General features: G+C 66.3%; 52 protein-coding genes, 1 other RNA gene and 1 pseudogene (2 of these 54 cut by a window edge). 33 read left to right on the top strand and 21 right to left on the bottom strand.

All coding sequences use genetic code 11. The features are described 5' to 3' along the window. Both JQ639_RS20575 and JQ639_RS20570 read right to left on the bottom strand, forming a co-directional pair. Nucleotides 1–68, bottom strand: partial view of a GNAT family N-acetyltransferase gene (locus JQ639_RS20575; RefSeq protein ID WP_211968126.1) — the beginning only. 388 nt of this gene lie to the left of the window's left edge; 68 of the gene's 456 nt are visible here — the first part of the coding sequence; the start codon lies at nucleotides 66–68; its stop codon lies beyond the left edge, outside the window. A gap of 54 nt (nucleotides 69–122) precedes the next feature. Next, nucleotides 123–1,043: a LysR family transcriptional regulator gene (locus JQ639_RS20570; RefSeq protein ID WP_211968125.1), complete on the bottom strand. Its 921-nt coding sequence runs from the start codon at nucleotides 1,041–1,043 to the stop codon at nucleotides 123–125. A gap of 161 nt (nucleotides 1,044–1,204) precedes the next feature. Here JQ639_RS20570 and JQ639_RS20565 point away from each other — a divergent pair, with 161 nt between their 5' ends. Beyond that, complete coding sequence (locus JQ639_RS20565) at nucleotides 1,205–1,507, top strand: DUF6506 family protein (protein ID WP_211968124.1); 303 nt, start codon at nucleotides 1,205–1,207, stop codon at nucleotides 1,505–1,507. A 99-nt stretch (nucleotides 1,508–1,606) separates the two neighbouring features. Here the strand turns inward: JQ639_RS20565 and JQ639_RS20560 are convergent, their stop codons facing one another. Together JQ639_RS20560 and JQ639_RS20555 are read right to left on the bottom strand one after the other, a co-directional pair. Then, a complete protein-coding gene (locus tag JQ639_RS20560) occupies nucleotides 1,607–2,635 on the bottom strand; it encodes a peptidoglycan -binding protein (protein ID WP_211968123.1) in 1,029 nt (342 codons plus the stop codon). 33 nt (nucleotides 2,636–2,668) lie between these two features. Beyond that, on the bottom strand, nucleotides 2,669–3,685 hold the full coding sequence (locus tag JQ639_RS20555) for a flagellar motor protein MotA (protein WP_211968122.1): 1,017 nt from the start codon (nucleotides 3,683–3,685) through the stop codon (nucleotides 2,669–2,671). 205 nt (nucleotides 3,686–3,890) lie between these two features. Here JQ639_RS20555 and JQ639_RS20550 point away from each other — a divergent pair, with 205 nt between their 5' ends. Together JQ639_RS20550 and JQ639_RS20545 are read left to right on the top strand one after the other, a co-directional pair. Then, entirely contained in the window at nucleotides 3,891–4,706 is an 816-nt protein-coding gene (locus JQ639_RS20550) for a DUF1295 domain-containing protein (RefSeq protein ID WP_211968121.1), read from the top strand. Between the two features lie 32 nt (nucleotides 4,707–4,738). Beyond that, the gene (locus tag JQ639_RS20545) at nucleotides 4,739–5,764 is read left to right on the top strand and encodes an SAM-dependent methyltransferase (protein ID WP_211968120.1); all 1,026 of its coding nucleotides are present in this window, start codon (nucleotides 4,739–4,741) and stop codon (nucleotides 5,762–5,764) included. Here JQ639_RS20545 and JQ639_RS20540 read toward each other — a convergent pair. The 8 genes from JQ639_RS20540 to tkt form a co-directional block, all read right to left on the bottom strand. Further along, nucleotides 5,736–6,179 (bottom strand): hypothetical protein, encoded by a 444-nt coding sequence (locus tag JQ639_RS20540; protein ID WP_211968119.1) that lies wholly within the window; start codon nucleotides 6,177–6,179, stop codon nucleotides 5,736–5,738. The two genes, JQ639_RS20545 and JQ639_RS20540, sit on opposite strands and share 29 nt — an antisense overlap. Before the next feature lie 186 nt (nucleotides 6,180–6,365). Next, nucleotides 6,366–7,157 carry an inositol monophosphatase family protein gene (locus JQ639_RS20535; RefSeq protein ID WP_211968118.1) on the bottom strand — a complete coding sequence of 264 codons (792 nt, stop codon included), beginning with the start codon at nucleotides 7,155–7,157 and terminating at the stop codon, nucleotides 6,366–6,368. 131 nt (nucleotides 7,158–7,288) lie between these two features. Continuing rightward, the gene (locus tag JQ639_RS20530; RefSeq protein WP_211968117.1) at nucleotides 7,289–8,383 is read right to left on the bottom strand and encodes a tetratricopeptide repeat protein; all 1,095 of its coding nucleotides are present in this window, start codon (nucleotides 8,381–8,383) and stop codon (nucleotides 7,289–7,291) included. A gap of 135 nt (nucleotides 8,384–8,518) precedes the next feature. Beyond that, nucleotides 8,519–9,181, bottom strand: a complete 663-nt coding sequence (locus tag JQ639_RS20525) for a thiamine phosphate synthase (RefSeq protein ID WP_211968116.1) — start codon at nucleotides 9,179–9,181, stop codon at nucleotides 8,519–8,521. Then, a complete protein-coding gene (locus tag JQ639_RS20520) occupies nucleotides 9,178–10,203 on the bottom strand; it encodes a class I fructose-bisphosphate aldolase (protein WP_211968115.1) in 1,026 nt (341 codons plus the stop codon). The genes JQ639_RS20525 and JQ639_RS20520 overlap by 4 nt, the downstream gene beginning before the upstream one ends. Before the next feature lie 140 nt (nucleotides 10,204–10,343). After that, nucleotides 10,344–11,540 (bottom strand): phosphoglycerate kinase, encoded by a 1,197-nt coding sequence (locus JQ639_RS20515; protein ID WP_211968114.1) that lies wholly within the window; start codon nucleotides 11,538–11,540, stop codon nucleotides 10,344–10,346. A gap of 79 nt (nucleotides 11,541–11,619) precedes the next feature. Beyond that, nucleotides 11,620–12,627, bottom strand: coding sequence for a type I glyceraldehyde-3-phosphate dehydrogenase (gene gap, locus JQ639_RS20510; protein ID WP_211968113.1), 1,008 nt, complete (start codon nucleotides 12,625–12,627; stop codon nucleotides 11,620–11,622). Between the two features lie 179 nt (nucleotides 12,628–12,806). Continuing rightward, nucleotides 12,807–14,795 (bottom strand): transketolase, encoded by a 1,989-nt coding sequence (tkt, locus tag JQ639_RS20505; protein WP_211968112.1) that lies wholly within the window; start codon nucleotides 14,793–14,795, stop codon nucleotides 12,807–12,809. Between the two features lie 314 nt (nucleotides 14,796–15,109). Between tkt and JQ639_RS20500 the strand changes: the two genes are divergently transcribed. Both JQ639_RS20500 and JQ639_RS20495 read left to right on the top strand, forming a co-directional pair. Beyond that, entirely contained in the window at nucleotides 15,110–15,436 is a 327-nt protein-coding gene (locus JQ639_RS20500) for a DUF4164 domain-containing protein (protein ID WP_211968111.1), read from the top strand. Next, nucleotides 15,433–15,816, top strand: a complete 384-nt coding sequence (locus tag JQ639_RS20495) for a cell division protein ZapA (RefSeq protein ID WP_211968110.1) — start codon at nucleotides 15,433–15,435, stop codon at nucleotides 15,814–15,816. Before JQ639_RS20500 ends, JQ639_RS20495 begins: the two co-directional genes overlap by 4 nt. 161 nt (nucleotides 15,817–15,977) lie before the next feature. Here JQ639_RS20495 and JQ639_RS20490 read toward each other — a convergent pair whose 3' ends face one another. The 3 genes from JQ639_RS20490 to JQ639_RS35555 all read right to left on the bottom strand — a co-directional run bounded on the left by JQ639_RS20490 (nucleotide 15,978) and on the right by JQ639_RS35555 (nucleotide 24,591). Continuing rightward, nucleotides 15,978–20,324, bottom strand: coding sequence for an NHL repeat-containing protein (locus JQ639_RS20490; RefSeq protein WP_211968109.1), 4,347 nt, complete (start codon nucleotides 20,322–20,324; stop codon nucleotides 15,978–15,980). 45 nt (nucleotides 20,325–20,369) lie between these two features. Further along, nucleotides 20,370–22,457, bottom strand: coding sequence for a pentapeptide repeat-containing protein (locus JQ639_RS20485; RefSeq protein WP_211968108.1), 2,088 nt, complete (start codon nucleotides 22,455–22,457; stop codon nucleotides 20,370–20,372). Between the two features lie 124 nt (nucleotides 22,458–22,581). Beyond that, nucleotides 22,582–24,591 carry a pentapeptide repeat-containing protein gene (locus JQ639_RS35555; protein WP_211968107.1) on the bottom strand — a complete coding sequence of 670 codons (2,010 nt, stop codon included), beginning with the start codon at nucleotides 24,589–24,591 and terminating at the stop codon, nucleotides 22,582–22,584. An 895-nt stretch (nucleotides 24,592–25,486) separates the two neighbouring features. Here JQ639_RS35555 and ssrS point away from each other — a divergent pair. From ssrS to JQ639_RS20465, 3 genes are all read left to right on the top strand, one after another. Further along, a non-coding RNA gene (gene ssrS / locus JQ639_RS20475) (6S RNA) lies at nucleotides 25,487–25,648 on the top strand. A gap of 175 nt (nucleotides 25,649–25,823) precedes the next feature. Further along, nucleotides 25,824–26,408, top strand: coding sequence for a 5-formyltetrahydrofolate cyclo-ligase (locus JQ639_RS20470; RefSeq protein ID WP_211968106.1), 585 nt, complete (start codon nucleotides 25,824–25,826; stop codon nucleotides 26,406–26,408). Nucleotide 26,409: 1 nt separating this feature from the next. After that, complete coding sequence (locus JQ639_RS20465; protein WP_211968105.1) at nucleotides 26,410–27,231, top strand: TIGR00282 family metallophosphoesterase; 822 nt, start codon at nucleotides 26,410–26,412, stop codon at nucleotides 27,229–27,231. Nucleotides 27,232–27,433: 202 nt separating this feature from the next. On the opposite strand, the pseudogene JQ639_RS20455 reads toward JQ639_RS20465, so the two are convergent. Beyond that, nucleotides 27,434–29,196 (bottom strand): annotated as a pseudogene (locus tag JQ639_RS20455) (methyl-accepting chemotaxis protein). A 290-nt stretch (nucleotides 29,197–29,486) separates the two neighbouring features. On the opposite strand from JQ639_RS20455, the gene JQ639_RS20450 reads away from it, so the two are divergent. From JQ639_RS20450 to ybgC, 8 genes are all read left to right on the top strand, one after another. After that, nucleotides 29,487–30,233, top strand: a complete 747-nt coding sequence (locus JQ639_RS20450) for a YebC/PmpR family DNA-binding transcriptional regulator (protein WP_211968102.1) — start codon at nucleotides 29,487–29,489, stop codon at nucleotides 30,231–30,233. 250 nt (nucleotides 30,234–30,483) lie between these two features. Further along, nucleotides 30,484–31,857 carry a magnesium transporter gene (mgtE, locus tag JQ639_RS20445; protein WP_211968101.1) on the top strand — a complete coding sequence of 458 codons (1,374 nt, stop codon included), beginning with the start codon at nucleotides 30,484–30,486 and terminating at the stop codon, nucleotides 31,855–31,857. A 37-nt stretch (nucleotides 31,858–31,894) separates the two neighbouring features. After that, nucleotides 31,895–32,404: a crossover junction endodeoxyribonuclease RuvC gene (ruvC, locus tag JQ639_RS20440; RefSeq protein ID WP_211968100.1), complete on the top strand. Its 510-nt coding sequence runs from the start codon at nucleotides 31,895–31,897 to the stop codon at nucleotides 32,402–32,404. Then, a complete protein-coding gene (gene ruvA, locus JQ639_RS20435; RefSeq protein WP_211968099.1) occupies nucleotides 32,401–33,018 on the top strand; it encodes a Holliday junction branch migration protein RuvA in 618 nt (205 codons plus the stop codon). Before ruvC ends, ruvA begins: the two co-directional genes overlap by 4 nt. A gap of 22 nt (nucleotides 33,019–33,040) precedes the next feature. Then, on the top strand, nucleotides 33,041–33,454 hold the full coding sequence (locus JQ639_RS20430) for a cytidine deaminase (RefSeq protein ID WP_211968522.1): 414 nt from the start codon (nucleotides 33,041–33,043) through the stop codon (nucleotides 33,452–33,454). After that, on the top strand, nucleotides 33,451–34,497 hold the full coding sequence (ruvB, locus tag JQ639_RS20425; protein ID WP_211968098.1) for a Holliday junction branch migration DNA helicase RuvB: 1,047 nt from the start codon (nucleotides 33,451–33,453) through the stop codon (nucleotides 34,495–34,497). Before JQ639_RS20430 ends, ruvB begins: the two co-directional genes overlap by 4 nt. After that, entirely contained in the window at nucleotides 34,494–34,907 is a 414-nt protein-coding gene (locus tag JQ639_RS20420; protein WP_211968097.1) for an NUDIX hydrolase, read from the top strand. The genes ruvB and JQ639_RS20420 overlap by 4 nt, the downstream gene beginning before the upstream one ends. Next, nucleotides 34,900–35,361: a tol-pal system-associated acyl-CoA thioesterase gene (gene ybgC / locus JQ639_RS20415; protein WP_211968096.1), complete on the top strand. Its 462-nt coding sequence runs from the start codon at nucleotides 34,900–34,902 to the stop codon at nucleotides 35,359–35,361. The genes JQ639_RS20420 and ybgC overlap by 8 nt, the downstream gene beginning before the upstream one ends. On the opposite strand, the gene JQ639_RS20410 is transcribed toward ybgC, so the two are convergent. Next, complete coding sequence (locus tag JQ639_RS20410) at nucleotides 35,343–35,762, bottom strand: GFA family protein (RefSeq protein WP_211968095.1); 420 nt, start codon at nucleotides 35,760–35,762, stop codon at nucleotides 35,343–35,345. The two genes, ybgC and JQ639_RS20410, sit on opposite strands and share 19 nt — an antisense overlap. A gap of 123 nt (nucleotides 35,763–35,885) precedes the next feature. On the opposite strand from JQ639_RS20410, the gene JQ639_RS20405 reads away from it, so the two are divergent. Continuing rightward, nucleotides 35,886–36,353: a nuclear transport factor 2 family protein gene (locus JQ639_RS20405; protein ID WP_211968094.1), complete on the top strand. Its 468-nt coding sequence runs from the start codon at nucleotides 35,886–35,888 to the stop codon at nucleotides 36,351–36,353. A 20-nt stretch (nucleotides 36,354–36,373) separates the two neighbouring features. Beyond that, nucleotides 36,374–36,937 carry a TetR/AcrR family transcriptional regulator gene (locus JQ639_RS20400; RefSeq protein ID WP_211968093.1) on the top strand — a complete coding sequence of 188 codons (564 nt, stop codon included), beginning with the start codon at nucleotides 36,374–36,376 and terminating at the stop codon, nucleotides 36,935–36,937. Between the two features lie 72 nt (nucleotides 36,938–37,009). On the opposite strand, the gene JQ639_RS20395 is transcribed toward JQ639_RS20400, so the two are convergent. Beyond that, complete coding sequence (locus JQ639_RS20395; protein ID WP_211968092.1) at nucleotides 37,010–37,651, bottom strand: glutathione S-transferase N-terminal domain-containing protein; 642 nt, start codon at nucleotides 37,649–37,651, stop codon at nucleotides 37,010–37,012. A gap of 95 nt (nucleotides 37,652–37,746) precedes the next feature. On the opposite strand from JQ639_RS20395, the gene JQ639_RS20390 reads away from it, so the two are divergent. From JQ639_RS20390 to JQ639_RS20370, 5 genes are all read left to right on the top strand, one after another. Further along, entirely contained in the window at nucleotides 37,747–38,493 is a 747-nt protein-coding gene (locus JQ639_RS20390) for a TetR/AcrR family transcriptional regulator (RefSeq protein WP_211968091.1), read from the top strand. Between the two features lie 120 nt (nucleotides 38,494–38,613). Beyond that, nucleotides 38,614–39,285, top strand: a complete 672-nt coding sequence (locus JQ639_RS20385) for a TetR/AcrR family transcriptional regulator (RefSeq protein WP_211968090.1) — start codon at nucleotides 38,614–38,616, stop codon at nucleotides 39,283–39,285. Between the two features lie 177 nt (nucleotides 39,286–39,462). Next, nucleotides 39,463–39,978: a DUF2852 domain-containing protein gene (locus JQ639_RS20380; RefSeq protein WP_211968089.1), complete on the top strand. Its 516-nt coding sequence runs from the start codon at nucleotides 39,463–39,465 to the stop codon at nucleotides 39,976–39,978. A gap of 97 nt (nucleotides 39,979–40,075) precedes the next feature. Continuing rightward, nucleotides 40,076–40,810 (top strand): helix-turn-helix transcriptional regulator, encoded by a 735-nt coding sequence (locus tag JQ639_RS20375; RefSeq protein WP_211968088.1) that lies wholly within the window; start codon nucleotides 40,076–40,078, stop codon nucleotides 40,808–40,810. A 49-nt stretch (nucleotides 40,811–40,859) separates the two neighbouring features. Then, nucleotides 40,860–41,930 (top strand): alpha/beta hydrolase, encoded by a 1,071-nt coding sequence (locus JQ639_RS20370; RefSeq protein ID WP_211968087.1) that lies wholly within the window; start codon nucleotides 40,860–40,862, stop codon nucleotides 41,928–41,930. A 43-nt stretch (nucleotides 41,931–41,973) separates the two neighbouring features. Here JQ639_RS20370 and JQ639_RS20365 read toward each other — a convergent pair whose 3' ends face one another. Then, complete coding sequence (locus JQ639_RS20365; protein WP_211968086.1) at nucleotides 41,974–42,828, bottom strand: alpha/beta fold hydrolase; 855 nt, start codon at nucleotides 42,826–42,828, stop codon at nucleotides 41,974–41,976. Nucleotides 42,829–43,038: 210 nt separating this feature from the next. Between JQ639_RS20365 and JQ639_RS20360 the strand changes: the two genes are divergently transcribed. From JQ639_RS20360 to JQ639_RS20345, 4 genes are all read left to right on the top strand, one after another. Further along, entirely contained in the window at nucleotides 43,039–44,304 is a 1,266-nt protein-coding gene (locus tag JQ639_RS20360) for a bifunctional alpha/beta hydrolase/OsmC family protein (protein ID WP_211968085.1), read from the top strand. Between the two features lie 19 nt (nucleotides 44,305–44,323). Then, the gene (locus JQ639_RS20355; RefSeq protein ID WP_211968084.1) at nucleotides 44,324–44,989 is read left to right on the top strand and encodes a sulfite oxidase-like oxidoreductase; all 666 of its coding nucleotides are present in this window, start codon (nucleotides 44,324–44,326) and stop codon (nucleotides 44,987–44,989) included. A gap of 165 nt (nucleotides 44,990–45,154) precedes the next feature. Further along, on the top strand, nucleotides 45,155–46,174 hold the full coding sequence (locus JQ639_RS20350; RefSeq protein ID WP_211968083.1) for an LLM class flavin-dependent oxidoreductase: 1,020 nt from the start codon (nucleotides 45,155–45,157) through the stop codon (nucleotides 46,172–46,174). 241 nt (nucleotides 46,175–46,415) lie between these two features. Next, nucleotides 46,416–47,417: a Na+-dependent transporter gene (locus JQ639_RS20345; protein ID WP_211968082.1), complete on the top strand. Its 1,002-nt coding sequence runs from the start codon at nucleotides 46,416–46,418 to the stop codon at nucleotides 47,415–47,417. Here the strand turns inward: JQ639_RS20345 and JQ639_RS20340 are convergent. Then, nucleotides 47,412–47,801, bottom strand: coding sequence for a ribosomal maturation YjgA family protein (locus JQ639_RS20340; RefSeq protein ID WP_211968081.1), 390 nt, complete (start codon nucleotides 47,799–47,801; stop codon nucleotides 47,412–47,414). The two genes, JQ639_RS20345 and JQ639_RS20340, sit on opposite strands and share 6 nt — an antisense overlap. Then, nucleotides 47,802–48,722 (bottom strand): DUF817 domain-containing protein, encoded by a 921-nt coding sequence (locus JQ639_RS20335; RefSeq protein WP_371745153.1) that lies wholly within the window; start codon nucleotides 48,720–48,722, stop codon nucleotides 47,802–47,804. It lies immediately after the preceding gene. A gap of 309 nt (nucleotides 48,723–49,031) precedes the next feature. On the opposite strand from JQ639_RS20335, the gene tolQ reads away from it, so the two are divergent. The 6 genes from tolQ to JQ639_RS20305 all read left to right on the top strand — a co-directional run. Beyond that, the gene (gene tolQ, locus JQ639_RS20330) at nucleotides 49,032–49,745 is read left to right on the top strand and encodes a protein TolQ (RefSeq protein WP_211968080.1); all 714 of its coding nucleotides are present in this window, start codon (nucleotides 49,032–49,034) and stop codon (nucleotides 49,743–49,745) included. Between the two features lie 88 nt (nucleotides 49,746–49,833). After that, nucleotides 49,834–50,292, top strand: coding sequence for a protein TolR (tolR, locus tag JQ639_RS20325; RefSeq protein ID WP_211968079.1), 459 nt, complete (start codon nucleotides 49,834–49,836; stop codon nucleotides 50,290–50,292). Between the two features lies 1 nt (nucleotide 50,293). Then, the gene (tolA, locus tag JQ639_RS20320; RefSeq protein ID WP_349644596.1) at nucleotides 50,294–51,244 is read left to right on the top strand and encodes a cell envelope integrity protein TolA; all 951 of its coding nucleotides are present in this window, start codon (nucleotides 50,294–50,296) and stop codon (nucleotides 51,242–51,244) included. Between the two features lie 24 nt (nucleotides 51,245–51,268). After that, complete coding sequence (gene tolB / locus JQ639_RS20315; RefSeq protein ID WP_211968078.1) at nucleotides 51,269–52,618, top strand: Tol-Pal system beta propeller repeat protein TolB; 1,350 nt, start codon at nucleotides 51,269–51,271, stop codon at nucleotides 52,616–52,618. 189 nt (nucleotides 52,619–52,807) lie between these two features. Beyond that, nucleotides 52,808–55,150: a putative bifunctional diguanylate cyclase/phosphodiesterase gene (locus JQ639_RS20310; RefSeq protein WP_211968077.1), complete on the top strand. Its 2,343-nt coding sequence runs from the start codon at nucleotides 52,808–52,810 to the stop codon at nucleotides 55,148–55,150. Between the two features lie 273 nt (nucleotides 55,151–55,423). Next, nucleotides 55,424–55,998, top strand: partial view of an N-acyl amino acid synthase FeeM domain-containing protein gene (locus JQ639_RS20305; RefSeq protein ID WP_211968076.1) — the 5' portion only. The gene runs 172 nt beyond the window's last position; only the first 575 of its 747 coding nucleotides appear in the window; it begins with the start codon at nucleotides 55,424–55,426; the stop codon falls past the right edge of the window.

Below are 55,998 nucleotides of genomic sequence, written 5' to 3'. Positions count from 1 at the left end.
AGCTCGATGGCTGCGTCTTCGTCGGCGGGGCGGTATGCGCGGAGCGTGATCGCGGCGGTAGGCGACATGGAAGCTGCTCGAGACGGATTCTGCGAGAACGAATTTGTCGACGCGGTTGCGATTTATTCAAGTGCAATTCTTGAGGCGAACTCGGCGCGCCGACCGGGCGGCACCTCAAGAGTGTTGAAGAAGGTGTCTGCGAGCGGCGTGCGATCCTCCGCGCAGATCAGGTGGACCGTCATGGCCATCGCAAAGCCGCGGGGCATCCTGGCGAATGATACGTTCGCCGGCTTGATGCGCTCCAGGCCGGCCTGCACGATGGCCACCCCGAGACTGGCGCCGACCATTTCCAGCACGGTCAGGGGGTCGGCGGCCTCATACCGGATATTGGGCTTGATACCGGCGGCTTCGCAGGCCTCGATCATCGCGCGCCGCCCGGATGGCGACGCCGATGCGGGCAACGCAATGAAGGCCTCGGCGCTAATGCGACTGGCGGACGGTGGTGTCGTCCATCCGCGATCCCTGGGAAAGGCGAGGCGGAACGGCTCCTTGCAGACCATGCGAGATCGCAGTCCGGCGCCTGTCGGCGGCGCCGAATAGGCAAAGCCGATATCGATCTCGCGGGCTTGCAACTGCTGGAACTGGTCGGGCGACCGCAGTCTCCTGAGTTCGATCTCGGCCCTCGGCGCGGCGCGGCGAAACGATCTCAAGGCATTTGCCAGCGAGCCGGAATGTACTGCGCCTTCGACGTAGCCGACGACGAGCGAGCCTTCGGACCCAGCCGTGAGGGCCCGGGCACGACGCTCGAGTGTCGCGCTGTGCGCGAGCAGGGCCTTGGCTTCGGTCAGGAAATCCCGTCCCGTTGCGGTGAGCTTGAGGCGTTTTTTGGATCGGTAGAACAGCGTCAGCCCAAGCTGCGCTTCGAGACCTTGAATTTGCCGGCTGAGGGGGGATTGCGTGAGGTTCAGAGCTCTCTCCGCACGAACGACGCTCTCCGTTTCCGCGACCGCGACGAAATAGCGAAGCTGCTGTAACTCCAACATCGGTCCCCTTCGGTCTCAACTCGGTCCGAAATAGCGTTGGACGGGACTGTACTGCGCGGGCGATCAACATGTCGATGCGAAGGTTGGGATGTGTCTTCTGGCGGATCTCCACCGGAGGCCGGAACGATCGCCTGATGCTTCGGCATGTCGAGGAGTGAAAAATGGGTCTTCAGAAATTTGGCTTCATCGTCACCGGTGCAGCGCTCGATCCGGCGCGTCACCGCATGGTCATGTCATCGAAGCGATTTGAAATGATTGCGGTGGGCGTGAGCCAGGCGTCGGACGGACCGGCGATCGCAAGGCAGCTTGTCGACGACGGTGTCCAGTTGCTCGAATTGTGCGGCGGCTTCGGTCCGGTTTGGACGGCGCGGATCATCGACGCCATCGGCGGACGGATCCCCGTGGGTTCGGTCGGCTATGGCCCGGAGGCGATCGGGCCGATGCACGAGCTCTTCAAAGCCTAGCGCGTTGTCGAGCGCCTGCCCCCGGACTTGAATTCGGGGGCGGCATCGGTTGGCGCGACGACAACGCGCCGGAAAAAACCGGCGCGAGCGCGCATCAGGCTAGCGCTCCGTCAGCTTCAGCTCGATGCGGCGGTTGCGGGCGTAGGCCTCGTCGGTCTTGGCGGCATCGAGCGGCTGGAATTCGCCGAAGCCGGCGGCGACGAGACGCTGTGGCGACACGCCTTTGGAGATCAGGTACTGCACCACGGAGATGGCGCGCGCCGCCGACAGTTCCCAGTTCGACTTGAACTCGGGACTGGCGATCGGGCGCGTGTCGGTGTGGCCGTCGACGCGCAGCACCCACGGAATTTCGTTCGGAATCTGCTTGTCGAGGTCGGCCAGCGCGCTGGCGAGCTGGTCGAGCTCGGCCCGGCCTTCTGGCAGCAGCTGCGCCTGGCCGGTGTCGAAGAAGACTTCCGACTGGAACACGAAGCGGTCGCCGACCACGCGGATATCGGGACGGTTGCCAAGGATGGCGCGCAGCCGCCCGAAGAATTCCGAGCGATAGCGCGACAATTCCTGCACGCGTTGCGCCAGCGCGACGTTGAGGCGCGAGCCGAGATCGGCGATGCGGCCCTGCGATTCCTTGTCCTTCTTCTCGGAGGCGTCGAGCGCCTGCTCCAGTGCGGCGAGCTGGCGGCGCAGGGCGCTGATCTGCTGGTTCAGCACCTCGACCTGCGCCAGCGCGCGGCTCGACAGCTGCTTCTCCGAATCCAGCGCCTTGCCGAGTTCGCTGGCGCGGCCGGCGGCGTCGTTGCCCGCGGCGGCGAGGCCGTCATACAGCCCCTTGACGCGGTCGCGTTCGCCCTCCGCGGCCGAAAGGCCGGCGCGCATCTGGCCGAGCTGGTCCTCGAGATTGAGCTTGCCGAGCTTCTCCAGCGACAACAGGTCGGTGAGCTGGGCGATCTGGGCGTTGAGCCGCTCCAGCGCCTTGTCCTTGCCCGTGACCTCCTGCGAGAGGAAGAACTGCACCACCAGGAACACCGACAGCAGGAAGACGATCGCCAGCACCAGCGTCGACAGCGCATCGACGAAGCCTGGCCAGTAGTTGAAACCGGATTCGGACCGGCGGCCGCGGGCAAGCGCCATATCGGCAATCTCCGTGATCGTGGGGGCGGCGCGTCAGTTTTTCTCGGGCTGGCGGGCAATCTGTTCCAGCAGCTTGCGGATCTCGCGGTTGTTCTCACCCTGGCCGTCGGCCCATTCGCGGATCATCTGCTGCTCGTTGCGCATGTGCTGCACGAGCCCCTGGATGGCGTCGGCGAGATTGGCCATCGCGGTCGAGGTGGAGCGGTTGGAGCCCATGTCCTCGACCGTCGCGCGCAGCCGTTCGATCGCGGTGCGGATCTCGGCGCCGTCCGAACCGGCGAGCGGCACGCCGCCGGCGCCGCGCTCGGACGAGTACTCGCGCACGGTCGACGCCAGCCAGTCCTCCAGATCCGTATAGAAACGATTCTGCGCCTGGCTCGACTGCAGGTCGAGAAAGCCGAGAATCAGCGAACCGGCGAGGCCGAACAGCGACGACGAGAACGAGATGCCCATGCCGCCGAGCGGCGCGGCGAGGCCTTCCTTCAAGGTGTCGAACACCGCGCCGGCGTCACCGCCGACCTTGAGGCCGTCGATGACCTTGCCGACCGAGCCGACCGTCTCGATCAGGCCCCAGAATGTGCCGAGCAGGCCGAGGAATACGAGGAGGCCGGTCATGTAGCGGGAGATATCCCGCGCCTCGTCGAGACGGGTGGCGATGGAATCCAGCAGGTGACGCATGGTCTGCTGGGTGATGGTCATGCGCCCGGCGCGATCGCCGAGGATGGCCGCCATCGGCGCCAGTAGCCGCGGCCGGCGGTCGACCGCAAGGCCGGGATCGGCGATGCGGAAGCTGTTGACCCAGGACACCTCGGGATAGAGCCGGATCACCTGGCGGAATGACAGGATGATGCCGATCGCCAGCACCGCGCCGATCAGCGCGTTGAGGCCGGGGTTTGCGAGGAACGCGCCCCAGACCTGCTTGTACAGCACGACCAGCACCAGTCCGCACAGGATGAGGAATACCAGCATGCGGACCAGGAAGATCCGCGGCGAGGAGAGCTTCGTGGGGGCGATTTCGTCTGCAAAGCGGTCTGATGAACTGGGCGCCATGTCGAGGGTCTGCTGTCCTTGCACGTGAGGCGTGTTGTTCTGCCAATATGGCACAGCGGCGGCGGGAAGAAAGGTGGAGCATGGCCGCAACGCCGTCGTGAGCGGAACCGGTCGGGCGGCCGTCGCGCCGCGTTGAAACCGCCCGCACGGGCGCTCGTATCTCAGCAATATCAATGGCCCGTGACAGGGCGGGAGGCGCGGTGCGATGGTCTTTGTGGTGGCGCTGGTGCTGATGGCGGTGGCCTTCGCCGTCTGCATGGCGGGGGCGTGGCTGGTACAGCAGCGCACCGGCAATTCGGGCTGGGTCGATACCATCTGGACGTTCTCGCTCGGCGTCATCGGCGCCGCGGGGGCGCTGTGGCCCCTGCAAGGGTCAATCCCCGGGCCGCGGCAGTGGCTGGTCGCGGCGCTGATCGCATTGTGGGCGTTGCGGCTCGGCAGCCATATCGCCCAGCGCAGCGCCGGCATCACCGACGATCCGCGCTATGCCCGCTTCGCGGCAGACTGGGGCGCGGAAGCGCCGCGCCGCATGTTTGTCTTCCTGCAGAACCAGGCGCTGGGCTCGTTGCCGCTGGTGTTCGCGATATTCGTTGCGGCACACGCGCCACGGCCGCTCGACGCACAGGATCTGCTTGGCGCCCTGCTTCTCGCCGCGGGCATCGCCGGCGAAGCGGTCGCGGACACGCAGCTGAAGCGTTTCCGCGGCGCTGCCGTCAATCGCGGCCGGGTCTGCGACGCCGGGCTGTGGCGGCTGTCGCGGCATCCCAACTATTTCTTCCAGTGGCTGGGTTGGCTGGCCTACCCGGTGATGGCGATCTCGTTCGCCGATCCGCTCGGTTATCCCTGGGGCTTCGCGGCGCTGCCGGCGCCGCTGGTCATGTACTGGATCCTCGTCCATGTCACCGGCATTCCGCCCCTCGAGGAGCAGATGCTGCGCTCGCGCGGCGACGCCTACCGCGCCTATCAGGCGCGCACCAGCCGCTTCTTTCCCTGGTCGCCGCGCGTCGCGGCGGACCGCTGAGTTCAGTTTTCTCCGATGGAGCGCACGCCGCCATGACCATGATCGCCAATCTCATTGCGGCTGCCGAGCGCGCGCCGTTGCCCGACGTGATGGTGCGCGCCGGCATTCAGGCGCTGTGCGCCCGCACCGCGCAGCGGCTGTCGCGCGGCGATGCGGCGAGCGATGCGGCATTCGCCCGCCAGATGACCGCGCGAGCGATCGCCGAGCACACCGGCGCCGCCAATGCCCAGCACTACGAGGTGCCGGCGGCGTTCTTCGGCATGGTGCTGGGGCCGTACCGCAAGTATTCCAGCTGCTTCTACGCGACCGCCGGGGCAACGCTGCAGGAGGCCGAGGAGGAGGCCTTGCGGCAGACCTGCGTGCGCGCCGGCCTCGCCGATGGCCAGCGTATCCTCGAGCTCGGCTGCGGCTGGGGCTCGCTGTCGTTGTGGATGGCACGGGAATTCCCCCGCGCCTGCATCGTCGCCGTGTCGAATTCGCAATCGCAGCGCGCCCATATCGAGGGGCAGGCGCGGGCGCGTGGCCTGCGCAACCTCACGGTCGTCACCGCGGACATGAACGATTTCGCGCCCGCCGAGCGCTTCGATCGCATCGTCTCCGTCGAGATGTTCGAGCACATGATGAACTGGCGCGAACTGCTGACGCGTGTTCGCGGCTGGCTGGCGCCGAACGGCCGCTTCTTCATGCACATCTTCACGCATCGCTGCGGCGCATACCTGTTCGATCACGGCGACCGTGCCGACTGGATCGCGCAGCATTTCTTCACAGGCGGCGTGATGCCGAGCCATCGCCTGATCCGGCAGTATGCCGACCTGTTCACGGTGGAACAGGAGTGGCGATGGAGCGGCGTGCACTATCAGCGCACGGCGCAGGACTGGCTGCACAACTTCGACGCCCACCGCGAGGCGATCGACGAGGTGCTGCGTCCGGTCTATGGCGAGGAGACGCGGTTGTGGATGCGGCGCTGGCGCTGGTTCTTTCTCGCCACCGCAGGACTGTTCGGTCATGCCGGCGGCGAGGAATGGGGCGTCAGCCACTACCGGCTGGCGGCGGCGTGACCGAGCGCACCTCGATGCGCTTGGGGTCGACGCAGATCGCCGGCGTTTCAGCCGAATCATAGGAACAGTTGGAGAAGGCTTCGCCGCTGTGCACCTCGGCGGGGCCGTCGACTTCGGCGATCAGGCGCGGATTGTCTTTCTCCCAACGCATCCGCAACTGGTCGGGCAGGCCTGGCCACACCAGCGCAGGTCCGCCGCGCGGCCGACGTGTCGAACCGACTTCCGGCGGGCGTCCGGACGAAATCCACGCCGCGGTCACGGCGCTCGAGCTGTCGGCATGATCGTAGTGGTAGATCGCGGCATAGCGGGCCTGCGAGGCGTCATGCAGCACGGCGACGACCTTGAAGCGGTCGAGCGGATCGCGTGCAAGCCATGCGAACAGGCCCACCGCGAGCACGATGGTTGGCCCGGCCATCAAGCCGATCCCGATGGGAGATCGGTGCAAGGGAAGTTTGGCGGCGGACGTCTGCATGGTCGAAGCTCGATCGAGCTGCGATGTTACGACCAGTTGCAGCTGCGATCAATTGACCGCGGGTGCATACCGGTCTGCCGGGAAAGCAAGGCCCGGGCGCGGACGCAATCTCCGCGCCGGCGCGGTCGATCAGGGCAGCGCGTTGAGCACTTTGAGCAATTCACGATGGATGGTCTCGTTGCCGCAGACCACATCGCCGGTCTTGAGCGGGTCGTCGCTACCTTGTGTGCCCGAGACCTTGCCGCCGGCTTCGCGGATCATCAGCATGCCTGCGGCGAGATCCCAGGGCTGCAGGTCGCGTTCCCAGTAGCCATCGAGGCGGCCGGCCGCGACACCGGCGAGATCGAGCGATGCGGCGCCGAAGCGGCGCAGGCCGGCGACCTTCGGCATCATCGCACCGAGTTCGCGATGAGCAAGCCCGAGATTGCCGCGGCCGATATGCGGCAGGCCACAGGCGATCACGCTCTCATTGAGCTGCTTGCGGCCGGCGACTCGCAGGCGCTGGTCGTTGAGGAAAGCACCCTTGCCGCGCTCGGCGACGTAGAGCTCGTCATTGGCCGGATTGTAGATCACGCCGGCAATCAGCGTGTCCTCGCGCAGCAGGCCGATCGAGATCGCGAACTGCGGAATGCCGTGCAGGAAATTGGTGGTGCCGTCGAGCGGATCGACAATCCAGGTGTGGCTCTTGTCCGTGCCCTCGCGGGCGCCGCCTTCCTCGCCGAGGAAGCCATAGCCCGGGCGCGCCTTGGCGAGATCGTCGTACAGCATCTCCTCGGCGCGCTTGTCCGCGGCGCTGACGAAGTTGGCCGGGCCCTTCATCGAGACCTGCAGGTTTTCGATCTCGCCGAGATCGCGCTTGAGGCTGCGGCCGGCGCGGCGCGCGGCTTTCACCATGACGTTGATGAGGGCTGAGGGGATCATGGCTCGATTCACGGCGACCCCGGGCAGGGTCGATTGGAGGAAAAGGGATGGATGCCGGTTGGGTGCCCTGACCCGGCGGCAACGTCAAGGGGCGATCAGGCAATGATCATGGTGGAGGCCCGTGCCGGGCGTCACTTGCCGGTCAGCCAGTGCCGCGCGCTGGCCTCGGCCTTGGCGCGGTCCTCTGGCGACAGCTTCTGAAGTTCCGTGTCCAGCATCAGGTCGCCGTTGCCGCCGGCTTTGGCGATCAGGTGCCATTTCAACCCCTCGATCTTGTCCACGGGGGCGCCGATTCCCGCCACCAGCACCCGCGCGAGGCGATTCTGGGCGATCGGGCTACCCTGTCGGGAGGCCCGCCACAGCAGCTTCACCGCGGCATCCTCGTCCTTGGGGACGCCGGTGCCATTGAACAGGGCGATGGCGTACTCGACCTCGGCGTCGAGGTAGTTGGCGATCGAGGCCTTCTGCAGCAGCCTGGCGGCCTCGGTGAGGTTCTTCTCGACGCCGCGCCCCTCCTTGTAGAAGGTCGCCAGTGCATACTGCGCCTCCGGGCTGCCGGCGTCGGCCGCTTGGCGGAATAGCTCCGCGGCGCGCTTGAGGTCCTGCGGAAAGGTCTGGCCTTCGAGATAGAGCAAGCCGAGGTTGTAGGCCGCCGCCGCCTTGCCGAGCTTGGCCGCGGAGGCCAGCAGCTTGGCGCCCTCGCTGCGGTCCGCCGGTCCACCGCGGCCGGCGATACGGAACATGGCCAGCGCGAACATCGCCTCGCGGTCGCCGCGATCGGCGGCAGCCTTGTACCACAGCGCCGCCTTGGCGTCGTCGCGGTTGGTGCCGAAGCCATTGGCATAGAGCTCGCCGAGCAAGGTCATGGCCTTGATGTCGCCCTTGTCGTTGGCGCGCTGGGTCGCGATCTTCAGCGCCTGGCCATACTGGCCGCGCTGGTAGGCGCCGTAGGCGAGGTCGACATTGGGGTCGTCCGGCGCGGGGGCGGGCGTCGCGGCGGCCGCAGGCGGTGCCGCCTTCGCGGCGGTCGGCGCAGCCTTCGCCGCTGGCGCCGGGGCCGCCTTTTTGGTGGCCGGCGTTGGCGCGGGCTTCGGGGCTGCTGGCGGAGCAGCCTTGGGCGGCTGCTGAACGCCCGGCGGGGTCAGCGAGATCTGCGCCTGCGCACGATCGATCGCATTCCATCCGAGGCAGCACGTCGTCAGCAGCGCAACGCGCAGGACTTTCATCCCGGTCGGCATCATTCCTTCCTTGCCGGCCCCTGCCGGGATTGCGTGCCGCGAGGCCGCCGATGAATTCGGTACACGTAGTGCTGGAGGTTGGGGCGTTCATATGGAGGCTTCGCGGCAACATTGCTGCGAAGCCTAGTCTTGACGCTCCCGATCCTGGACGATCGCCTGAGCAACGTCCATCAGCGCCGCGCGCGGGCCGCGCGGATCTTCCCAGACGAGGTCGCCGACCAGCACGAAATCGGCGCCTGCGGCAACGAAGGCCCTGGCCTCCGCGAGGGTCTCGGCATGACCGATGCAGGGCGGCTCGAACAGCTCGTTCCACCACTGCAGGCGCTCGCAGATCGCCTCCACCGAAGGCCGCTTGCCGGCCGCGTCGGGCTCGCCGAACAGCACGTAGTCGGCGCCGGCCTCGCCGGCCAGCATGGCGTCATGGCGGGTGATGAGGCCGCCGACTCCGGCGATACGCTGGGGCCGAAGGCTTTCCAGCGCCTCGGTGGCGGCCGCCATTCCCGTCAGATGGGCGCCGTCGGCGCCGGAGCGGGCGACGATGCCAGCATGGCCGTCGAGCAGGCAGGCGACGTCGGCACGCTGAATGGGCGCCACCAGCTTCTTGGCGCGCTCGGTCAGGGTGCGGTCGTCGCTCGGCGTGAGCCGGACGAGAACGGCGGCAATGTCGAGGCCGTCCAGCAGCTCGGGCAATGCGCCCGCGAGCGGCGCAGGATCGGTCACCACCGGCGTCGCGAGGTAGAGTCGCGGCGCCGGACGGGGCGGGACGGGTGTCGGTTTGGCGCTCACGCCGCCTTCTTTTCCAGCTCGGCCTTCCACTCGCCCTTGCTGGCGAGGCTGTTCATGCGGGCGCGATGGGTGAACGCCTGCTGGCCGGCAGCGACGTTCTCGGCCTTGCCAGCCCATGCCTTCTGCGGCGCCGCCTGCAGCGCGCGGCCGTAAGAGAAGGTCAGGCCCCACGGCAGGCCGCCAATGCGGTGCATGGCGTCGAGATGGGCGGTGGCCTCCTCGTCGCTCTGGCCGCCCGACAGGAAGGCGATGCCCGGCACGGCGCTCGGCACGCAGGCCTTGAGCAGCTTGACGGTTTGCTCGGCAACCTCGGCGACCGAAGACTTCCTGGCGCTCTTCTTGCCGGCGATTGCCATGTTCGGCTTCAGCACCATGCCCTCCAGCGCGACGCGCTGAATGAACAGCTGCTGGAAGGTCTCATTGAGCACCGCCTCGGTGACTTCGTAGCAGCGCGCGATGTCGTGGTCGCCGTCCATCAGCACTTCCGGCTCGACGATCGGCACGATCTGCGCCGCCTGGCACAGCGCGGCGTAGCGGGCCAGCGCATGGGCGTTTGTCTGGATCGCGGTGCGGCTCGGAATGCCGTTACCGACATCGATCACCGCGCGCCACTTGGCGAAGCGCGCGCCCTGCTCGTAATACTTCTTCAGACGCTCCGCGAGACGGTCGAGGCCGACCGTGATCAGCTCGCCCGGGCAGCCCGGCAGGGCCTGGGTGCCTTCGTCGACCTTGATGCCGGGGATCGCGCCGGCGGCTTCGATCAGCTTGACCAGCGGCGTGCCGTCCTTGGCCTTCTGCCAAATCGTTTCGTCGTACAGGATGACGCCGGAGACGTAGTTGGTCATCGCCTCCTTCGAGCGGAACAGCATCTCGCGGTAGTCGCGGCGGTTGTCCTCGGTCGACTCGACGCCGATTGCGTCGAAGCGCTTCTTGATGGTGCCCGACGACTCGTCGGCAGCAAGAATACCCTTGCCCGGTGCGACCATGGCTCGGGCAATCTTGTTGAGGTCGGCGAGGTTCATCGGATTCATCTCCTTAAGGCTCGAATGGGTCGAAAACGGCTTCAAATCGGTTGGAAAGCAGTCCGGGGCGGCCAAGGGCAGTTCAGCGCCAGTTCGGCGTCGGATGTATCACGCCGGCTCCGGATTGCGGAAGGTACGCGTCATTTTGTCCTCAGCACCTCGACGCCCGGCAGCGGCTTGCCTTCCATCCACTCCAGGAAGGCACCGCCTGCGGTCGAGACATAGGTGAAATCGTCGCCGACGCCGGCATGGTTCAGCGCCGCCACGGTGTCGCCGCCTCCGGCGACCGACACCAGCTTGCCGGCCTTGGTGCGGGCCGCTGCGTGGCGCGCGGCGGAGACGGTTCCCTTGTCGAATGGCGTCAGCTCGAAGGCGCCGAGGGGGCCATTCCAGACCAGCGTCGCGGCGTCGTCGATCGCGGCGTTGACACGGTCGATCGAGCGCGGCCCGACGTCGAGGATCATGGCGTCGTGGGGAACGGCGTCGAGGCCGTAGGCCTGCGACGGCGCATTGGCCTGGAAGTGATAGGCAACGGTGGCGTCGACCGGCAGGATGATGGCGCAGTTGGCGGCTTCCGCCTTCTCCAGGATGCGCAGCGCGGTCGGCGCGAGATCCTTCTCGGCCAGCGACTTGCCGATGCCGACGCCCTGGGCGTGCAGGAACGTGTTGGCCATGCCGCCGCCGATCACCAGTGCGTCGACCTTGGCGACGAGGTTTTCGAGCAGCTCGAGCTTGGTCGAGACCTTGGCGCCGCCGACGATGGCGATCACCGGCTTGACCGGAGCTTCCAGCGCCTTTCCGAGGGCATCGAGCTCCGCCTGCATGGTGCGGCCCGCATAGGCCGGCAGCACGCGGCCGAGACCCTCGGTCGAGGCATGGGCGCGGTGGGCGGCCGAGAAGGCGTCGTTGACCCAAATGTCGCCGAGTTTGGCGAGCGCGGCGACGAAGGCGGGATCGTTCTTTTCCTCTTCCGTGTGGAAGCGGGTGTTCTCCAGGCACAGGATGTCGCCGGCGCCGAGCGCTGCAACCGCCCGCTCGGCGGCGGCGCCGATGCAGTCGTCGGAGAAGGCGACGTTGCGCTTGATGACGCCGGCGAGCACGTCGGCCACGGGCTTCAGCGAGTCCTTGGCGTCACGGCCCTTGGGACGGCCGAAATGCGCCAGCAGGATGACCTTGGCGCCCTTATCAGAGAGCTCGGTGATGGTCGGCGCGATGCGCTCGAGGCGAGTGAGGTCCGTCACCCGGCCGTTGTCCATCGGCACGTTGAGGTCGACGCGCACCAGCACGCGCTTGTCCTTGACGTCGACATCATCGAGGGTTCGGAACGTCTTGCTCATCACGCAGCTTCACCTTGCAGGTCGGTCGGAAAATGAAAATGTCCGGCGGGGCTCGCGCCACCGCCGGACATCTTGAGGATCAGAGCAGCTTGCCCATCGCGACCGCGGTGTCGGCCATGCGGTTCGAGAAGCCCCATTCGTTGTCGTACCACGACAGCACGCGCACGAACGTGCCGCCCTGCACCTTGGTCTGGTCAAAGGCGAAGGTCGAGGAGTGCGGATCGTGGTTGAAGTCGATCGAAACATTGGGGTGGCTGGTGACGCCGAGGATGCCCTTGAGCTCCTGGGCGGCGGCCCGCTTCATCGCTTCGTTGATCTCTTCCTTGGTGGTGGCCTTCTTGGTCACGACCTTGAGGTCGATCACCGAGACGTTCGGGGTCGGCACGCGGATCGAGACGCCGTCGAGCTTGCCATTGAGTTCCGGCAGCACGAGGCCGATCGCCTTGGCGGCGCCGGTTGAGGTCGGGATCATCGACATCGCCGCGGCGCGGCCGCGGTAGAGATCCTTGTGCATGGTGTCCAGCGTCGGCTGGTCGCCGGTATAGGCATGGATCGTGGTCATGAAGCCGGTCTCGATGCCGACGGTGTCGTGCAGCACTTTGGCCACCGGCGCGAGGCAGTTGGTGGTGCAGGAGCCGTTCGAGACCACGAGATGGTCCCTGGTCAGGGTCTGGTGGTTGACGCCGTAGACGATGGTGGCGTCAGCGCCGTCGGCCGGGGCGGAGACCAGCACGCGCTTGGCGCCGGCGGTCAGGTGGGCCGAGGCCTTGTCCTTGGCGGTGAAGATGCCGGTGCACTCCAGCGCGATGTCGATGCCGAGCTCCTTCCACGGCAGGGTCGAGGGATCGCGCACCGCGGTGACCTTGATCTTGCCGCGGCCGAGATCGATCGAGTCGCCCTCGACCTTGACCTCGCCGGGGAAGCGACCGTGCACCGAGTCGAAGCGGAGGAGGTGGGCATTGGTTTCGACCGGGCCGAGATCGTTCAGCGCAACGACCTCGATATCGGTGCGGTTGGCTTCATAAATCGCCCGCAGCACGTTGCGGCCGATACGGCCAAACCCATTGATCGCGACCCGGATTGCCATTCACTGATCTCCTCAAGATTGTTCAAAAAAGCGTCACGTGGGGCGGTTTTTGCCCCGAATGGCCCCCCGTTGCAATGTGTAATGATTGCCAATGGCCGGAAGGGTTACCCGCCCTGGGAGGGGCCGCTGGACGGGGTGGGAACGCCCCGGCGGGCCGTGTGGCCGCCGGGGTAAAAGGGTCAGCGTCCGAGGCGCTTGGCCACGGCCTCGACGGTCGCCTCGGCGGTGATGCCGAAGTGCTTGTAGAGGTCCTTGGCCGGGGCGCTCTCGCCGAAGCCATGCATGCCGATAAAGATACCGTCGGCGCCGATCACGCCGTCCCAGCCGAAGCGCACGGCGGCCTCGATCCCGACCTTGACCGGCGCCTTGCCGATGACGCGGGTCTTGGCGCTTTCTTCAGCCGCCAGCAGCAGTTCCAGGCTCGGCACCGAGACCACGCGGGCCTTGATGCCGCGGCCGGCCAGCAGCTTCTGGGCATCGACCGCGATCGATACTTCCGAGCCCGACGCGAACAGCGAAACCTCGGCTTCGCCGTCTGCGGCGACCAGTTCATAGCCGCCCGCGGCGCTGAGGTTGGTCGCATCCGCCTTGTGGCGCAGCGGCGGCAGGTTCTGGCGCGACAGCGCCAGCACGGTCGGGCCGTTGGTGCGCTCCAGCGCGATCTGCCAGCACTCAGCAGTTTCGACCGCGTCGGCCGGACGCAGGACGCGCATGTTCGGGATCGCCCGCAGTGCGGCGAGATGCTCCACCGGCTGGTGGGTCGGGCCGTCCTCGCCGAGGCCGATCGAGTCATGGGTCATGACGTAGACGGCCTGCGTGTGCGACAGCGCGGCGACGCGCATCGCCGGGCGTGCGTAGTCGGTGAAGCACAGGAAGGTGCCCCCGGCCGGCACGTAGCCGCCATGCAGGGAGATGCCGTTCATCGCCGCGGCCATGCCGAGTTCACGGATGCCGTAGTGGATGTAGCGGCCGTTGAAGTGGCCGGGGCCGATCTCCTTGAGGTCCTTGGTGCGGGTGTTGTTGGACGGCGTCAGGTCGGCAGAGCCGAGCAGCAGCTCGGGCAGCTCGGCAACCAGAACCTCCAGCGCCATCTCGCTGGCCTTGCGGGTCGCGACGGTCGGCGCATCGGCGACGAGCTTTTCCTTCAGCTTCGCCACGACGGCGTCGAGCGAGGCCGGACGCTTGCGGTCGATGACACGGCGCTGGAATTCGCCGCGCGGGCCGGCCGCGATGGCGTCGAAGCGCTTGTGCCAGTCGGCGCGGGCGGCCTCGCCACGCTTGCCCACGGCGCGCCAGGCGTTGAGCACGTCGTCGGGGATCTCGAACGGGCCGTAGTCCCAGCCCAGCGCCTTCTTGGCGCCGGCCAGTTCTTCGGCGCCGAGCGGCTCGCCATGGGCCTTCGAGGTGCCGGCCTTCTTGGGGGCGCCGAAGCCGATCGTGGTCTTGCAGGCGACGAGCGTCGGGCGATCCGAGGCCTTGGCCCGCTGGATCGCGGCGGCAATTGCCTTGTGGTCATGGCCGTCGATCCGTTCCGCGTTCCAGCCGCAGGCCTTGAAGCGCGCGACTTGGTCGACGCTGTCGGCGAGGCTGAGCGGGCCGTCGATCGAGATGCCGTTGTCGTCATAGAGGAAGATCAGCTTGGACAGCTTGAGGTGACCGGCAAGCGCGATGGCCTCCTGGCTGATGCCTTCCATCAGGTCGCCGTCCGAGCACAGCACGTAGGTGTGGTGGTCGACGAGGCCGTCGCCGAACTCGGCGGCCAGCAGCCGTTCCGCCATCGCGAAACCGACCGAGGTGGCGACGCCCTGGCCGAGCGGGCCGGTGGTGGTCTCGACGCCCGGAGTCATGAAGTTTTCCGGGTGGCCCGGGGTCAGCGAGCCGAGCTGGCGGAAGTTCTTGATCTGGTCGAGTGTCATCTTCGGGCTGCCCGTGAGGTAGAGCAGCGCATAGAGCAGCATCGAGCCGTGGCCGGCCGACAGGATGAACCGGTCACGGTCCGGCCAGGCCGGGTCGGCGGCGTCGAATTTCAGGAACTCGGTGAACAGGACCGTCGCGACATCGGCGGCGCCCATCGGCAGCCCCGGATGGCCGGACTTGGCCTTTTCCACGGCGTCCATGGAGAGGGCGCGAATCGCATTGGCCAAACGGGAATGATCGACGGAAGTCATGGGCACCAGCCTGTCTGAAATTGTGCGAAAACGTCGCAGATGGCGGAGATTTCAGCCGCCCGGAGGGGGAAACCTCTGCAGGAACCGGGGGAATAGCACCTGCATCCGTCGAGTCCAAGCACTCACAGCCTTTCGACGCTGAAGTCCCCCGCCGAGTTCCGCCGATAGCGGTGCATAGTTCGCCGGTCGCATTGCGCTCGGTTGCGGTAGTTTGTAAATTTTGACGCCTAAATCTTTGCCGAGGTGCGGTTTTTGCGGCCTTTGCAGCATCTGCGCCCCGGTTGGATTGCGGGTCAGTCTGTTTCGGGGAACTGATGATCGACCGTCCACCCTCCGGCTTTGCCGGTTCCGATGCCGCCAACGGGCCCAACGAGGTCGAGGCGGCGACGCGCCGGCTCGCCGCGGCGCTCGACGCCCTGGAGGCCGCGGTGGAACGGCGGCGGGAGGCCGATCGCGACGAGGATGAGCTCGCCGCCCGGATCCAGGCGCTCGGCACCGACCGTTCGCGCCTCGCCAACGAGCTCGATGGTTCGCTGGTGCGCACGCGCGAGCTGGAGCGCACCAACCGCGAGGTGTCGCAGCGGCTCGATACCGCGATAGCGACCATCCGCACGGTGCTCGGCAATGGAGAAGCGACATGAGCCACGTCAGCGTCACCATCAACGGCCGGCAATATCGCATGGCCTGCGAGGAGGGCCAGGAGCGGCGGCTGCTGCAGCTCGCCGAAAGCCTGGAAAGCCGCATCACCAGCCTGCGCGGCAAGTTCGGCGAGATCGGCGATTCCAGGCTCACCGTGATGTCGGCGCTGATGCTCGCGGACGAACTGCTCGACGCCAACCAGCGCATCATGCGTCTCGAGGACGAGATGAACGGGTTGCAGGACGCCCGCTTCGCCGCCGGCGAGCGCGCCAAGGCGACACAGTCGGCGATCGCGCTGGCGCTGAACTCGGCTGCCGAGCGGCTGGAAAAGATGACGCAGACGCTCAACCGCACGCTCGGCGGCGGCGTCGCGATCGGCTGATCTCACGGCGCATTCCTGTGGAATGCGTCGCGCGTCGAACGGTGCGACCAGTCATTTCAACTTGCGATCCGCTGCATTCCGTCCGTGCCCGGCGGGCACGGACGTGGCAGGCAGCCGTCACCTTGCGGCAACTCCGGTCTCACTGAACCGCTGGACGTGGCTCAGCTCGGCACCGTTGGTGTCGATGGCGTCCACATGCTGACGGACGGCTCCACGCGTCCGTTCGGGCCGGCGATAGCCTCGAAATTGAGTGTGAACAGGTTGCGCCACATGTCGATGGCGATGCGGCCGGCGTTGACGCCGATCGCCGCCGGGTTGAGCTTGGTGTCCGGCGTGCGCGACAGCCAGCGTCCGAGCGGATCGTAGATATCGAGGAAGTAGTTCGACGGCTGCGCGCCCGAGCCGGAGTAGCCGAGCACGTAGATATAGCCTTTCATCTCCGTCGCCATGTCGAGATACTTCTCGTTCGCGTTCTCCGCCTGGGCGCGCAGCGCCTCGAAATCGTCGGGCAGGAAGCTTGTCGCCACCGGCGATTGCTTGCCGTCGACATGAAGGTACATGAAGGGGCTGATCTCGATCGCCTGCAGCTTGGTGTTGTCGACCGCGTCGACCTCGATCTGGTAGGTGACGTCGGCATCGGCATCGTTGATCACCCACACCGTGCTTTCGGCCTGAACGTCATTGGTGACAATCGAGATGACGCTCTGACCCGCCGGGAGCGTCACCTGCACGCTCGCAAGCGCGTCCGTGACCGCCTGCGGAACGATGTTCTGCGTCAGGTCGCTTTCGCAGTCCGCCGGAGCGACGTAGAGGCCGTTGCCGGTCACGCTTGCCTGCTGGGAGACTGGAACGCTTGCTGCCTTGAACGCAGCCAGCCCGCGTGCGCCGAGATAGCCGAGGTCGAGATCTACGCTGGCCTCGAAGGGCATCTGGAACGTCGCGTTGTTCGGCTGGGTCACCTCGATCGCGCCGGGAACGAGGGCTGCGGCATAGACCGTGCCGTCGGTGTCGGTGATCGTCCAGCTCGACGACAGCGGGCCGCCATTGAGCGAAAGCTGCAGCTGGCCGTTACCGGCGAGCTTGATGTCGACGAGGTCGTTGCCCGCGCTGACTTGCCAGTGCTGCGACAGATTGTAGCCGGCGGCCGCGAACGCGTTGCGCAGGGGGACGCTGACAAATCCCGCATTGAGGTCAGCCGCGTAGTCGCCGGCGTCGAGCGTCGTCACGCGGGCGATCTCGAAGCTTGGAACCGGATTGCCGTTGATGTCGAACGACTGGACGCGCCGGTTGATGATTTCGAGCACTAGGATGCGCCCGTCCTGTGTCACGGCGACGGCCTTCGGTCCAAGCATCAAGCCTTGCCGGACGCCCTTGCCGCCGGCGATGATGCCGGCGACCGCTTCGGCATCCGGGACCGCCTGTTGCAGGATCGGCACGATTTCCATGTGGTGGTTGCCGAAGCTGACCGCGATGGCATAGTTGGCGGGATGCACGACCACCGTGTTGACGGTCTGCATCACGAAGGCGCCGTGGGTCTGCGTCTGGTTCATGTCGAACGGCGTCGTGTCGTCGAGCGTCACCGCCCGCAACTGGTGAACGTTCGAGGAACTGTCGAGGTAGAAGTTGTTCTGGCCGACGGTATCGGTCGGGTACAGATACACCCACACCGAGCCGTCCGACTGGCGGTTGAGCTGGTAGGTCGGGGCGTTCTGGTTCGGCAGCGTCATCGTCCACTCGACCGTCGACTGCACGGTCGTGAGCGCTACCGTGGAGATGTCGGTCGGCAGGGGATAGCCGGCGCTGGCGAACGACTGCTGCAGGGTGGCGTCGATCACGCCATCATCGAGATCAGACAGAACCGAGCTCGGCGCCGAGAACAGCGGCTCAGGGCCGAATTGTTCGTAGGCGAGGAACGTGGTCGCCGAGAAGCCCGCATTCGAGAATTTGAGTGCGGCCTCCGGATTCGACAAGGTGTTGATGTTCTGGAACGTGTAGAGCAGGGCGTTGGTCGGCGTGGATGTCCCCTGCACGGGCACGTTCTGGTTCGAGGCCTGCCAGGTGTAGCCGAGCATGTAGGCGTTGTTGTTCGACGTAATCGCCACCACGTCATTGAGGCCGTCGGGATTGAGGTCGGTGATCACCGCGGAAGGCTGTGCCGTCGCGCTCCACTGGTGTCCGCTCGCCGCGGTGTAGACGATCTTCGAATCGAACAGATACTGGGTATCCATCGTCAGCGGGACCAGATTCTCGATGATCGAGCCGGTGATATCCAGCGTCTGCGCGCCGGGTGGCAGCACAGCCGGCGTCCAGGCGCTGCTCCAGTTGCCCGCCAGCCAGTTGGTGTCCGAGTAGACACCGAAGGTAATCTGGAGGTCGCCGCCGGTCGGCACGTCGTCGAACGTCACGGTGATCGGGGCCGATCGTTCCGATTGCTCGACCGGCAGCGCGCCGGTCAGCGTATAGGCGGTGCCGTTCTTGTACTGCAGCACGGCCTTGAAATGGGTCGCCTCGGTCGGCCAGATCGCCGGGTTTTCGAGCGTGCCATGAAGCGGGTCGGGCGAGACGGTCGCCACCACTTCCAGCCGGCGCGTGACGTTGACCGTGTAAGTCGCTGGCGACTGCAGGATGTCGATGCCGGCTTCCAGCAGCGCGCCGCCGGTCGCGGCGACGCCTGCGATCTCGGCCGCCCAGCCGACGAACGGGATCGCATCGATGAGCTCGCTGACCGTGATCTTGAAGACGAAGAAGTCGATCAGAACTTCACTGCCGTCGGTGACCAGCGTCTTGACCGCTGCCTTGGTAATGTATTTCGCCGCGTTGCCCAGGATCATGGCCACCAGCTTGCTGGCGATCAGGTTGATGGCGTAGTTGAGGCCGTAGCGGCCAAAACCGATCAGATACAGGATCGGCTCGACGAGGAAGACCGCGAGAATGATGACAAGCGCGACGACCGCCGGGTCGCTCATCAGTTTTTCGTACCAGTCCGAGTGCGTGACCCAGGCGCCGGTGATCAGGAAAATGACCGGTGACACGAACTGGAACAATACCGTTGCCAGGAGGCCCAGCATGTCCGCGGTCGTGTCCCACTTGCCGATGCCGAGGCCACCGAACAGCAGATCCGCGCTTGCCGCGCTCTCCGGCCATTTCACGTCGATCGTGGTCGCTCCGAACGGCATCGGAATGTCCATGATCGCGTAGACCGAATAAATGAACCGCACGAATTCCTCGTCGGTGTCGAGATGCAGCATCTCCTTCGCTTCGGTGAAGATCTTCTGAATGTTCGGATAGAGGCTTGGCGGGTTGGAGATGACGTTGCCGTCGACATCGTAGAATTTGATATGTGTCGCGAGGGTTCTCATGAAGGTGTTCTTGACCTGGATCGAGAACACCTGCGAGGTGGTGTCGAAAGTGATCGAGCTGTCATCGATGTCCAGGCCATGGCCCGGCGTCTTGTTGTTGATGGTGAATTCGTAGCCCGATGCGTCGACCGGGTCGGCGGCGGCCGCGCGCATGGCGCGGCGGGATGCGGTCCGCCGCAGCGCGGCCATCTGCTTGTTGACGACGCCGCTTCCGGTGACGCCCGCATGGTAGCGGTTCTGCTGCTGGCCCTGATTCACCGACCAGTGACTGTTGCGCAGTCCCGGATCGTTGGTCATGGCGATAAGCGCGCTATCGATCAGGGTTGTCGCGGTCTGGGTCGCGGGCGGCGTCGCCGGAGCCGTCTTGGTGGGCGGTGTCCCGATGATATCCGGGCTGAGATTGTACTGGCAGATGATGGTATCGCTCGGCGTGCCACCGGTCAGCGCGGGATTGAGCGTGATCGCGGCGCCGTCCTCGCCTTTCAGTTGGGTGATGACAGCAAAGCCCGTTCCGTCCTGAGAGGCCTCGCCAAGATTGCGAATATAGGTCGTGAACGGGGTGAGGTCCTTCGACCGGCCAATGAACAGATCCGAGATGATGGCCGCGTGCTGGTTGCTGGTCGAGGCCAGCGTCGGATACGAGAACGCGATCGCCACAGCCGTCGTTGTCGGCAGATCGATCACCAGATCCGCGTCGGCCAGGAAGTCGAGATGGTCGTCCGCGGCGGCACTGTCCGCAGGCGGCACCATGCCGAAGAGTTCGACATGGGCGGGGCGGCGCGGCAGCAGGCGCGCGAGGTCGTTCTGGCGATACTCCCGCAAGGCCCTGGTCGGCACCACGATCTTCACGCCGAACAGGGTCGGCAGGGTCCCGTTGGCGCCATCGTCGTTGTGAACGCGCAGCAGGAAGGGGGCTTTCACCGGCAGTTTCACGCCGACGGCGTAATGGGTCAGCTTGGCGAGCGCCGCCTGCGGCATGCTGGCGATGGCGCGGTTGTCGATCCGGGCCTGCGCACGGGTGGCGTCGGTGTGTGGATGGACGGCGAAACGGCCGAGCGGCGTCTGGACGTAGGGCTTGTCATAGCTATGACGCAGAAATCCGAGGTCGAAGTGCAGGGTTTCGATCGTGGGGTTCGGTTCGTGCGCCATGGTGTGTCGTCCTCGAAGCGGGGTGGGGCGGATGGTTTGTGAAGATCAATGGCCGGCGGAGCCCGGCGCGCGGGTTGGCGGCGGAGGTGGCGTGGGCGCCGTCAGCATGTCGTCGAGGCTGATGTTGGCCGCGAGATTGGCGCCGTAGGTGTTGCCGTTCGGCATGACCGTCGTCGGCGTGAAGCTGTCTGCGTTCAGTCGGGTCGTCGCCACCGTGAACGACGTGAACTGCAGCCGTCCGTCGTCACCCTGATAGACGGTGGTGATCGCGGTGCCGTAGACCTGCAGTTGCGTGCCGCCGGTGTCGACGATCTTGAACCCGGTATAGCCGACGACCGGCGCGACATAGGAGTTGGCGTTGGTCGCGACCGTCCAGTAGTTGCCGACCTTGAATGTCGCGATCGTCGGGTCGGCGCACGGCGGCAGGGCGTAGTGGGCCGAGTCGAAGGCCTCGAGGACCGCGCGCGGAAGGGTTTGCGCATTCAGCGCCGCGGTGAAGTCGCCGTCGATCGAAAACAGCTGCTTCGCCACCTGATCGGCATATCCGCTGACGGTCAGCCCGGTCACGACGGAATTGCTGACGACTGCTTTCAGGATGAAGTCATGATAGGCGTCGCCCGACGGGCCGACCGGCTTCTTCTGTCTCAATGCCAGATTCCAGGTCTGGTTCTTTTGAACCACGGCGACGCCGGGCGAGTCGCAGGCACTGAGTGCGAAGCCGTTGCTTTCGAACATCTGCGCCAGCTCCGTCGTCAGCCAGCCCTTGTTGAGGTCGCCGATCAGGTCGGAGACGTTGGCCGTCTGCTTGAACAGCGGAACGCCGCTCTGCAGCGCGACCGCGGCATTGGTCATGTTGACCCCGCCGAGACTGGCGCTGGTCAGGTTGACGCCCTGGAGGTTGGTCTTCACCATCGACGCGGGGCGGTATGTGCCGTTGTTGGTGAGGGTCGCCCCGGACAGGTTGGCGTTGATCAGATTGGCATTGTCGAAGGTGATGCCGCTCAGCTTTGCGTTGGGCAGCGCCAGGTTCCAGAGGGTCGTATTGGCGAGATTGGCATTCTGGATCGTCGCCGAACTCATGATCGTACCGTCGTAGAGCAGGGAGCCCGACAGGTTGACGCCCACCATGGCGGCGAGCGTGAAGTTCGCGTTGTGGAAGTTGCCGAAAGACATGGTCGCGCCGGGGATCTTGTTGGACGCCTCGAACACCGCGTTGTTGAATTTTGCGCTCTCGAAATTCCCATACGAAAGAGTGGCGCCCGAGAGGCGCGCCTGGCCGGTGAAGTCGGCGCTGTTGGCGACGACCGAGCTCAGGGTCGCGAACTGGAGATTGGCGGCGGTGAACAGCGCGTTGGACAGCGTCGCGGAGTAGAAGTTCGCCGCTGTCAGGTTCGCGTTCGAGAAATTGGTCTGGGCAAGATTGTAGTAGGGGAATTGGACCCCAACCATGACCGCGCCGCTGAGGTTCAGTCCGGCGAGCTGGGTCTTGCAGGCGGACACATCCGCGAAGCTGAGGTCGAGCACATTCCACTGCGCGAGGAATTCGCAGGTCATCCGGGTGTTGGCGAACGTCGTGCGGCACACCCCGCCGGTCGGCGCCGCCGTGATGACGGGGCCGAACACCGCGGCCGTGATGTCGCTGTCGGTCACTGCGGCGCAGGTGAGATTGGCGAACTGGAACGAGGCGCCGGGGGCGCTCGTGGTCCCCTGGATGGTGGCGCCCTGCAGGCAGGCATTGGTCAGATTGGCCTGCGAGAAGCTCGTCATCTGCCCGTTGGCGGCGCCGAGCGTCGTGCCTGTCAGATTGGCGCCTGTGAGGTCGGCGCCGTCGAACACGGTGCCGGCCAGGTTCGTTCCGCTGAAATTGGCGTTGCGCAGGTTTTGTCCTGCGTAGTTCTGGCCGGCGGTGGCGGCGTGCGTGAAGTCCGTGCCGCTGTTGGAGACGTTGTCGCAGGTGTAGGACTGCCCCTTGTTTGGAGGCTCGTCGGGCGCGGCGCGCGCCGTCGTCGGGCCTGCCAGACTTGCTGCGATCAGACTTGCCGCGACGAAACTTGCCGCGACCAGACCTGTCGCGACCAGGCTTGCCGCTTCCAGCGCGGTGACGATCGCAGCGGCGCGCAAGATACGAAACATGTCGTTCCCTCTCGAGACAACTGAAGACTGGTCGTTTGTTTCGCGGGCGGCCGTTTCCGATGTCCTGCATCCCGACGTCGCGATGCGCGTGTGCGGCGGGAATGCGGGAGCTTCGGACCGGCGGCTAGTACTGGAACGTCGCCGTGTTCGCGACGCGGCCGGGGGTGCCCTGTGCGCCGCCGAGCGCCGGAAGGATGTTGTTCGCGGTGTTCGGGGCGCTTCCCGGCAGGCCGACGTCACCGCTGTAGCCGGTGTAGTAGAACGGCGTTCCTGTGACCGCAGCGCCGTTCACCAGGACGATGCCGAACGCAGGGCCGCCATTTCCTCCGGCGCCGCCTCCGCCGCTGCCGCCAGGCGCGCCGGCGCCGCCGGGTCCGCCCTGGCTGTATCCGCCACTCTTGACGCCGCCGCCGGCCGCTGCGGCGCCTTGCCCGCCGGTTTGTGAGCTGCCGCCATTGCCGCCGCGTCCGCCTGTCCCGCCTGTGATGGAGACATTGGTGACCGTGAGGGTCGAGGCGTCCAGGATCGCCGCCATCGACGCGCCGCCCTGGGTGCCGGCTGCGCCGGCCGGCCCGCCACAACCGCCAGCGCCGCCGCCACCGCCCACCCGACCGGAGTGGACATTTTCCTCGAACGGGACGCTGTTGGCCGCACACATGCCGCCACCGCCGCCGCCACCGCCCGCGCCGCCGTTGCCGCCCGCCTGACCCGCGCCGCCGACGCTCGGCTGCCAGCCACTGGACGTATAGTTGCCGGTGACATTCTGGCTGGCGACGCCGCCGGGACCAGAAGGGCCGTTGGCGCCGCTCTGCCCCGGATGTCCCGTGCCATCGTCGCAGTTGTATTTGATGTTGGTGCCGCAGACGACACTGCCGACCGGCCCCCCGTTGGAGTAGTTGCCCGACGCCCCGGCGCCGCCAGGAACGCCGTTGCTGCCGCTGCAAGTGCCCGTACAGCTCGGGCTGCATGTCGGATAGATCTTGAAGCCCTTCGGGTTCAGTTCGGCCGTGCCGTCCTGGCCGTTGCCGCCTTGTCCGCCTTGCGCGCCGCAGGTGCTCGTGCCGCCGTTCTGGCCGTTCGCGGCGGCGCCATTTGCCCCGACCGTGGTCGCGCTCGCACCAGACACGCCTTCGTTGCCTTTGCCCGCCAGGATGGAGACGCTGTTGAGTGTCAGGCTCGATCCGTCCGTCGCCTGCAGACCGACGCTGACCCCGGAATTGCCGGTGGCGCCGCTGGCCGCGAGGTGCAGGAATGACAGGGCCGACTGTTTCGCGGCTGATGCGGACACCACGGGCGCCCCTGCGGTCGTCATGGTGATGACCGAATAATATTGCGAAGCGTCCGGCGAGGCGGGCGCATTCAGGCAGGCGCCGTAGATGGCGCGGTTCGGGCCGAGCGCGATCGGCTGCGCGACCGAGAAGGAGCCATAGTAGACGAGGGCTCCACACGAACCGGTGGATGGACAGGCCGCGAGCGCCGCGGCGATGCTGGCGCAGGGCGCCGCAGATGTGCAGGCGTTGCTGTCACTGCCGCCCGAGGCGGCGACATAGGTCCAGTTGTCGAACCCGCTGGGCGTTGTGCCGGCGCACGACCAGGCCGGACTGCCGGTCACATTGTCCTGTGCGGCCTGTGGCGTCGACTGACTGCACCCCGAAGGTATGGTCGCTCCGCTCAACTGCAACTGGCCCGAGAACGCGGCGATGTTGCAGTCCACCGTGGCGCCCGTGAACACCGGCGCGCAACCGCTGTTGAGGCCCGGCAATGCGGCCCCGGCGATTACCCCCGACATGTTGGCGTTGGTGAAGTTGGTGCAGCTCAGCGTCGCGTACTGGATGTCCGCGGCCGACATCACCGCGCCGGTGAAATTGGTGTTGGTCAGGTTCGCACCGGTGAAGACGGTTGCCACGCCGCCGCTGTCGTTGATGGTCGCGCCGGAAAAATTCGCGCCGGACAGGTTGGCGCCGGCAAAGCTCACGCCGCTCAGGGTCGCATTGCTGAAATCCGCGCCGGCCAGATTCTGGCCAGCGAAGTTCATGTTGACCCAGGGTGTCGATGCGAAGACGGCGCGCTGGACGTCGCATGTCGGGCACTTCGCCTTGACCCGCAACGCAAAGGTCGGCTCGTCGTCAGCCATCACGGCCGCTTGCGAAAACAGCAAGAAAAGCAATGCGGCGAGGCCGTGCGCCAAAGCGGGCAGCAATGTCTTTGCTCGAGCCGCCGGATATCCGAGATTCACGTGCCCGAAATAGCAGGATAACGCTGCGCGCATGTCACACCGCATTTATTATTTTGGAGAAAGTTTCGGGTCAAAAAATCGAGAAGAAAAACGATCAAGAGATAGAGACGTCGCCGTCGAAGACAGTGATGCATCTCGCAGAAAGGGATGTCGGAAAGGCCAGGTGTCGAAAGGTGCGATGTCGAAAGGTGGGTGGGTCTGTCCAAAAGGCCGGTGCGTCTAAAAAAGGCGTATATCAAAAGGGCTGTATCGAAAGGCTTGCGTGCTGAAGGCGTAGAGATGTCGAAGGCGCAAACGCGCGTCGCTTCAAAATGACCGACATGTCGATCGGTAAGGGAACAGTAGTGGATCGCTGAAAAATCGGCAAACGTTTAGTTGAGCCGATGATGCTCAAAATTGAGTGTGATTCTGTTGGCGGCCGGTGTTGAGCGTCCTTGTCGTGTCACGGCGCGGAATGTGTCGGGTCATTGCCGTGTCTCCGGCGCGATGACATTGATCGGCCGGATCGGGCGGCGCCGACTGCCAGCATCGCTATCGCGTGCATGCGCGGGGGGCAGCTTGCCGTTTTCAGTCGGCGTGCCTGCGCGTGTCGGCCGGGCGACCGTCGTGCGGCTTGCTTGAGACCGTCATTTCTTTGGACGAGAGGCGTTGCCCGGATCGCCCCGTCGGGAGTGGCACCGCGGGCGGATGGTGCTGGCTGCGGCATCATCGCCCGTCAAATTGTTTGGGTGATTCCTGGAAAGTTCGCGTCGGATGGGTGGCGATGGCGCACAATCATCGCTACATTGGTCCTGCGAGGCTGCGTCTCTCGTCAGGAGCCATAATATCCCCGGGGCCTTATCGATCCTTCCGGGAGCTGTCCCTGGCCAGGCCCGTGGGCCTGGCCATATGGCGCCCACCTACTTTCGTAGGGAACTCCGGGATCGAGCGCTTCAACGGTTACCGTGGCTTCGCACTTCTCTATCCTTCACTGCCGGATTGCACCGCCGGCCTGAGGCCGGCGGGCGCGGCGTGATGCCCCGATGGCCATCCCGCGCCGGCCGGACAGTTTGTCCTTGCGCCACACCGAACGTCATGGCTGATCGTCGGCGGCCCCGGCATTGCGGGCAGCCGTGAGGGACATCCGGTTCATGGAGAATGCTGGTCAGGCCAAGGTCGAGCTGCGGCGGGCCGCGCTGGCGCGCCGCGACGGGTTGCCGTCGGCGCAGCGCGATGCGGCCGCTGCGGCGCTTGCCGTGCGGCCCCTGCCGTTCGCCATTGAGCGGGGACAGGTGGTGGCCGGCTATATGCCGATCCGCAGCGAGCTCGATCCGCAGCCACTGATGCGGGCACTTGCCGCGCAGGGGGGGCAACTGGTGTTGCCGGTGGTGGTCGCGCGCGACGCGCCGTTGCTGTTCCGGCAGTGGCGGCCGGGCGACGCGCTGGTGCGCGGCGGCCTTGGCATCCTCGAGCCGGCAGCGGGCGCTGCGTTGCGTGATCCCCAGATCGTGCTGGTGCCGCTGGCCGCATTCGACCGCTCAGGTCACCGCATCGGCTATGGCGCCGGCCATTACGACCGCACGCTTGCGGGCCTGCGTGCGCATGGCGTCGAGCTGATCACTGTCGGCGTTGCGTTCGCGATACAGCAGGTGGACCGGGTTCCTGCATTGCCGCACGATGTTCCGCTCGACTATATTGTTACCGAGCACGAGACCATCGAGACGCGGAGACACTGACTTGCGGATTCTTTTCATCGGCGACGTGGTCGGCAAGACCGGCCGCACAGCGATCACCGACCGTCTCCCCGGGCTGGTCCGCGACTGGAAGCTGGACCTTGTCGTCGTCAATGGCGAGAACGCGGCGGGCGGCTTTGGCATCACCGAGGCGATCTACCAGGACTTCATCGATGCCGGCGCCGATGCCGTGACGCTCGGCAACCATGCCTGGAATCAGAAAGAAGCGCTGGTCTTCATCGAGCGCGCGCCGCGGCTGATCCGGCCGCTGAATTTTCCGCGCCGCACGCCCGGGCGCGGCGCCGCGCTGATCGAGACCAAGGATGGCCGGCGGGCGCTGGTGATCAACGCCATGGGCCGAATCTTCATGGAGCCGCTCAACGATCCATTCCGCGCCATCGATCGCGAGCTCGAGGCCTGTCCGCTGCGCGAGGCGGCGGATGCGATCATCGTCGACTTCCATGGCGAGGCGTCGAGCGAGAAGCAGGCCATGGGCCATTTCTGCGACGGTCGTGTCAGTCTCGTGGTCGGCACCCACACCCATATTCCGACGGCTGATCACCAGATCCTCAATGGCGGCACCGCCTACATGACCGATGCCGGCATGACCGGCGACTACGATTCCGTCATCGGCATGCAGAAGGAAGAGCCGCTGCAGCGCTTCCTCAGCGGCATCCCGTCGGCGCGGTTCGAGCCGGCGTTCGGCCCGGCGACGCTGAGCGGCGTCGCCATCGAGACCGACGACAAGACAGGCCTTGCGACGCGGATCGCGCCGGTGCGGCTTGGTGGCCGCCTCGAGCAGACCTCGCCGTCGTTCTGGTCCTGAACATCGCGAGTATCTTTCCCGACGCTACCAATCCGGAATGTCCGGGACAGGCTGCGTATGCCGAGATTCCGGGTTCGTCGCTGCGCGACGCCCCGGAATGACCCGCAAATAAACTCCACCCGAAAATCTGGACCGAAGCGTCGTTCCGGGATGGCCCGCGGGGCCAGACCCGGAATCTCACACGTGTGGCGGCGGCGCGCGATCAGAGTTTGTAGGCGGTGCGGAAGCCGCCCCAGTGGCCGCCGCCGACACGGATTGGCACGTCGATCTCGCGCATCCGCACCTTGAGGCCGTTGCCCATGTCGCGGGCGTAGCTCTGCACCAGATAGGCGCGGGTGCTGCGCCCGGCAGCGAGGCCCACGGGATCGTCGAAGATGCGGCGGTTGCGGCAGTTGGCGGTGTTCCACGCCACATCGGCCGGGCGCTGCGGCTGCGAATAGGCCTTGTTGTGCACCGGCAGGTAGCCGTTCCGATCGACCGCGACGGCAAATGTCAGGCCGGGCGTGGCCGCGAGCAACCCGTCCTGGATCGGCGGCAGCACGGTTTCCGCCCATGCGAGATAACGCGCGCGTACCTGCTCCGGATTGGTGCCGGCGATCGGCTGGTAATCGGTATCGAACAGGTCGGCGGCGCCGATCTCGCCGCGGGCGATGGCTCTCTCGAACAGCGAGCCGATCCGCGCCGCGGCATCCATCGCCCGGGCCACGCACTCGGTGTTTTCAGGTGAATGGCAAACAGCAGGTCTTCGATCGTCTCAAGCTGCGCGGCACCAGGGTTCACGAACGTCATGACTGTGCCGAGATCGGTATGTTCGGCGATGCGCAGGCGGCAGTCGCCGAGCGCGCCGCTCACAGTCGTCAGTGTCTCGCCGACCGGCCGTGCCGCAAGCCCCGGCCCCTCGACCAGTATTCGCTGGCGCGAAACCTCATAGATGCTGCCGCCGATCTCGCCCGAGGTCGTCCGCAGCGTCACGGGCAAATGGCAGGGCAGCCGCTCTTCGCTGCGTACCCGCGTCATGTCGCTTCGCTGCAGCAGCACTGCGCACCGTGCCTTGAGCTTGTCCACCAGTGTGGTGACGCTTTGTCCGGCCTGCGCCACCGCGCCGCCATGGGCCTCGGCCTCGCGTGTCGCACTGTCGATATCCCCGGCGCTGTCGCCGACGGCGGCGATGAAGCTCGTGGTCGCGGCGGCATTGCGCGCCATCTCGCCGGTGGTCGCGCTTTGCTCGGCGACCGCGCCGTTGACATGGCTGAACACCGGGCGGATCGCGGCGATGGCATCGGAGATGCGGTGCACGGCGGCGATCGAGGTCGCCGCATCCTGCTGCAGGGCGTCGATCTTCTGACGGATTTCCTCGGTGGCGCTCTGGGTCTGTACCGCCAGCGCCTTCACCTCCGAAGCGACGACGGCGAAGCCGCGGCCGGCCTCCCCGGCCCGTGCCGCTTCGATGGTCGAGTTCAGCGCCAGGAGAGTGGTCTGCTTGGCGATGGTGGCGATCAGGTTGACGACATTGCCGATGGCGGCCGAGGAGTCGCGCAGGCGGTCGACATTGAGGCTGGCCTCGCGGGCCGCGGCGGCGGCGTCGTCGGCGAGCTGGCCTGCGTCACGCACCTGCGCGCCGATGCCGCCGGCCGATTCCGTGAACTTGTCGGCGGCCTCCGAAAAGGTCGCCGCGGTGGAGCGGGCCTCGCCGGCACGGCCGGTCAGGGCTTCCGTCCGGCGACGGATGTCTGCCAGCGTCTCGGCGGTGGAACGGGCGCCGCCCGCCACCGAGGCGGCCGCGCGCTCGAGCTGGCGGATCATCGCTTGCAGCTCGACATCGAGCAGTTCGAGGATCTGGGCCGCGGGATTGTCTTCGGCAGGGGGGGCGGCCGCATCCTGCGGCGGTGCCCCCTGATCGCTCTCGACGGCCGCCTTCATCGGAGGCGCCTCGGCGGCCGCCTTCCGGAACAAAGCAAAAACCATGGGAGTCCACCGGCACGAATGATGGTTAATGGACACCATTGCATCGCCCCGTAACCGCCGGGTTAACCGGTGCGGAATTGGCGGGATATTGCAGCGTTTCCCTATCCGGCTACCCTAAACCGCGAGGTTTTTTTGATTTTCCGCCAACCCGAGCCTATAACCCGCGGCCGAATCCGCCGCGCGCCGGGCCAGGCTCGAGCCCCCGAATCCGCCCTTGGGGCATCCGGGGAACCGCTGACCTGCGGTGTGCCGACGGACAGGACGCAGCGCCCAGTCAGAGAGACTCCCGCATGGCCGGACATTCCCAATTCAAGAACATCATGCACCGCAAGGGGCGGCAGGACGCACAGAAGTCCAAGCTGTTCGGCAAGCTGGCGCGTGAAATCACCGTTGCCGCCAAGCTCGGCACCCCCGACCCGGCGATGAACCCGCGCCTGCGGGCGGCCGTGATCGCCGCGCGCGGCGAGAACATGCCCAAGGACAACATCGAACGCGCCATCAAGAAGGCGGCGGGCAGCGACGGCGAGAACTACGACGAGATCCGCTACGAGGGCTATGGCCCCGGCGGCGTCGCCGTCATTGTCGAGGCGCTGACCGACAACCGCAATCGGGCCGCCTCCGATATCCGCTCCTACTTCACCAAGTCCGGCGGCAACCTCGCCGAGACCGGCGCGGTGTCGTTCATGTTCGACCGCGTCGGCATCATCGAATTCGCGGCCACGGTGGCGTCCGCCGATGCCATGCTCGAGGCGGCGATCGACGCCGGCGCCGACGACGTCGTGTCGGGCGAGGGCGGCCACGAGGTCTATGCCGCGCCGGATTCGTTCCAGCAGGTCGCCAAGAGCCTGGAAGCGAAGTTCGGCGAGCCGCGCAAGGCGGCGCTGACCTGGAAGCCGCAGAACACCGTGGCGGTGGACGACGAGACCGGCGAGAAGCTGCTCAAGCTGATGGATTCGCTCAACGAGCACGACGACGTCCAGAACGTCTACGCCAACTTCGAAATCTCGGACGCGCTGGTCGCCAAGATGGGCGGCTGATCCCGCGCACCATCGCCGAGGACGAATGGGGGAGGCTGTGCCTTCCCCTTTTTTTGGCTTGACGCCTGCGTGCCGAAAGATCATGTCAGCAACATGCGGCGATTGATCGCGGTCGGTCCCGCACCATCGGATCCCTTCAACCATGCCAAGCGACAGTCCACGTACATTGCCGGCTGCGGCCCTGGTGGTCTGAGAGCACTTCCCTGAGCTCACCGACCCCGCCGCTGCCGGCGGTTCGACAAGGTGAGCCATGACGGATACCCACGCCATCTCCGATGACGTCTTCGATGCCGCGACCATCGCCGCGCGGCTGCCGCACGCGGACGTCGCCGACAACGTCGAGGTGCTCAACCAACTGACCCCGACCGAGGCGGCCGAGGTGCTGGCGCTGTTGCCTGCCGACCGCGCGGTCGGCATCCTGGACAAGCCCGAATTGCTGTTCGGCGCGGAGATCGTCGAGGCGCTGCCGCGGCCGGTCGCGATCCCGCTGCTCGCCGGCATGTCCAGCGACATGGCCGCGGACATCGTCCAGCAGCTCGAGGATCCGGCGCGGTCGGAACTGATGCAGGGGCTCGACGAGGCGTCGCGCTCGACCATCGCCGGCCTGATGGAGTACCCGGAGAATACCGCGGGCAGCATGATGACGACCGAGTTCGTCAGCGTGCCCGCGAATTGGTCGGTCGAGCAGACGCTGCAGCACATTCGCCAGGTCGAGCGCACCCGCGAGACGGTCTATGCGATCTATGTGCTCGACCCGCTGTCCCGCCGTCTCGTCGGTGCGGTCAGCCTGCGGCGACTGATCTCCGGCGAGCCGACCGCCAACATTCTCACCCTGGCGGCGGAGCGCTCGCCGATCACCACGACGCCGCTTACCGACCGCGAGGACGTCGCACGGCTGATCACCAAGTACGACCTGCTCGCAGTCCCGGTGGTCGACAAGGCCGGCCATATCCGCGGCATCGTCACCTTCGACGACATCATGGACGCGATCATCGAGGAGAGCACCGAGGACGTGCAGAAGTTCGGCGGCATGGAGGCCACCGAGGAGCCGTACATGCAGATCGGCCTGATGGACATGATCCGCAAGCGCGGTGTCTGGCTGTGCCTGCTGTTCGTCAGCGAAATGCTCACCGCCAGCGCCATGCAGTATTTCGAGGGCGAGCTGGAAAAGGCCCTCGTGCTGACGCTGTTCATCCCGCTGATCATGAGCTCGGGCGGCAATTCCGGCTCGCAGGCGACCTCGCTGCTGATCCGCTCGCTGGCGCTCCACGACGTCAGGCTGTCCGACTGGTGGCGTGTCGCGGTTCGCGAATTGCCGACCGGAATCATTCTCGGCACCATGCTGGGCGTGATCGGCATCTTCCGCATCGTGCTGTGGCAGAAGCTCGGTTTCTACGACTATGGCGAGCACTGGGTGCTGGTCGCGCTTACGGTCGGTGCCGCGCTGATCGGCGTCGTCACGTTCGGCTCGGTGGCCGGATCGATGCTGCCATTCGCCCTGCAGCGTGTCGGGTTCGACCCGGCGAGCGCCTCCGCCCCGTTTGTCGCCACCCTGGTCGACGTCACCGGGCTGATGATCTATTTCAGCGTCGCCCTGGTGATCCTCCGCGGAACGCTGCTGTAAGGTCGCGCCCCTGCGGCGGTTTGGGCTATCATAGGGCATGACTTCACGCGCGATTCGTATTCTCGGCATCGATCCCGGCCTCCGCCGCACCGGCTGGGGGGTGATTGAAAGCGATGGCAACCGCCTGATCTATATCGGTTGCGGCTCGATCGAGCCGGCCGATACCCTGCCGCTGGCGGAGCGCCTGATGGGCATCCACGACGGCCTCGCCAAGGTGCTCGGCGATTACAGCCCGGCGGAAGCCGCGGTGGAACAGACCTTCGTCAACAAGGACGGCTCGGCGACGCTCAAGCTCGGCCAGGCACGCGGTGTCGCCATGCTGACGCCGGCGCGGTTCGGCCTGTCGGTGGCCGAGTACGCCCCGAACCTCGTCAAGAAGACCGTGGTCGGCGCCGGCCATGCCGACAAGAATCAGATCCGCGTCATGCTCGGCATCCTGCTGCCGAAGGCGACGCCGAAGACCGCGGACGCCGCCGACGCGCTCGCCATCGCGATCACCCATGCGCATCATCGCCAGTCGATCGTGCTCCGGATGGCGGCGTCATGATCGGCAAGCTCAAGGGCGTGATCGATTCCTACGGCGACGACTACGTCATCCTCGATGTCGGCGGGGTCGGCTATCAGGTTCATTGCGCCTCGCGCACCCTGCAGGCGTTGCCGGGGGCGGGCGAGGCGGCTGTGCTGTCGATCGAGACCTATGTGCGGGAAGACCAGATCAAGCTGTTCGGCTTCCGCTCCGATCTCGAGCGCGAGTGGTTCCGCCTGCTGCAGACCGTGCAGGGCGTCGGCGCCAAGGTGGCGCTCGCGGTGCTCAGCACGTTGCCGCCGTCGGACCTCGCAAATGCCATTGCGCTGCGCGACAAGGCGGCGGTGGCGCGCACCCCCGGCGTCGGCCCCAAGGTTGCCGAGCGCATCGTGACCGAGCTCAAGGACAAGGCGCCGGCGATCGCCTCGGTCGATCCGGCGGTGGTGCAGCTGTCCGGTGCGATCGAGGACCGCAACGCGCCGCGGCCGGTCGCGGACGCGATCTCGGCGCTGGTCAACCTGGGGTATGGCCAGCCACAGGCGGCTGCGGCCGTCGCCACCGCCGTCCGCAGCGCCGGCGAGGGCGCAGAAACGGCGCAGCTCATTCGCCTCGGGCTGAAGGAGCTGTCGAAGTGAAGGAGCGTATCACGTGTCCGGCCTGAGCGAGCAAGACAAGGAACTGATCGCCGCGGCGACCGAGGCGATCAGCAGCCGTTATCGCAACGACTGGCAGGAGGTCGGCGCGGCGATGCGTACGCGCGACGGCCGCATCGTCACCGGTGTCAACATCGATGCCTATATCGGCCGCATCGCCGTGTGCGCCGAGGCGATCGCGATCGGCCGCGCCATCACCGAGACCGGCGACCACGGCATCGAGACCATCGTCGCGGTGCGCCATCCCAAGCCAGATGAACCCGGCAGTATCGCCGTCGTGTCGCCATGCGGCATCTGCCGCGAGCTGATCCACGATTACGACGCCGGGGCGCGGGTCATCGTGCCCGGCAAGGGCGGCCCGACGGTGACCACCGTGGGCGAATTGCTGCCGAACAAGTACCGCCGGGGGAGCGAGTGAGCGTCGACAACCGCCTGATCACACCGGAGCGCCGCACCGACGATATCGGTGACACCGCGCTGCGGCCGCAGATGCTGTCCGACTTCGTCGGGCAGGCGCAGGCGCGCGCCAATCTCCAGGTGTTCATCGATGCCGCGCGCAAGCGCGGCGAAGCGCTCGACCACGTGCTGTTCGTCGGGCCGCCCGGCCTCGGCAAGACCACGCTGGCGCAGATCGTCGCCCGCGAGCTCGGCGTCGGTTTTCGCGCCACCTCCGGGCCGGTGATCGCCAAGGCGGGGGACCTCGCGGCGCTGCTCACCAATCTCGAAGAGCGCGACGTATTGTTCATCGACGAGATCCATCGTCTCAACCCGGCGGTGGAGGAAGTGCTCTATCCGGCAATGGAGGATTTCCAGCTCGACCTGATCATCGGCGAGGGCCCGGCGGCGCGCTCGGTGAAGATCGACCTGTCGAAGTTCACGCTGGTCGGCGCGACGACCCGTGCCGGCCTTCTGACCAATCCGCTGCGCGATCGCTTCGGCATTCCGGTGCGGCTGAATTTCTACACCATCGACGAGCTGGAGAAGATCGTGGTGCGCGGCGCCCGTGTGCTCGGGCTCGGCATGACGCCGGATGGCGCCAACGAGATCGCGCGGCGCTCGCGCGGCACGCCGCGTATCGCCGGCCGTCTGCTGCGCCGCGTGCGCGACTTCGCCTCCGTCGCCGACGCGACCGCGGTCGACCGCGCCATCGCCGATCGGGCGCTCGCCGCGCTCGAGGTCGATGCCGCCGGGCTCGATGTGATGGACCGCCGCTACCTCAGCACCATCGCGCTCAACTATGGCGGCGGTCCTGTGGGCGTCGAGACCATGGCGGCGGCGCTGTCGGAGCCGCGCGACGCCATCGAGGACATCATCGAGCCCTACCTGATCCAGTGCGGCCTGATCCAGCGCACACCGCGCGGCCGGCTCTTGACGTCCCACGCCTTCCGTCATCTCGGCATCGCCGAGCCGTCGCGCGATCCGTCGCAGTTCGGCCTGTTCAACACGGACGACGACACATGACACTGACGGTGGAGGTGGTTGCCGCGCTGATCCGCGATGCAGACGGGCGCGTGCTGCTGGTGCGCAAGCGTGGCACGGAGGCATTCATGCAGCCGGGCGGCAAGCGCGATGCCGGCGAGGATGACATCACGGCGCTGGCACGCGAGCTCGACGAAGAACTCGGCTGCACGCTCGTGGCTGGATCGGCGCATTCGCTCGGCGATTTCGAGGCCGTCTCCGCCAACGAGCCGGGTTGGCGGGTGCGCGCTGCGGTCTATGCCGCAGCGGTCAGCGGCGCGATCGCGCCGCGTGCCGAGATCGCCGACATGATCTGGGTCGATCCGGCGTCGCCGCCGGACATCTGCATCGCGCCGCTGACGCGCGACCACGTACTGCCGCTCGCGGCCAGACAGGCGGCCGGCCATGGTTGACGCCCTGTCGCTGGACGGCCGTATCGTCGATGGCAGTCATCTCATGGCGATCCGTGTCTATTACGAGGACACGGATTTCACCGGCATCGTCTACCACGCCAACTACCTGCGCTTCATGGAGCGCGGCCGCACCAACTATCTGCGTCTGCTCGGCGCCGACCAGCATGCGCTGTTCGCCGCTGCCGAGGCCGAGGCGCCGGGCTTCGCGTTCGTGGTGCGCGCCATGCAGATCGACTATCTGCGCCCCGCGCGGATGGACGACCTGCTGGAGGTCTCGACGACCCCGGTCGATGTCAGAGGCGCCTCGATCACGCTCGCGCAGCAGGTCAAGCGCGGGGATGAGATTCTGGTCGAAGCGAAAGTGAAAGTCGCCTTCGTGTCCGGCGGCCGCGCACGGCCGATCCCGAAAGCGCTGCGCATCGCCATGAAGGCCGATCAGGACGCCGGGGCCTGAGTCGGCGGCTCGACCGCTGTACAGCTCGTGAGATCCGCGACCCACGCATGGCGTTGCCCGCCATAGGCTTCCAGCGTCGGCATCGGAAATTGCGGGTCGGCGAAGCAGCCGACCGCGACGCCGATGCAGCCGGGCAGTTTGGCCGCGTGCCAATACACGCTTGAGCCGCACGTCTCACAGAAATGGAACGTGACCGGATGGCCGCTGTCGGCCACGCGCTGCCAGCGGCGCGATGTGCCGCTGATCGCGGTTGCGGCCGCGTCGAAGAAGGCGCCGACCCCGAACGGGCTGCCGGTGCGGCGCTGGCACTGCGCGCAGTGGCACAGCGGCACCAGTGTCGGTTCGCCGGTGCAGCGGATCTGCAATTGGCCGCAGGCGCATGCCGCCACACGTTCGGTCATCGGCAATCTCCATGTTGCGGCCACTCCATAGACGGATTGCAGGCCTGGCGGAATATGCTTGACGGCTTGTACCGATTGGTACAAGGTGATGTACCAATCGATACAAAGCCTCAGGAGGTCCCTATGTCGCGTCCGCCGCTGCCGCCATTCACCCGCGATACCGCCATCCAGAAGGTGCGCATGGCCGAAGATGCCTGGAACTCGCGTGATCCCCAGCGGGTCTCGCTGGCCTACACGGAAGACAGCCGCTGGCGTAACCGCTCCGAGTTCCTGGTCGGCCGGGCGGCCATCGTCGATTTCCTGACGCGCAAGTGGGCGAAGGAACTCGACTACCGCCTGATCAAGGATCTGTGGGCGTTCGACGGCAACCACATCGCCGTGCGCTTCCAGTACGAGTGGCGCGATGCGGCCGGGCAGTGGCATCGCTCCTACGGCAACGAGCAGTGGGAGTTCGACGACGCCGGCTTGATGCGGCGGCGGGAGGCAAGCATCAATGATGTCGTGATCGGCGCGGATGAGCGCCGCTTCCACTGGGCGGCGCCGGGGCCGCGCCCGGCCGATGTGGCGGGGCTCGGCGACACGCCGGATTGAGAGGCGCGACGAGAGGAACGATGGCGAAAGCGATCGCGGACCGGGCCGAGGTGGTGCCGCAACTGGCGGAGGTGTTTCGCGCCCATGGCTACGAGGGTGCGACACTGGCGCTGATCACCGAGGCCACGGGGCTCGGCAAGGGCAGCCTGTACAACTTCTTTCCCGGCGGGAAGGAGCAGATGGCACAGGAGGTGCTGGCCTCCATCGACCTCTGGTTCACCGACCACATCTATGCGCCGCTGCGCAGCGCGGCCGATCCCGCGGCGGGCATTGCCGCGATGTTCGCCGCTGTCGACAGCTATTTCCGCTCCGGCCAGCGTGTCTGCCTGGTCGGGGTGGTTGCGCTCGGCGCAGCGCGAGACCTGTTTGCGGATGCGGTGAAGACCTATTTCACCGGCTGGATCGATGCGCTGGCGCATTCCCTTCGTCGTCTCGGCCATGACAAGGCTGCGGCGCGCCACATGGCAGAGCAGGCGGTGCTGGCGATCCAGGGCGCGCTTGTGCTGACGCGTGCGCTCGACGACACCAGGGTGTTCACGCGGGCGCTGGCCACGGTTCGGGCGCAGGTACTGGCTAAACCATAGCAGCGTGCGCCCGGGGAGGCGCAACGCCGCGCAGTCGATGTCGCAAATAGCGGCGGCAGAACCGCCGGTGCTTCAGGCCGCCTTGTGACGGGCAATTTCGGCCTTGTAGAGCTCGATCTCCTCGGCCATGGCGCGGGCAATGCTTGGTCGCGCGCGCATGCGTGTCAGATATGCCGTGACCGCGGGATACGCCTTGAAGTCGATCATCGGCGTTGCCATGCTCCAGTTCAGCACGGTGGCGAGATAGGCGTCGGCGACGCTGAAATGGTCGAGCACGAATTCGCGGCCGTCGAGATAGCCGTTGAGGTAATCGAGCCGCGACAGATATCTCTTCAGCGTATAGGCGTGCACTTCCGCCGGCGCCTTGCGGTCGAGCAGCGGCACGAACAGGCCCTTGTGCAGTTCGGTGCCGATGAAGCACAGCCATTGCTGCAGACGGGAACGCTCCTTGGCATCCGCGGCCGAGATCCGCGCATCTGGAAAGCGGTCGGCGACATATTGCAGGATCGCGGCGTTCTCGGTCAGCACCACGCCGTCGTCGGTGCGCAGCGTCGGCACGAGGCCGAGCGGGTTGACGGCGGTGAAGTCCGAGCCGTCACGCAGCACCTGCTTCGACTTCGGATCGACCTCGACATAGGCGGCATCGGCGCCGGCCTCGTAGAGCGCGATGCGCGTCGCCATCGAGCAGGCGAGGGGCGAAAAATAAAGGTCCATGACATATCTCCCTGGAGAGTTTGCAGCGGCGGTTGGGGCTTTTATTTATGTACCGTCTCGCATAAAATATGTCCGGTCAAGGATTTTATTGCGAAATGGTACAAAAAAGAAAAGGGCCGCCCTTCTCCGGTGCTCCCGTCGCCAATACGGTCGATGTGGCGGGGACGGCGGCCGGACCTGGGGTGGAGACCACCGCCGGCCAGCCCGCCGCGCCGGTACGCAAGCGCGGCCGGCCGCGGGCATTCACGCCCGAGGTGGCTTTGTCGCGCGCGCTCGACCGTTTTCGGGACGGCGGATATGCGGCCACCTCGCTTGACGATCTCAGCGCCGCCATGGGCATCAACCGTCCGAGCCTCTATGGCGCGTTCGGCGACAAGCGCGAATTGTTTCTCAAGGCCTATGAGCGTTACCGCGAAGAGGTCGGCGGTCAGTTCGCGACGGCGTTCGATCCGGCGCTGACGCTGCGCCAGTCGATGGAGCGCATCTTCGCCACCGCGCTCGACGTCTATCTCGCCGGCGAGAACGGTCCGCGCGGCTGCTTCACGGTGATGACGGCAGGCTCGGAGGCAATGGCCGATCCGGAGATTCGCGGCACGGTGCTGCGCGCGCTCGCATCGACCGACAAGGCGCTGCGCAAGTTGCTGGAGCTGGCCATCGTGCGGGGCGAACTGCCTGCGGGCACCGATGTCGAACTGCTGGTGCAGGTCGCGGGCTCCGCCATCCACACCATCGCGATCCGCGCGCGCGCCTGGACGCCGCGCGCCGATCTCGAGGTCATTGCACGGCGGGCGATCGACTTCGTGTGTGCAGGCGGCGCCGCGCCCGTGGAGCGGCGGCGCTAAGGGGCGCCGGTTGTCGGGTTTCCGGACCGCTCGCGCGATCGCAGGCCCCGTCGCCGATGCATGGTGAGGCGTGCACACGATCCGTGACGGATCGCCGCAAGTCATGTAAAAGCCCTTTACATGAGCTGGCGCAAAGACAAGGACCCCGGTCGCACCGAGCGGGGCTATCATCACGGCAATTTGAAAGAGGCACTGGTGCAGGCCGCCCTCGGCCTGATCGCCGAAAAGGGGCCGGGCGGCTTTACCTTCGCCGAGGCGGCGCGGTCGGCGGGCGTCAGCCCGGCGGCGCCGTATCGTCATTTCCGGGACCGTGACGAACTGCTGTCGAGCATCGCCCAGCGCGGCTTCGAGCAGTTCGAAAGCGTGCTGATCGCAGCCTGGGACGATGGCCGGCCGGACCTGATCACCGCGTTCGAGCGCCTCGGTCGCGCCTATCTTCGGTTCGCTCGTGACGAGCCGGCATTCTACTCGGCGATGTTCGAATCCGGCCTGTCGCTCGACACCTATCCTCAATTGCTGGTGGCGAGCGAGCGCGCGTTCGGGGTGATTCGCCTGACCGCCGAGCGCCTCGCGACGCTGACACCGCCTGGCATGCCGAAGCCGCCGGCGCTGATGATGGCGCTGCACATCTGGTCGATGTCCCACGGAATCGCCTCGCTGTTCAGCCGCGGTGACGCGGCGCGGCGCAAGCTGCCGATGACGCCCGACGACCTGCTCGAAGCGGGCGTGCTGATCTACCTGCGCGGTCTCGGCTTCCCGACCGAGCGGCCGGCCGCGGCGGCGAAGGCCTGACACGGGCCTGAATGAGGGCCCAAAAGCCATGCCCTGGTGTCATGGCTCGGGTCTGATCTGGCAAAATAATCCCGAAGGCCCTCCCGGGGGCCCGCTTGACAAAAAAACCGGACGATCTATCTATGTAAATGTTATTTACATTCACGGGCGGCGCTTCGCCGTCACTGGGAGAGGCAGATGTCTGACACCGCGCAATTCAGCCGATGGGGGCAGAACTCCGGATGGGATGATCGGCGGCACCCGCAGTTTCTCCACTCGACCTGGCATCCGGCATGGATCGCGCTGACGGTGCTCGGTTTCATCCTGTGGTGGCCGATCGGCCTCGCGCTTCTTTTCTTCACACTCGGGAGCAGAAAGATGGGTTGCTGGACGCAGTACGGTCGCTGGCAGGACAAGATGGAGCGGATGCAGTGGAAGATGGACCGCATGCGTTCGCGCATGGAAGAGCACGGCTTCGGCCGCGGCAACGGTAACGGCGAGGGCCGCCGCTACTACGGTGGCCCGTCGAGCGGCAACCGCGCGTTCGACGAGTACCGCGAGGACACGCTGCGCCGGCTCGAGGAGGAGCAGGATGAGTTCAAGCAGTTCCTCGATCGTCTGCGTCACGCCAAGGACAAGTCCGAGTTCGACCAGTTCATGGCGGAGCACCGCTCGCGTCCGACGCCGCCGCAGAACAACCAGCCTCAGGGATAACGCCCCACAACCTGATCGCTGTGATGGCCGCCCGCTTGTCCCCCACAAGCGGGCGGCTTTATTATTGTGCGCTCCGGCTCTTTTCTCCGATGTGCGCATGTCTCGTTCCGTCCGATTGTTCGATCTCATCCAGGCCCTGCGCCGCCATCGCCGCGCGGTCAGCGCGATCGTGCTGGCCGAAGAACTCGGCGTCTCCAAGCGCACGATCTATCGCGACATTGACACGCTGATCGCGTTGGGCGCGCCGATCGAGGGCGAAGCCGGCGTTGGTTATTTGCTCAAGCCCGGCTTTATCCTGCCGCCGCTGATGTTCACCGAGGACGAACTCGAGGCGCTGGCGCTCGGCGGCCAGTGGGTGATCCAGCGCCGCGACGCGGAACTCTCGGCAGCGGCGGAAAACGCCCTGGCCAAGATCGCTGCGGTGCTGCCGGTGCCGCTCACTGCATCACTGACCAATGCCGGCCTGTTCAGCGGCACATCGCGCGGCCAGGTCGCGGACGTCATCGATCCCGCGGTGATCCGCGGCGCTATCCGCGGGCAGCGCAAGCTGCGCATCGCCTATCAGGACGAGAACGGCCAGGCGACCGAGCGCGTGGTGTGGCCGATCGCGCTGGTCTATTTTGAGGCCGTCCGCCTCGTCGTCGCATGGTGCGAGCTGCGCACCGCGTTCCGCCACTTCCGCTCCGATCGCATCAGCGGCCTGGTGATGCTCGATGATTCCTATCCGAAATCGCGGCAGGCGCTGATCCGGGCCTGGCAGGAGGACGATCGCGGCGATCGCGCCGCGGCCAAGCGCGCCCGCGACGAAGCGCGGACTGCTGCCAGAAACTGACGCGCCCATGGTCCATCTCCCTTGCCCACGACGCACAGGGAGACTTGTCATGGACCGCAACCTTTATCGCGATCTCGACCGCCATGGTGCGCGCTACCCGGCCGCCGCCCAGTTCCGGTCCGATGCCGTGTCCGCGGAAACGCGCGCCATCAACCTTGCGGTGGCGCAGCGGCTCGCCACCGCGAATGACGCCGCCGTCGATGCGGCGAGCCTGCGCCGCGCCTTCGCCCGCGGTGATGGTCCGATCCCGGCGACCGCTCCGTCGCCGCGCGCGCGGCTGATGCATGCGGCGGACCCGGGCGGCCGGCTGGTGCCGCTGCGTGTGATCGCACCACCGGTGCCACGCGGGATCTATCTCCACATGCATGGCGGCGGCTGGATGCTGGGCTCGGCCGACATGCGCGACGGCGACATGGAGCGCCTGGTGGAGGCGCTCGGCGTCGCCTGCATCTCCGTCGACTATCGTCTTGCGCCCGAGCATCCCTATCCGGCGGCGCCGGATGATTGCGAGACGGCCGCGCGCTGGCTGGTCGCCCATGCCGAGACGTTGTTCGGAACGCAACGCCTGCTGATTGGCGGCGAATCGGCCGGTGCGCATCTCGCCGCGGTGACGCTGCTGCGGCTGCGCGACGTTGGCCTCGGCGATGCATTCGCGGCGGCGAACCTGGCGTTCGGCGCCTACGACCTGTCGATGACGCCGAGCCAGCTGCGGGGCGATCCGGCACGGACGGTGACGACGCGCCGCGTCGGCGAGCGCATCGGCCAGGCGTTTCTGCCGGCGAACATCGACCGCCGCCACCCCGACGTCTCGCCGCTCTATGCCGATCTTGCCGGACTGCCGCCGGCGCTGTTCACGGTCGGAACGCTGGACCAGTTGCTCGACGACAGCCTGTTCATGCATGCGCGCTGGGTCGCGGCCGGCAACCCCGCCGAGCTTGCGGTCTATCCCGGCGGCGTGCACGGCTTCACCGCCATGGGCGGCGAACTGGCGGAGGCTGCCCACCAGCGCATCGAAGGCTTCCTGCAGGCGGCGCTGCCGCGGGTTGAGGTACGGGGAGCCGCGAACGGACCGATGGCTGCGGCGGTCGATCGCCTGCTGCGCATGGGCGTGCACATGTGACGAGGCCGCCCGCGCGTGGTCGCGGGCGGCCGTCCTTGCGTGCTCAGCTTCTGGCGAAAGCCGCGATGTCGTCACGCAGCCGCGGGGCGTGGGTTACCAGCAGACCGTGCGGGGCGCCGTCATAGGTGATCATGCGGCCGTCAGCGAGATGATCGAGGGTGCGCTGGCCGAAAACGTGGGGTATCGACTGGTCAGCCGTGCCGTGGATCACCAGCACCGGGACGTCGATGCGGGCAAGGTCGCGCCGCAGGTCGGTCGTCGACGACAGGTACACCGTCTCCACCATCGCGCGCAGCGATGCCTGCATCATCATCGCCATGGTCCAGTCCTGCATCGCCGCCGAGGTGTCCGGTGTGAAGAACGGTGCGGCGTTGTCGCGCAGCCACTTTCCCCGGTCGGCCAGCAGCGCGTCGCGGATGGCGTCGAACATCGCCTTGTCGATGCCGTCGGGATTGTCGGCGCTTTTGACCAGCGGTGGCGTGCCGCCGGCAACCAGCACCGCGCGCCGGACGCGGCCCGAGCCATGGCGTGTGAGATAGCGCACCACCTCGCTGGCGCCGAGGGAGTGGCCCACCAGCGTGATTTCGGAGAGGTCGAGCTGTTCGATGACGCCGGCGAGATCGTCCGCCAGTGCATCGAGGCTGTAGCCGCGACCATTGTCCTCGGAGCGGCCGTTGCCGCGGCGGTCGAAGGCGATGCAGCGAAAGCCCTGCGACGCCAGCGGCGCCATCTGGTACTCCCAGAAATCCGAACTCATCGACCAGGCATGCACGAACAGGATGGGCGCGCCATCGCCCCAATCCTTGTGGAACAGCCGCAGGCCGTCCCGCGTGACGATGGCCGGGTGGCGCGGGGTTCGGCTGTCGGCCGCGTCGAATTCCGTTGTGATGACATTCATGTGATGACCTCCGGGACAAACGGTCCGTTGCACTGTTGATGGCCGTAGTCAGCCACGGCGATGTGCCGGCTGCGATTACCTCGCGGGTCATGGTTGCGGGGCGCGCGAGGCCCCGCGCATTTCGCGCTGGCCGTCGTGGCGGGCGGCCGGCATGATGGACGCCAGCAGCCGCTGTCGGGACGATGGCGGCGGGACAGGCGAGTGGCTCCCATGATCACGCATCGTTTCGACTTCGACGGCGCCGACGGACAGCGTCTTGCCGGCCAGCTCGACCTGCCGGACGGCCGTCCGCGCGCCTACGCGCTGTTCGCGCACTGCTTCACCTGCTCGCGCAAGTCGCGCGCTGCGGTGCGTATTGCCCGGGCGCTGGCGCTCAAGGGCATCGGCGTGCTGCGCTTCGATTTCACCGGGCTCGGCGACAGCGGCGGCGAATTCGCCGATACCACCTTCAGCGGCAATGTACGCGACCTCGTCGCCGCCAGCGGCGCGCTGGCACGGCAGGGCATGGCGCCGTCGCTGCTGATTGGCCACAGCCTCGGCGGTGCGGCGGCGCTTGCCGCCGCGGCGCAATTGCCCGAAATCACGGCCGTCGCAACCATCGCCGCGCCGTTCGACGTCGGCCATGTGACCAGGCTGTTCGGCGACAAGCTGGACGAGCTCACGACGAAGGGCGAGGCGAAGGTCGATCTCGGCGGTACGCCGTTCACGATCCGCCGCTCGTTCGTCGACGACCTGCGTGATCACGACCCCGGACAGACCATCGCTCACCTCAAGCGGCCGCTGCTGATCCTGCATGGGCCGCTCGACCAGATCGTCGGCATTGACAACGCCTCGGCGATCTTTCTGGCCGCGCGCCATCCCAAGAGCTTTGTGTCGCTCGATCATGCCGATCACCTGCTGACGGGAAGCGTCGACGCCGACTATGCCGCTGACGTCATCGCGGCGTGGGCATCGCGCTATCTGGCCGAGGCCGAGGCCGCGACGCCGGCGGCACCGCGTGACGACGCCGTCGTCGTCGCCGAGACCGGCGCGGGGCGCTACCAGGTCGAGGTGCGGGCGGCTGGCGCCCGTTTCGTGGCCGACGAGCCGGCCGATGTCGGCGGCCTTGGCTCCGGGCCGTCGCCCTATCAGCTGCTCAGCGCTGCGCTCGGCGCCTGCACCGCGATGACCCTGCGGATGTACGCCAACCAGAAATCATGGCCGCTCGATCGCGTCAGCGTCACCGTCGGCCACACCAAGCGCACCGAGGAGCCGCGCGATGTGTTCAGCCGCGAGGTGGTGGTGGAGGGTGCGCTCGACGCGGCCCAGCAGGAGCGCCTGATCGAGATCGCCAACAAATGCCCGGTCCATCGCACGCTGGAGCGCGGGGCGGCGGTCGAGACCCGCAAGGGCGAGATCCCGCCGCTGCCGCCGATGGTCTCGGAGCCGCCGGAACAGCACTTCACCGACATGGCGAAAGCGTGCGAGGACTGCTGACGCGCCGAGGATATTCACGATGACCGACGATCACGACCCGCCAGAGAGCAAGCTAACCCGCAGCAAGCAGAAATGGGCCGAGGAGGGCCGTTTCCTGACCGGCCGCACGGCGCGGCCGGAGGAGGAGCGTCTGCCGCCCGGCCAGCACCTGACCCGCGACTGGCCGGTGCTCGATCTCACCGGCACGCCGGACATCGCCCCCGAACGCTGGCGGCTGGTGGTCGATGGCGCGGTCGAGAACCCGGTGACATGGGACTGGACGGCGTTTCTGGCCCAGCCGCAGCAACGCATCGTCTCCGACATCCACTGCGTCACCACCTGGTCGCGGTACGACAATCTCTGGGAGGGGCTCGCGACGCGCGATCTTCTCGCCATCGTGCGGCCGAAGGACGAGGCCGGGTTCGTGGTGCTGTACGGTCACGACAACTACACCACCAATCTGGCGCTCGCCGACTTCGCCGCGCCCGACGCGTTGCTGGCGCACCGCTGGAGCGACAAGCCGCTGACCGCCGAACACGGCGGGCCTCTTCGTCTCGTGGTGCCGCATCTGTATTTCTGGAAAAGCGCCAAATGGCTGCGCCGGATCGAGTTCCGGCCCGCCGATGCGCCGGGCTACTGGGAGGTTCGCGGCTACCATAACCGCGGCGATCCCTGGCGGGAGCAGCGCTACTCCGACGATCCCTGACCGGCGGCGGCTGGCACCAGGCGATCCTGCATCGGCGGCATGCGCCGTCGCCTGTCGGCCCTGCGCCGGCAACCCTTGCGCGGGCGGTCCTGAGGGCGCATCTGCGATGGGGGCTCGCGGCGCGGGCCTGGCCGCCATTCAGTCCACCGCATCGGAAAGCCCGCCTTGACCGCCATCTCGATCCTCGACCTCGCGCCCGTGCCCGCCGGAGCCACCCCGGCGATTGCGCTGCAAAACACCCTCGACCTTGCCCGGCACGCCGACGAGTGGGGCTACCAGCGCTACTGGCTCGCCGAGCATCACAACATGGTCGGGATCGCGAGCGCGGCCACCGCGGTGGTGATCGGCCATGTCGCCGGCGGCACCAAGCGCATCCGTGTCGGCTCCGGCGGCATCATGCTCCCCAACCATGCGCCGATGGTCATCGCCGAACAGTTCGGCACGCTGGAATCGCTGTTTCCCGGGCGCATCGATCTTGGCCTCGGCCGGGCGCCGGGCACCGACATGCGCACCCTGCGGGCGCTGCGCCGCTCGCCCGACAACGCCGACAATTTCCCCCAGGACGTGCTCGAGGTGCAGGCGTTCTTCGCGCCGGCGCAGCCGGGGCAGGGCGTGCGCGCGGTGCCGGGCGCCGGCCTCAACGTGCCGATCTGGATCCTCGGCTCCAGCCTGTTCGGCGCCCAGCTCGCCGGCATGCTCGGCTTGCCCTACGCCTTCGCTTCGCACTTTGCGCCCGACGCGCTGATGCAGGCGCTGGAGATGTACCGCGCCCGGTTCGAGCCGTCGGAGCAGTCGCAGAAGTCCTATGCGATGGCGGGCGTCAATGTCATCGCCGCCGACACGGACGAGGAAGCGCGCTTCCTGTTCACGTCGGCGCAGCAGAGCTTCACCAACATCTTCCGCAATGCCCGTGGCCAGCTGCCGGCGCCGATCGCCGACATCGAGACGTACTGGACCCCGGAGGAGAAGGTGCAGGCCTCGGGCATGCTGCGCTACGCCTTCGTCGGCTCGCCGGACACCGTGCGGCGCGGGTTGACGCGCTTCATCGAGCAGACCGGCGTCGACGAGGTGATGGTGGCGTCCGCGATCCACGATCACAAGGCGCGGCTGCGCTCCTATGAGATCCTCGCCGACATCGCCATCCGCCAGCCGCTCCCGGTGCGCGCCACCGCGACGGCCGGCTGATACTGTTGTGGCGATTGTCCAGATGGCGTGATGGTGGCAGACTGCCGGCCATGACACGACGACCCGCCACAATCCAGCGCCGGAGCTTTTCGCTCCGCGCGTGGTGGCGCACCTCCCCGGCGCGCCACGTCGTCGTCGGCTGAGACGATCTCTCCTCGATCGACCTCACCCCGTCCTGATCGTCTTGCCGCATCATGAGCGTTTCGCCTCGCGTGGCGGCCATCACGCAAAGTGCCCAGTCATGCCGTCCGTCATTTCCGTCGTCGTCGCCCCGCCTGTCGCGCTGCTCGCCTGGATCGGCCGTCAGGGCGTATGGGCGCTTGCTGTCATCGTCTTGATCGGTGTGGTGTGCCCGCCGCTCGGCACGGTGCTGAAGCCCTATGTCAGCGAAGCGATCTTCATCCTGCTCTGCATTTCGTTCATGCGCGTGGATGGCGCTGCGCTACGCGGCTATCTGCGGCGTCCCGGCCTGATCGTGACCGCAACGCTGTGGAATGCGATCGGCGTGCCGCTGATCGCCGGTCAGGTGTCGGTGCTGATCGGGCTGAACGTGCGTGCGCCCGACCTATTTCTTGGCTTGATGCTGCAGATGGTGGCGTCACCGATGATGGCGGCGCCGGCACTCGCGACGCTGATGGGCCTCGATGCGACGCTGGTGCTGGTGACGCTGGTGACCTGCACCGCCCTGCTGCCGCTGACGGCGCCGGTCTTCGCGGTGGTCTTTCTCGGCGAGGCGCTGAAGCTGTCGCCCGTCCTGCTCGGCGTCAAGCTAGCGGCCCTGCTCGGCGGCTCGTTGCTGGCCGCGGCGGTGCTGCGCCGACTGGTGGGCGCTGCGGCGATCCAGCGCCACCGGGAGCCGATCGATGGCGTCAACATCGTGGCGCTGCTGGTCGTCGTCGCCGGCATGATGGAAACCGTGGCGGCGGAGTGGCTCGCGGCGCCGGCGCACATGCTGCTGCTCTCGGTGCTGGTGTTCGCGGTGTTTCTGGTGCTGCTTGCGACGACGGTGGTCGTGTTTCGCCGCGCCGGCCGGGACGTGGCGCTCGCGCTCGGGGTGATGGCGTGCCAGCGCAACATGGGGCTGATGCTGGCCGCGGCCGGCGGCATGCTTCCGGCGGCGACGTGGCTCTATTTCGCTCTCAGCCAGTTTCCGATCTACCTGTCGCCGCTGTTGCTACGGCCGCTGATCGGTGCGCGGCGCGAACCCGATGCGCCGGCGGAAACGATCCCCCGCGGCTCATGATCGCGGGCGGCCCCGCACGATGAGCCACTCGATGGCCGCGCAGGCCGCGATGCCGGCCGTGTAGCTCAGAATGTCCCACCACGAGAAGAAGCGTCCGATCAACAGGACACCGATGGTGGTGCGCCGGAAGGCATCGAGCCACGGTGTGTGCAGGAGCTGGCTGAATTCGACGGAGGCGGCGATGATTGCGGATATCGCGGCCCTGTTCGCCAAGGCGGCCCGTGGCATGATCGTGGACCACAGCGCGTACACCATTCCGCCCCAGATGATCGAACCTGCATATTTGGCAAGGCCGGCGGGCAAGCCCGGCACCGGGGCACGCACCAGCAGGCCGGCTGCGATGAGAAGCAGTGTCGCGGTGGCGAAGATGATGCGTATCTGCATTCAGGTGCCAGCGCCCTGGTTTGGTCGCAGCGACGTCGACGTGGGCTTTCCCGGCAGCCTGCGTGGTTTGTTGACGATGGCGACCATGGTGTAGCTGACGATCAGCAGCAGAAACCACGATCCGAGCTTGCCTAACGACACCAGCGACCAGCTCTGGAGCTGGTTGGGATAGACCCAGGTGCGGGTGAAGGTGCCGATGTTTTCCGATAGCCAGATGAAGAAGGCCACCAGCACGAAGCCCAGCAGCAGCGGCATGCTGCGATTCCGACGCCAGATCCTGAAGTGAATTTGCGCTCGCATGAACAGCACCGCGCTTACGGCGAACAGGCCGAGCCGAACGTCGGGGACGTAGTGGTGCGCAAAGAAATTGATGTAGATCGCGCCGCTCAGGAGCGTGAGCATCCACAGCGGTGGATGACTGACAAAGCGGAAATCGAACAGCCGCCATGCCCGGCAGATGTAACTGCCGATGCAGGAGTACATGAAGCCGGTGAACAGTGGCACGCCGCCGATGCGGAAGATGGCCGGCTCCGGATAGATCCATGATCCGACCGCCGTCTTGAAGATCTCCATTGCCGTGCCGGTGAGGTGGTACAGCAGGATGACCTTGGCCTCGTCCATGGTTTCGAGACGGCTGGCGAGCAGGATCGCCTGCACGGCCAAAGCTGCGAGAAACAAAAAGTCGTAGCGGTAGAGTCCGGCATTGTCCGGATAGGCGTAGCGGGTCGCGATCAAGAGTGCTACCATAATACCTCCGAACAGGCAGGCCCATGCCTGCTTCAACCCGAAACGCAGGAACTCGTACAGCGCAGCCATCGCCGGACGCTGCGCCATGCGCGCCGATATGTGTCGGTCGATGTCGGCCAGTCGGCTCAGGACAGGCCGGACGCGGGTTGCTTCCGGAGAGGGGGCGAGGGGCACTGATCAGTCGCGGGATGACGACGGAGGAAAAGGCGGGCGGACATTAAACCCAGGCGTGAATTGGTCAAACCGTCTCAATTCTTCGGCAGAGTAACCTCGCATTAACCACGACGAGGGTTTGGTGAGGGGGCGAAAAACCGCGCCGACAGCCCTTGTTTTGACATGTTGACGGGGAAAGTGGGGGCCAGCTCCGGGTTGGGCTTTTCCCATGCGACATGAAGGACTTGGTGTTCGGCCGTGGTTGCCGCGCGAAGCCGCGTCGTGGCCCGCCCGGATGTCGCGAAGGGACCATTTGAGAGGATATTGCCGATGAATCCAGCCGACGTCGCTCAGTCGGCTCTGCCGATGGCTTCGGCCGATGTGTCGCTGATCGCGCTGTTCTGGCAGGCTCACTGGATCGTGAAGGGCGTGATGCTGGGCCTTCTCGGCTGCTCCGTCTGGGTGTGGGCTATCGCGATCGAAAAGATCTTCCTGTTCGCGCGCACCCGCCGCGCCATGGACCGGTTCGAGCAGGCATTCTGGTCGGGCCAGTCGATCGAGGAACTGTATCGCGGCCTGTCCGCCAAGCCGACCTATTCCATGGCGGCGCTGTTCGTCGCGGCGATGCGCGAGTGGAAACGCTCGTTCGAAAGCCAGGCGCGCTCGTTCGCCGGGCTGCAGATGCGCATCGACAAGGTCATGGACGTGTCGATCGCCCGCGAGGTCGAACGCCTCGAAAAGGGTCTTCTGGTGCTGGCAACCGTCGGTTCGGCCGGCCCGTTCGTCGGCCTGTTCGGCACCGTCTGGGGCATCATGTCGAGCTTCCAGTCGATCGCGGCGTCCAAGAACACCTCGCTGGCGGTGGTCGCGCCCGGCATCGCGGAGGCGCTGTTCGCCACCGCAATCGGCCTTATCGCTGCCATCCCGGCGACTATTTTCTACAATAAGTTCTCCTCCGAGGTGAGCCGCCAGGGTCAGCGTCTGGAAGGGTTTGCCGATGAGTTCTCCGCGATCCTGTCGCGGCAGATCGACGAGCGGGCGTAACGCCGGTGGGGTCCGGCCGTCCGTGTGACATGGGGTGGGCCGGACGGGACCGGCATGTTGGGATGACCGTAGCCGAGGGTAGTCTCTGATGGGGATGAGCGCAGCGGGAGCTTCGGGAGGCGGGCGGCGACGCGGTCGCGGCAGCCGCCGGGCCAATGTCATGGCCGAAATCAACGTCACGCCGATGGTCGACGTGATGCTGGTGCTGTTGATCATTTTCATGGTGTCGGCGCCGCTGCTCACCGTTGGCGTGCCGCTCGACCTGCCCCAGACCCAGGCCAAGAGCCTCGACAACGACAAGGAACCGTTGACGCTGTCGGTGAATCTCAAGGGCGAGGTCTATCTCAACAATACCCAGATCGCGGTGGACGAGCTCGTTCCCAAGCTCAAGGCCATTACCGAGGCCCGCGGCGGAATGGATGAGCGCATTTTCGTGCGCGGCGACAAGAAGGTCGACTACGGCACGGTGATGAACGTGATGGGGCGGCTCTCGGCGGCGGGATTCAAGCGCGTGGCGCTGGTGACCGAGGTCGAGCAGGGGAGCTGATGTGAAGATCGGCAAGGTCCAGATCGACAAGACGCTTGTGGCCTCGCTGGCGCTGCATGCCGCCGTGCTGGGCTGGAGCATCGTGTCGTTCTCGACGCGCTCGCTGGAGGCGACGCCGGTCGAGTCGATGCCGGTCGATATCATTTCCGACGCCCAATTCTCCCAGCTGACTGCCGGCAACAAGTCCGGCAAGAAGGAAAATCCCAAGCCGCTGGTGGAGAAGGTCGCCGATGCGACCCCGCCGCAGGACGATCCCGTCGGCAAGATCACCGAGAAGAAGGAAGTGGTGACCGCGGCTGCGCCCGAGCCGCCGCCGAAGCCGGTCGAGAAGCCGGTGGAGAAGAAGCCCGATCCGCCCAAGCAGGCCGAGAAGAAGGACGAACCGAAGCCGGTCGAGAAGCAGCCGGAGCCGAAGGTCGATCCGATCGCCGAGGCGCTGAAGAAAGACAACAGCAAGAAGCCGCCGCCGAAGCCGGAGGCCAAGGCTGCGCCGCCGCAGCCGCCGAAGCCCAAGCAGGACTACAAGTTCGACCAGAGCAAGATCGCCGCCCTGATCGACAAGCGTGAGCCGAGCCATCAGGCCGTCACCGGGTCGGCGTTGAACGCGTCTGCCTCGCTGGGCAGTCCGCGCGGCACCGCGCAGACGCTGTCGCAGTCGGAAATGGACGCGATGCGGGCGCGTCTGGCGAGTCTCTGGAATATCCAGCCGGGGACCGAGAATCCCGAAGAGCTGATGGTCACGGTGCGGATTCGCCTGACGCCTGACCGCAGGCTTGCCGGGCCGCCTGAAGTCGTCTCGCGCGGCAGCTCGCCGCGTTATCGCGCCGCTGCCGATGCGGCCGTGCGTGCCGTGTTGCAGGGGCAGCCCTACAACATGCTGCGCGACCAGACGTATGATCAATGGAAATTCATGGACATCGATTTTGATCCTAAAACGATGTTTCGCAGCTAGTTATTGACGAGAATGAGCCGACGAATGCCTCTGAAGTCGTTTTCCGCGCCTGGGTTGATCGCCTCCCGCCGAGATGTCCTCCTTGGAGGCGTGGGAGCTGCCGCTGCGCTGGCATTGCCGCGCTGGGCCAACGCACAGACGAAACTCGTCATCCCGCAGGGGCAGATTGCCCCGCTCGTCATCGCGATTCCGAATTTCGTCGCGGGTTCGCCTTCCGACGGCGAGGTGGCTGCTGGCGTCGCCCAGGTCATCACCAGCAACCTCAAGCGCAGCGGCTCGTTCGCGCCGATCGACCAGGCGGCGTTCATCGAGAAGATCTCGAGCATCGACGTCGCGCCGCAATTCCAGAGCTGGCGCACCCTCAATGCCCAGGCGCTGGTCACCGGCCGCGTGACCCGCCAGCCCGATGGCCGGCTGAAGGCCGAATTCCGCCTGTGGGACGTGGTGTCGGGGCAGCAGCTCGACGGCAAGCAGTACTTCACCTCGCCGGAATACTGGCGCCGCATCGCCCACATCATCTCCGACCAGATCTATGAACGGCTGACCGGTGAGAAGGGCTATTTCGACAGCCGCGTCGTGTTCATCGATGAGAGCGGCCCGAAGGAGCGGCGCGTCAAGAAGCTGGCGCTGATGGACCAGGATGGCGCCAACGTGCGCTACCTGACCCGTGGCACGGACCTCGTGCTGACGCCGCGGTTCTCGCCGTCGACCCAGGAAATCACCTACATGGAGTTTGGCCAGGGCGACCCGCGGGTCTACCTGTTCAACGTCGAGACCGGGCAGCGCGAGATCGTCGGCAATTTTCCGGGGATGTCGTTCTCGCCGCGTTTCTCGCCGGATGGCCAGCGCATCATCATGAGCCTGCAGCAGGGCGGAAACTCCAACCTGTTCGTGATGGACTTGCGCTCGAAGTCGACCACCCGCCTGACCGACACTCCGGCGATCGACACCTCGCCATCCTATTCGCCGGATGGCCAGCGCATCTGTTTCGAATCCGATCGTGGCGGCAAGCCGCAGATCTATGTCATGCCCGCAACGGGCGGGGCGGCGCAGCGCATTTCGTTTCAGGAAGGCGGCAGCTACTCCACCCCCGTGTGGTCGCCGCGCGGCGACTACATTGCTTTCACCCGGCAAGGCGGCGGACAGTTCGCCATCGGCATCATGAAACCGGATGGGTCCGGAGAGCGAATCCTGACATCCGGCTACCACAACGAGGGGCCGACCTTCGCTCCGAACGGCCGTGTGGTGATGTTCTTCCGCGACCAGGGGGCCGGGCCCTCGCTGTTCACGGTCAATATCGACGGCCGTAACGAGCAGCGTCAGCCCACCCCGGGGTTTGCGTCCGATCCGGCCTGGTCGCCGCTGTTATCCTAAACAAAAACGCAAAAATCCTTGCGAGCAGCGCGACGGCGCTAGGCAAACCTTGCCTACGCCGCTGATTTTGTATGCGTTTTTGTCACTTTCCTGCGGCGCGAATACCACTCGGTAACGATCTTCCCTCAGGATTGCTTCACGCGCTCCGGTTAAGACTGGAAGCGTCGACACCCGTGCAGACGCGATCGCATGCAGCTTGCCGAACTGAAAAACGTGCCGAGCGAGAAGACGCTGACGCCCGCGATCTACGCGGCGTTGGTGGACTCGCTGTTTCAGAATTCGGTGGCGATGTTCGCGGGCGCGCTGTGCGCCGCGATCGCCGCGGTCATGACCGCGTACAAGACCGGTAACAACCTGCTGTGGCCATGCGCCCTGCTGATCATCGCGGTCGGCACCTTCCGCGCCTTCGACATGCAGAAGTACGCCCAGCGCACCACGCCGCTGGATCCTTCGAGCGCCGAGAGCTGGGAGAAGCGTTACCAGATCGGCGCCGGCCTCTACGCCTGTGCGCTCGGCGTCTGGTGTCTGGTGGTGCTGCTCGGCAGCGACGACCCCGTTGCCCATATGCTGTGCACAGCGGTCACCGTCGCCTATACCGCGGCCGGATCGGGCCGCAACTACGGCCGCCCGGGTATCGCCCAGCTGCAGATCATCCTGGCCTGTGGACCGATGTCGCTGGCGCTGCTGCTGCATGGCGACGTCTATTATGTCGGGTTTGCGTTCCTGAACCTGCTGTTCTTCATCGGCCTGCGCCGTATCACGCTCAGCCTGCAGCAGGTCTATGTAAAGGCGCTGGTGGCGAGCGAGCGCGTGACGTCGATCGCCGACCAGTTCGACACCGCGCTCAACAACATGCCGAACGGCCTGTGCATGTTCGGCGCCGACGGCCGCCTCGCGGTCATGAACAACTGCTTCACCGACATGCTGCGCGTGTCGAGCGATCTCGTGCATCGTGGCGCCAGCGTGCGCGAACTCGCGGCCGCCTGCATGATCGCCAAGACGCTGTCGGCCCCCAGCGCCAATGCGCTGGTCACAGAGATCGAGGCGTCCCGCGCCGGCAACATCACTACGTTCGATCCCGGCAACACGCCCGAGCGCGCGCTGGAATGGACGGTGCAGCCGATGGCGGCCGGCGGCACCGTGGTGCTGGTCGAGGACATCACCGAGCGGCGCAACGCCGAGGCGCGTATCAATCACATGGCACGGTTCGATGAGCTCACCGGCCTGCCGAACCGGCTCAATTTCCGCAACGAAATCCAGCGCCTGCTGTCGATCCCTAGCGCCGAGGGCAGCCACGCGCTGTCGGCGCTGCTGTTTGTCGACCTCGATCAGTTCAAACAGGTCAACGATACACTCGGTCATCCCTGTGGCGACCGCCTGCTGTGCGCGGTGGCCGACCGGCTGCGCGAGATGCTGCGCCCGGACGATTTCGTCGCACGCTTCGGTGGCGACGAGTTCGTCGTGTTCCAGCCACGCATCAAGTCGATCGACGACGCAGCGACACTCGCCCGCCGTATCGTCGACCGCCTCAGCGAGGGGTATGAGATCGATCAGCATCTCGTCGAGATCGGCGCCAGCATCGGTATCGCCACCACCTCGTCGAGCGGGGCCAACGTCGACGTGCTGCTCAAGAACGCCGACATGGCGCTCTACCGGGCCAAGGGCGATGGTCGCGGCACGTTCTGCTTCTTCCGCGAAGAAATGGCACAGATCGTCGAGACGCGCCGCACCCTCGAGCTCGAGCTGCGCCACGCGCTCGCCAACGAGGAATTCGAGCTGTTCTACCAGCCGCTGGTCAACCTGAAGACCGGCCGCATTGCCACCTGCGAAGCGCTGCTGCGCTGGAACCATCCGGAACGCGGTTTTGTCCCGCCGTCGGACATCATCCCGGTCGCCGAGGACATGGGCCTGATCGTCGACCTCGGACGCTGGATCCTGCGCAAGGCCTGCATGGAGTGCATGCAGTGGCCCTCGGCGGTCAGCGTCGCGGTCAACTTCTCGTCGCAGCAGTTCCACCGCCGCGACGTGCTCAGCGACGTGCGATATGCGCTGGAGGTCTCGGGCCTGCCGGCGAATCGCCTCGAGATCGAGATTACCGAATCCTCGCTGCTGCGCAACACCCAGTGGACGCTCGATGTGCTGGCCCAACTGCGGGCCGCCGGGGTGCGGATCTCGCTGGACGATTTCGGCACCGGTTATTCGAGCCTCAGCTATCTCAACAATTTCCCGCTGCAGAAGGTCAAGATCGACCGTTCGTTCCTCGAAGGCATCGACAAGGATCGCCCGCTGACGCTGCTGCGCGGTGTCGCGCGGCTCAGCGCGGACCTCGGCATGAGCGTGGTGGTGGAAGGCGTCGAGACCAACGATCAGCTCGAGCTGATCGGCATCGAGGGCACCATCACCGAGGCGCAGGGCTACCTCTTCAGTCCGCCGGTTCCGGCCCATCAGATCCGGCAACTGCTCAACGCATCCCACGGCCGGCGCCCGAAGGAGGCGCCGCTCGAGGCCGACGGCTCGCGATCCCTGGCCTGAAGATCTTGGTCAGAAGTTCTTGGTCATAAGTTCCTCTGCGATCGCTGGCCCGAAGACCAAAGGGATGGCTGGAGCAGAATTGGCCTGAGACCGAGGATCTTTCGGCAAGATTTTGGTCGCTGGCAGATCACGATTCGTGAAGCTTTGATGTCTCCACACCACTCGTTTGGAGATTAACCCTAAACATATACGACCTTTGCGCGCGCATTAATAAACCGTTAACATTTTACCCGGTTCCGGCTGGGAATGCTCGCAATCACGCGGGAAAATGCAGTGGGCGTTGTCGTGCAAGCCAACAAGAATCCTCAGGACCGTCACTGGGACATCCTGAACCACGTCGACTACCGCCTCGCCGAGACCGACGCGGACAAGGAAGAAATCTACCGGATGCGGTACCGCGCCTACCTCAACGAGGGGGCGATCGAGCCGCGCGGAGATGCCCGTCTCAGCGATCGCTTCGATGATCTGAAGAATTCCTGGACCTTTGGCATCTACATCGACGGCGTGCTGGCGAGTTCGATCCGAATCAGCGTCGCGACGCCTGACAATCCGGAGACCCCGGCCGTCGACGCTTTCCCCGATCTGCTCGAGCCGGAACTGGCGCGCGGCAAGATCATCGTCGATCCCAATCGTTTCGTCGCCGAGCCCGCACGCGCCCGCCGGTTTCCCGAACTGCCCTATGTCACGGTCCGGCTGGGGTATGTCGCCTGTGCCTATTTCCAGGCCGATCTCGGCACGGCAACGGTGCGCAAGGAGCATCAGGCGTTCTACCGCCGTGTCTTCCTGCAAAATCCGCTGTGCGAGCCGCGGCCCTATCCGACGCTCACCAAGCCGCTCAGCCTGATGGC

Source organism: Bradyrhizobium sp. U87765 SZCCT0048, assembly GCF_018131225.1.
Lineage (GTDB): Bacteria > Pseudomonadota > Alphaproteobacteria > Rhizobiales > Xanthobacteraceae > Bradyrhizobium_A.
Note: the sequence above shows the minus strand (reverse complement) of the source record. Positions and strands in the feature narration are given on the sequence as shown.

Bases quoted from the DNA above. Each gene is read 5' to 3' on its own strand.
- JQ639_RS20570 (WP_211968125.1), bottom strand. From the start codon at position 1,043: ATGTTGGAGTTACAGCAGCTTCGCTATTTCGTCGCGGTCGCGGAAACG.
- JQ639_RS20565 (WP_211968124.1), top strand. From the start codon at position 1,205: ATGGGTCTTCAGAAATTTGGCTTCATCGTCACCGGTGCAGCGCTCGAT.
- JQ639_RS20560 (WP_211968123.1), bottom strand. From the start codon at position 2,635: ATGGCGCTTGCCCGCGGCCGCCGGTCCGAATCCGGTTTCAACTACTGG.
- JQ639_RS20555 (WP_211968122.1), bottom strand. From the start codon at position 3,685: ATGGCGCCCAGTTCATCAGACCGCTTTGCAGACGAAATCGCCCCCACG.
- JQ639_RS20550 (WP_211968121.1), top strand. From the start codon at position 3,891: ATGGTCTTTGTGGTGGCGCTGGTGCTGATGGCGGTGGCCTTCGCCGTC.
- JQ639_RS20545 (WP_211968120.1), top strand. From the start codon at position 4,739: ATGACCATGATCGCCAATCTCATTGCGGCTGCCGAGCGCGCGCCGTTG.
- JQ639_RS20540 (WP_211968119.1), bottom strand. From the start codon at position 6,179: ATGGCCGGGCCAACCATCGTGCTCGCGGTGGGCCTGTTCGCATGGCTT.
- JQ639_RS20535 (WP_211968118.1), bottom strand. From the start codon at position 7,157: ATGATCCCCTCAGCCCTCATCAACGTCATGGTGAAAGCCGCGCGCCGC.
- JQ639_RS20530 (WP_211968117.1), bottom strand. From the start codon at position 8,383: ATGAAAGTCCTGCGCGTTGCGCTGCTGACGACGTGCTGCCTCGGATGG.
- JQ639_RS20520 (WP_211968115.1), bottom strand. From the start codon at position 10,203: ATGAACCTCGCCGACCTCAACAAGATTGCCCGAGCCATGGTCGCACCG.
- JQ639_RS20515 (WP_211968114.1), bottom strand. From the start codon at position 11,540: ATGAGCAAGACGTTCCGAACCCTCGATGATGTCGACGTCAAGGACAAG.
- gap (WP_211968113.1), bottom strand. From the start codon at position 12,627: ATGGCAATCCGGGTCGCGATCAATGGGTTTGGCCGTATCGGCCGCAAC.
- tkt (WP_211968112.1), bottom strand. From the start codon at position 14,795: ATGACTTCCGTCGATCATTCCCGTTTGGCCAATGCGATTCGCGCCCTC.
- JQ639_RS20500 (WP_211968111.1), top strand. From the start codon at position 15,110: ATGATCGACCGTCCACCCTCCGGCTTTGCCGGTTCCGATGCCGCCAAC.
- JQ639_RS20495 (WP_211968110.1), top strand. From the start codon at position 15,433: ATGAGCCACGTCAGCGTCACCATCAACGGCCGGCAATATCGCATGGCC.
- JQ639_RS20490 (WP_211968109.1), bottom strand. From the start codon at position 20,324: ATGGCGCACGAACCGAACCCCACGATCGAAACCCTGCACTTCGACCTC.
- JQ639_RS20485 (WP_211968108.1), bottom strand. From the start codon at position 22,457: ATGTTTCGTATCTTGCGCGCCGCTGCGATCGTCACCGCGCTGGAAGCG.
- JQ639_RS35555 (WP_211968107.1), bottom strand. From the start codon at position 24,591: ATGGCTGACGACGAGCCGACCTTTGCGTTGCGGGTCAAGGCGAAGTGC.
- JQ639_RS20470 (WP_211968106.1), top strand. From the start codon at position 25,824: ATGGAGAATGCTGGTCAGGCCAAGGTCGAGCTGCGGCGGGCCGCGCTG.
- JQ639_RS20450 (WP_211968102.1), top strand. From the start codon at position 29,487: ATGGCCGGACATTCCCAATTCAAGAACATCATGCACCGCAAGGGGCGG.
- mgtE (WP_211968101.1), top strand. From the start codon at position 30,484: ATGACGGATACCCACGCCATCTCCGATGACGTCTTCGATGCCGCGACC.
- ruvC (WP_211968100.1), top strand. From the start codon at position 31,895: ATGACTTCACGCGCGATTCGTATTCTCGGCATCGATCCCGGCCTCCGC.
- ruvA (WP_211968099.1), top strand. From the start codon at position 32,401: ATGATCGGCAAGCTCAAGGGCGTGATCGATTCCTACGGCGACGACTAC.
- JQ639_RS20420 (WP_211968097.1), top strand. From the start codon at position 34,494: ATGACACTGACGGTGGAGGTGGTTGCCGCGCTGATCCGCGATGCAGAC.
- ybgC (WP_211968096.1), top strand. From the start codon at position 34,900: ATGGTTGACGCCCTGTCGCTGGACGGCCGTATCGTCGATGGCAGTCAT.
- JQ639_RS20410 (WP_211968095.1), bottom strand. From the start codon at position 35,762: ATGACCGAACGTGTGGCGGCATGCGCCTGCGGCCAATTGCAGATCCGC.
- JQ639_RS20405 (WP_211968094.1), top strand. From the start codon at position 35,886: ATGTCGCGTCCGCCGCTGCCGCCATTCACCCGCGATACCGCCATCCAG.
- JQ639_RS20400 (WP_211968093.1), top strand. From the start codon at position 36,374: ATGGCGAAAGCGATCGCGGACCGGGCCGAGGTGGTGCCGCAACTGGCG.
- JQ639_RS20395 (WP_211968092.1), bottom strand. From the start codon at position 37,651: ATGGACCTTTATTTTTCGCCCCTCGCCTGCTCGATGGCGACGCGCATC.
- JQ639_RS20390 (WP_211968091.1), top strand. From the start codon at position 37,747: ATGGTACAAAAAAGAAAAGGGCCGCCCTTCTCCGGTGCTCCCGTCGCC.
- JQ639_RS20385 (WP_211968090.1), top strand. From the start codon at position 38,614: ATGAGCTGGCGCAAAGACAAGGACCCCGGTCGCACCGAGCGGGGCTAT.
- JQ639_RS20380 (WP_211968089.1), top strand. From the start codon at position 39,463: ATGTCTGACACCGCGCAATTCAGCCGATGGGGGCAGAACTCCGGATGG.
- JQ639_RS20375 (WP_211968088.1), top strand. From the start codon at position 40,076: ATGTCTCGTTCCGTCCGATTGTTCGATCTCATCCAGGCCCTGCGCCGC.
- JQ639_RS20370 (WP_211968087.1), top strand. From the start codon at position 40,860: ATGGACCGCAACCTTTATCGCGATCTCGACCGCCATGGTGCGCGCTAC.
- JQ639_RS20365 (WP_211968086.1), bottom strand. From the start codon at position 42,828: ATGAATGTCATCACAACGGAATTCGACGCGGCCGACAGCCGAACCCCG.
- JQ639_RS20360 (WP_211968085.1), top strand. From the start codon at position 43,039: ATGATCACGCATCGTTTCGACTTCGACGGCGCCGACGGACAGCGTCTT.
- JQ639_RS20355 (WP_211968084.1), top strand. From the start codon at position 44,324: ATGACCGACGATCACGACCCGCCAGAGAGCAAGCTAACCCGCAGCAAG.
- JQ639_RS20345 (WP_211968082.1), top strand. From the start codon at position 46,416: ATGCCGTCCGTCATTTCCGTCGTCGTCGCCCCGCCTGTCGCGCTGCTC.
- JQ639_RS20340 (WP_211968081.1), bottom strand. From the start codon at position 47,801: ATGCAGATACGCATCATCTTCGCCACCGCGACACTGCTTCTCATCGCA.
- tolQ (WP_211968080.1), top strand. From the start codon at position 49,032: ATGAATCCAGCCGACGTCGCTCAGTCGGCTCTGCCGATGGCTTCGGCC.
- tolR (WP_211968079.1), top strand. From the start codon at position 49,834: ATGGGGATGAGCGCAGCGGGAGCTTCGGGAGGCGGGCGGCGACGCGGT.
- tolB (WP_211968078.1), top strand. From the start codon at position 51,269: ATGCCTCTGAAGTCGTTTTCCGCGCCTGGGTTGATCGCCTCCCGCCGA.
- JQ639_RS20310 (WP_211968077.1), top strand. From the start codon at position 52,808: ATGCAGCTTGCCGAACTGAAAAACGTGCCGAGCGAGAAGACGCTGACG.